At 71.2% G+C, this 57,671-nt stretch carries 42 protein-coding genes and 1 tRNA gene (1 of these 43 cut by a window edge); 16 read left to right on the top strand and 27 right to left on the bottom strand.

All coding sequences use genetic code 11. The annotated features are described in order from the left end of the window. A protein-coding gene (locus ACFVTC_RS34710) for an alpha/beta hydrolase (protein ID WP_390132444.1) crosses the window boundary here: on the bottom strand, nt 1–614 show its 5' portion. It extends 511 nt beyond the left edge of the window; the window shows 614 of its 1,125 coding nt (coding positions 1–614); its start codon is at nt 612–614; its stop codon lies beyond the left edge, outside the window. A gap of 201 nt (nt 615–815) precedes the next feature. Here ACFVTC_RS34710 and ACFVTC_RS34705 point away from each other — a divergent pair, with 201 nt between their 5' ends. The 6 genes from ACFVTC_RS34705 (at nt 816) to ACFVTC_RS34680 (ending at nt 5,952) form a co-directional block, all read left to right on the top strand. After that, nucleotides 816–2,645: a phosphatidylglycerol lysyltransferase domain-containing protein gene (locus ACFVTC_RS34705; RefSeq protein ID WP_390132443.1), complete on the top strand. Its 1,830-nt coding sequence runs from the start codon at nt 816–818 to the stop codon at nt 2,643–2,645. Between the two features lie 187 nt (nt 2,646–2,832). Continuing rightward, a complete protein-coding gene (gene folP / locus ACFVTC_RS34700) occupies nt 2,833–3,693 on the top strand; it encodes a dihydropteroate synthase (RefSeq protein WP_390132442.1) in 861 nt (286 codons plus the stop codon). Further along, on the top strand, nt 3,690–4,184 hold the full coding sequence (locus tag ACFVTC_RS34695) for a nuclear transport factor 2 family protein (RefSeq protein WP_390132441.1): 495 nt from the start codon (nt 3,690–3,692) through the stop codon (nt 4,182–4,184). Before folP ends, ACFVTC_RS34695 begins: the two co-directional genes overlap by 4 nt. 248 nt (nt 4,185–4,432) lie before the next feature. Then, nucleotides 4,433–4,792 carry a dihydroneopterin aldolase gene (gene folB / locus ACFVTC_RS34690; protein ID WP_390132440.1) on the top strand — a complete coding sequence of 120 codons (360 nt, stop codon included), beginning with the start codon at nt 4,433–4,435 and terminating at the stop codon, nt 4,790–4,792. Further along, on the top strand, nt 4,789–5,400 hold the full coding sequence (gene folK, locus ACFVTC_RS34685; RefSeq protein ID WP_390132439.1) for a 2-amino-4-hydroxy-6-hydroxymethyldihydropteridine diphosphokinase: 612 nt from the start codon (nt 4,789–4,791) through the stop codon (nt 5,398–5,400). The genes folB and folK overlap by 4 nt, the downstream gene beginning before the upstream one ends. Nucleotides 5,401–5,463: 63 nt before the next feature. After that, the gene (locus ACFVTC_RS34680; RefSeq protein WP_329289481.1) at nt 5,464–5,952 is read left to right on the top strand and encodes a DUF3180 domain-containing protein; all 489 of its coding nucleotides are present in this window, start codon (nt 5,464–5,466) and stop codon (nt 5,950–5,952) included. Nucleotides 5,953–6,099: 147 nt separating this feature from the next. Here ACFVTC_RS34680 and folE read toward each other — a convergent pair whose 3' ends face one another. The 6 genes from folE to dacB all read right to left on the bottom strand — a co-directional run bounded on the left by folE (nt 6,100) and on the right by dacB (nt 13,809). Then, the gene (gene folE / locus ACFVTC_RS34675; RefSeq protein WP_356282111.1) at nt 6,100–6,705 is read right to left on the bottom strand and encodes a GTP cyclohydrolase I FolE; all 606 of its coding nucleotides are present in this window, start codon (nt 6,703–6,705) and stop codon (nt 6,100–6,102) included. A gap of 145 nt (nt 6,706–6,850) precedes the next feature. Next, entirely contained in the window at nt 6,851–8,875 is a 2,025-nt protein-coding gene (gene ftsH, locus ACFVTC_RS34670; protein ID WP_390132438.1) for an ATP-dependent zinc metalloprotease FtsH, read from the bottom strand. Nucleotides 8,876–9,073: 198 nt separating this feature from the next. Next, nucleotides 9,074–9,634 (bottom strand): hypoxanthine phosphoribosyltransferase, encoded by a 561-nt coding sequence (hpt, locus tag ACFVTC_RS34665; protein ID WP_168533898.1) that lies wholly within the window; start codon nt 9,632–9,634, stop codon nt 9,074–9,076. Between the two features lie 53 nt (nt 9,635–9,687). Further along, nucleotides 9,688–10,722, bottom strand: coding sequence for a tRNA lysidine(34) synthetase TilS (gene tilS / locus ACFVTC_RS34660; RefSeq protein WP_390132437.1), 1,035 nt, complete (start codon nt 10,720–10,722; stop codon nt 9,688–9,690). A gap of 192 nt (nt 10,723–10,914) precedes the next feature. Further along, a complete protein-coding gene (locus ACFVTC_RS34655) occupies nt 10,915–12,045 on the bottom strand; it encodes a zinc-dependent metalloprotease (protein WP_390132436.1) in 1,131 nt (376 codons plus the stop codon). A 150-nt stretch (nt 12,046–12,195) separates the two neighbouring features. Next, the gene (gene dacB, locus ACFVTC_RS34650; protein WP_390132435.1) at nt 12,196–13,809 is read right to left on the bottom strand and encodes a D-alanyl-D-alanine carboxypeptidase/D-alanyl-D-alanine-endopeptidase; all 1,614 of its coding nucleotides are present in this window, start codon (nt 13,807–13,809) and stop codon (nt 12,196–12,198) included. Between the two features lie 79 nt (nt 13,810–13,888). On the opposite strand from dacB, the gene ACFVTC_RS34645 reads away from it, so the two are divergent. Together ACFVTC_RS34645 and ACFVTC_RS34640 are read left to right on the top strand one after the other, a co-directional pair. Next, nucleotides 13,889–14,380, top strand: coding sequence for an inorganic diphosphatase (locus tag ACFVTC_RS34645; RefSeq protein WP_148012437.1), 492 nt, complete (start codon nt 13,889–13,891; stop codon nt 14,378–14,380). Between the two features lie 109 nt (nt 14,381–14,489). After that, the gene (locus tag ACFVTC_RS34640; protein WP_390132434.1) at nt 14,490–16,130 is read left to right on the top strand and encodes a threonine/serine exporter ThrE family protein; all 1,641 of its coding nucleotides are present in this window, start codon (nt 14,490–14,492) and stop codon (nt 16,128–16,130) included. Between the two features lie 37 nt (nt 16,131–16,167). Here the strand turns inward: ACFVTC_RS34640 and ACFVTC_RS34635 are convergent, their stop codons facing one another. Further along, complete coding sequence (locus tag ACFVTC_RS34635) at nt 16,168–17,289, bottom strand: DedA family protein (protein ID WP_390132432.1); 1,122 nt, start codon at nt 17,287–17,289, stop codon at nt 16,168–16,170. A gap of 200 nt (nt 17,290–17,489) precedes the next feature. After that, nucleotides 17,490–18,251 (bottom strand): MerR family transcriptional regulator, encoded by a 762-nt coding sequence (locus tag ACFVTC_RS34630; protein WP_390132431.1) that lies wholly within the window; start codon nt 18,249–18,251, stop codon nt 17,490–17,492. Between the two features lie 120 nt (nt 18,252–18,371). Between ACFVTC_RS34630 and ACFVTC_RS34625 the strand changes: the two genes are divergently transcribed. Both ACFVTC_RS34625 and ACFVTC_RS34620 read left to right on the top strand, forming a co-directional pair. Next, nucleotides 18,372–19,658: an ion channel protein gene (locus tag ACFVTC_RS34625; RefSeq protein WP_390132430.1), complete on the top strand. Its 1,287-nt coding sequence runs from the start codon at nt 18,372–18,374 to the stop codon at nt 19,656–19,658. 136 nt (nt 19,659–19,794) lie between these two features. Next, on the top strand, nt 19,795–21,201 hold the full coding sequence (locus tag ACFVTC_RS34620) for a glutamate decarboxylase (protein WP_390132429.1): 1,407 nt from the start codon (nt 19,795–19,797) through the stop codon (nt 21,199–21,201). 172 nt (nt 21,202–21,373) lie between these two features. Here ACFVTC_RS34620 and ACFVTC_RS34615 read toward each other — a convergent pair whose 3' ends face one another. The 3 genes from ACFVTC_RS34615 to ACFVTC_RS34605 form a co-directional block, all read right to left on the bottom strand. Continuing rightward, nucleotides 21,374–22,015, bottom strand: coding sequence for a PadR family transcriptional regulator (locus ACFVTC_RS34615; protein WP_390132427.1), 642 nt, complete (start codon nt 22,013–22,015; stop codon nt 21,374–21,376). A gap of 190 nt (nt 22,016–22,205) precedes the next feature. Next, on the bottom strand, nt 22,206–23,666 hold the full coding sequence (locus ACFVTC_RS34610; RefSeq protein ID WP_390132426.1) for an aldehyde dehydrogenase family protein: 1,461 nt from the start codon (nt 23,664–23,666) through the stop codon (nt 22,206–22,208). A 184-nt stretch (nt 23,667–23,850) separates the two neighbouring features. Then, complete coding sequence (locus tag ACFVTC_RS34605; RefSeq protein ID WP_390132528.1) at nt 23,851–24,675, bottom strand: helix-turn-helix domain-containing protein; 825 nt, start codon at nt 24,673–24,675, stop codon at nt 23,851–23,853. A 358-nt stretch (nt 24,676–25,033) separates the two neighbouring features. Between ACFVTC_RS34605 and ACFVTC_RS34600 the strand changes: the two genes are divergently transcribed. After that, on the top strand, nt 25,034–25,540 hold the full coding sequence (locus ACFVTC_RS34600) for an ATP-binding protein (protein WP_390132425.1): 507 nt from the start codon (nt 25,034–25,036) through the stop codon (nt 25,538–25,540). A 114-nt stretch (nt 25,541–25,654) separates the two neighbouring features. On the opposite strand, the gene ACFVTC_RS34595 is transcribed toward ACFVTC_RS34600, so the two are convergent. Further along, entirely contained in the window at nt 25,655–25,915 is a 261-nt protein-coding gene (locus tag ACFVTC_RS34595) for a DUF397 domain-containing protein (RefSeq protein WP_168529301.1), read from the bottom strand. A 1,205-nt stretch (nt 25,916–27,120) separates the two neighbouring features. Here ACFVTC_RS34595 and ACFVTC_RS34590 point away from each other — a divergent pair. After that, nucleotides 27,121–27,609 (top strand): hypothetical protein, encoded by a 489-nt coding sequence (locus ACFVTC_RS34590; protein ID WP_390132526.1) that lies wholly within the window; start codon nt 27,121–27,123, stop codon nt 27,607–27,609. A gap of 238 nt (nt 27,610–27,847) precedes the next feature. Next, nucleotides 27,848–28,387 carry a DUF4232 domain-containing protein gene (locus tag ACFVTC_RS34585; protein WP_390132424.1) on the top strand — a complete coding sequence of 180 codons (540 nt, stop codon included), beginning with the start codon at nt 27,848–27,850 and terminating at the stop codon, nt 28,385–28,387. Between the two features lie 36 nt (nt 28,388–28,423). Here the strand turns inward: ACFVTC_RS34585 and ACFVTC_RS34580 are convergent, their stop codons facing one another. After that, nucleotides 28,424–29,539, bottom strand: coding sequence for a DUF2786 domain-containing protein (locus ACFVTC_RS34580; RefSeq protein WP_390132422.1), 1,116 nt, complete (start codon nt 29,537–29,539; stop codon nt 28,424–28,426). A gap of 236 nt (nt 29,540–29,775) precedes the next feature. Between ACFVTC_RS34580 and ACFVTC_RS34575 the strand changes: the two genes are divergently transcribed. Both ACFVTC_RS34575 and ACFVTC_RS34570 read left to right on the top strand, forming a co-directional pair. Then, entirely contained in the window at nt 29,776–30,498 is a 723-nt protein-coding gene (locus tag ACFVTC_RS34575; protein WP_390132421.1) for a Clp protease N-terminal domain-containing protein, read from the top strand. Between the two features lie 104 nt (nt 30,499–30,602). After that, nucleotides 30,603–32,294, top strand: coding sequence for a bifunctional 3'-5' exonuclease/DNA polymerase (locus ACFVTC_RS34570; RefSeq protein WP_390132420.1), 1,692 nt, complete (start codon nt 30,603–30,605; stop codon nt 32,292–32,294). Nucleotides 32,295–32,454: 160 nt separating this feature from the next. Here the strand turns inward: ACFVTC_RS34570 and ACFVTC_RS34565 are convergent, their stop codons facing one another. From ACFVTC_RS34565 to ACFVTC_RS34555, 3 genes are all read right to left on the bottom strand, one after another. Further along, the gene (locus ACFVTC_RS34565) at nt 32,455–36,093 is read right to left on the bottom strand and encodes a BTAD domain-containing putative transcriptional regulator (RefSeq protein WP_390132418.1); all 3,639 of its coding nucleotides are present in this window, start codon (nt 36,091–36,093) and stop codon (nt 32,455–32,457) included. A gap of 300 nt (nt 36,094–36,393) precedes the next feature. After that, entirely contained in the window at nt 36,394–37,308 is a 915-nt protein-coding gene (locus tag ACFVTC_RS34560) for a glycosyltransferase family 2 protein (protein WP_390132524.1), read from the bottom strand. Between the two features lie 281 nt (nt 37,309–37,589). Then, nucleotides 37,590–37,886, bottom strand: coding sequence for a hypothetical protein (locus ACFVTC_RS34555; RefSeq protein ID WP_390132417.1), 297 nt, complete (start codon nt 37,884–37,886; stop codon nt 37,590–37,592). Between the two features lie 349 nt (nt 37,887–38,235). Between ACFVTC_RS34555 and ACFVTC_RS34550 the strand changes: the two genes are divergently transcribed. Next, on the top strand, nt 38,236–38,694 hold the full coding sequence (locus tag ACFVTC_RS34550; protein ID WP_390132416.1) for a MarR family winged helix-turn-helix transcriptional regulator: 459 nt from the start codon (nt 38,236–38,238) through the stop codon (nt 38,692–38,694). Nucleotides 38,695–39,311: 617 nt separating this feature from the next. Here ACFVTC_RS34550 and ACFVTC_RS34545 read toward each other — a convergent pair. From ACFVTC_RS34545 to ACFVTC_RS34500, 10 genes are all read right to left on the bottom strand, one after another. After that, the gene (locus ACFVTC_RS34545; RefSeq protein WP_390132415.1) at nt 39,312–41,192 is read right to left on the bottom strand and encodes a hypothetical protein; all 1,881 of its coding nucleotides are present in this window, start codon (nt 41,190–41,192) and stop codon (nt 39,312–39,314) included. Nucleotides 41,193–41,779: 587 nt separating this feature from the next. Further along, nucleotides 41,780–41,853: transfer RNA gene (locus ACFVTC_RS34540), tRNA-Thr, on the bottom strand. Between the two features lie 107 nt (nt 41,854–41,960). Then, a complete protein-coding gene (locus ACFVTC_RS34535; RefSeq protein ID WP_390132414.1) occupies nt 41,961–43,544 on the bottom strand; it encodes an alpha/beta hydrolase in 1,584 nt (527 codons plus the stop codon). Between the two features lie 198 nt (nt 43,545–43,742). Continuing rightward, a complete protein-coding gene (locus tag ACFVTC_RS34530; RefSeq protein ID WP_390132413.1) occupies nt 43,743–44,948 on the bottom strand; it encodes a DNA polymerase III subunit delta' in 1,206 nt (401 codons plus the stop codon). A gap of 154 nt (nt 44,949–45,102) precedes the next feature. Beyond that, nucleotides 45,103–48,525, bottom strand: coding sequence for a dTMP kinase (gene tmk / locus ACFVTC_RS34525; RefSeq protein ID WP_390132412.1), 3,423 nt, complete (start codon nt 48,523–48,525; stop codon nt 45,103–45,105). Nucleotides 48,526–48,639: 114 nt separating this feature from the next. Then, nucleotides 48,640–51,453 carry a type I DNA topoisomerase gene (gene topA / locus ACFVTC_RS34520; RefSeq protein WP_390132411.1) on the bottom strand — a complete coding sequence of 938 codons (2,814 nt, stop codon included), beginning with the start codon at nt 51,451–51,453 and terminating at the stop codon, nt 48,640–48,642. A gap of 236 nt (nt 51,454–51,689) precedes the next feature. Continuing rightward, nucleotides 51,690–51,887: a hypothetical protein gene (locus tag ACFVTC_RS34515; protein WP_168529291.1), complete on the bottom strand. Its 198-nt coding sequence runs from the start codon at nt 51,885–51,887 to the stop codon at nt 51,690–51,692. 664 nt (nt 51,888–52,551) lie between these two features. Further along, the gene (locus ACFVTC_RS34510; protein ID WP_390132410.1) at nt 52,552–54,072 is read right to left on the bottom strand and encodes a methyltransferase; all 1,521 of its coding nucleotides are present in this window, start codon (nt 54,070–54,072) and stop codon (nt 52,552–52,554) included. A 239-nt stretch (nt 54,073–54,311) separates the two neighbouring features. Then, on the bottom strand, nt 54,312–54,902 hold the full coding sequence (locus ACFVTC_RS34505; protein WP_390132409.1) for a small secreted protein: 591 nt from the start codon (nt 54,900–54,902) through the stop codon (nt 54,312–54,314). 205 nt (nt 54,903–55,107) lie between these two features. Continuing rightward, nucleotides 55,108–57,513 carry a sodium-translocating pyrophosphatase gene (locus ACFVTC_RS34500; protein WP_390132408.1) on the bottom strand — a complete coding sequence of 802 codons (2,406 nt, stop codon included), beginning with the start codon at nt 57,511–57,513 and terminating at the stop codon, nt 55,108–55,110. Between the last annotated feature and the right edge of the window lie 158 nt (nt 57,514–57,671).

Raw genomic sequence — 57,671 nt, 5'->3', positions numbered from 1 at the left:
TCGGTGTCCCGCGGCGGCGCGACGGTGGGCCGCATCATCACCAGGATCATCGGCTGCATCCTGCCGTCCTTGGCCAACTCGTGGGCCGTCTGCGGATAGTGCAGCCCCTTGATGAGCGCCTCCGCGGTGCCCGGGTATCCGGTGAGGACCGCGGTCGCCGGGAAGGTGCGGGTGCGGTAACGCGACTGGAAGTACTCGGGGGGCAGATAGACGTACGCCGGGGTGGCGATGTGCGTCGTGCGGCCGACGATGTCGACCTTCTGGACCTGACCGCCGATCTGCGGCCGGGAACCGCCCGACACATTCACCTGCCGGGTGTCGACGACCTGAAGAGGGCCGCCGGTCCCGCGGCCCGAATGGTCGACCACCACACCCTGGCCGCTCTCCCGGCCGAGGAGGTCGGCCCAGCTCGCGTAGAACCCGAACGCCTGGTTGGCGAAGAGACCGATCGAGGCGAACACCGCCACCTGCGTGACCAGGAGCAGGCCGATCCGTCCGCCGACAGCCCGCCAGTTGCGCCGCGCAAGCCGTGGCCACCACCACACCGTGCCGACGAACAGCAGCACGGCGAACAAGATCACCAACACCAGCACCTTGTTGCTTGTGAGACCCATGGACTGTTCCCGCCTGCGCTTCCCGTCCCGGGCGCGCCCTGCACCTTCGCAGGAGCTTGCCCCGGACTTTCCTTGCCTTTTGGACCGGCTTTCCGATGGGGAGTGAACCTGACCCCCCAAGACACCGTCCTAGAGGGCGCAATGTCGCCGGATGCCGGAATGGCACCGGAATCAAGGTCTCTCGCAGAACTACGGGATGCGATGTCTGTCAGGATAGATGGGGAATTGTCGGGTGGGGTTCCAGACCGAACAGGTGGGACGCGACGCATAGTCCGTGGTCCCCGCCCTGAGGCCGTCCCCGCCCTCGTCGCCAGGGCCTGCACGCTCGTAGGGGTCCTGGACATCGCCGCCGGCGTCTTCCCGCGCTTCCGGCGCAGTCGTATGCACGCCATGGCCGAGGTGCTGCCGGGCTCGTTCGGCCCCTTCGCCGCGGCGCTGTCGCTCAGCGCGGGCGTGCTCCTGCTGCTCCTCGCCCATGGACTGCGCCGCCGCAAGCGCCGGGCGTGGCGCGCCGCCGTGGTGCTGCTGCCGGCCGGCGCCGTCGCCCAGTTCGCGTACCGCCACTCGCTCATCGGCGTCGTCATCTCCCTGGCGCTGCTCGCACCGCTGCTGCGCCACCGGGGCGAGTTCGCCGCCCTGCCCGATCCGCGCAGCCGCTGGCGGGCCCTCGCGAACTTCGTCCTCATGGGAGCCGGCTCCCTGGTCCTCGGACTGGTCATCGTCAGCGTCCACGAGGACCGGATGGTCGGTGACCCGAGCCTGGCCGACCGCCTCGCCCACGTGCTGTACGGCCTGTTCGGCTTCGAGGGCCCCGTCGACTACGCCGGACCCACCTCCTGGACCGTCGCCTTCTCGCTCGGCGCGCTCGGCTGGCTGACCGCCGTCACGACGATCTATCTGGCCTTCCGCCCCGAACACCCCGCCGCCCGCCTCACCGAGGACGACGAGACCCGGCTGCGGACCCTCCTCGACAAACACGGCGGCCGCGACTCGCTCGGTCACTTCGCGCTCCGCCGCGACAAGGCCGTCGTGTTCTCGCCCAGCGGCAAGGCGGCCGTCACCTACCGCGTCGTCTCCGGCGTGATGCTGGCCAGCGGCGACCCCATCGGGGACGTCGAGGCATGGCCCGGCGCCATCGAACGCTTCATGGACGAGGCCAAGGCCCACTCCTGGACGCCCGCCGTGATGGGCTGCTCCGAGACGGGCGGCGAGGTGTGGACCCGGGAGACCGGCCTCGACGCCCTCGAACTGGGCGACGAGGCGGTGGTGGACGTCGCGGATTTCTCGTTGGCCGGGCGCGCGATGCGCAACGTGCGCCAGATGGTGAAACGCATCGAGCGGGCTGGCTACGAGACCCGGGTACGGCGCATCCGTGACCTGAGCGAGGGCGAACTGGACCGGATACGTCGCGCCTCGGAGGCGTGGCGGGGCACCGACACCGAGCGCGGCTTCTCCATGGCGCTCGGCCGCATAGGCGACCCGTCCGACAGCGACTGCCTGATCGCCACCGCCCACAAGGCCGACGACGCACCCGGCCCGTACGGTGACCTGAAGGCCGTCCTCCACTTCGTCCCGTGGGGCACCGACGGGGTCTCCCTGGACCTCATGCGGCGCGACCGCGCCGCCGACCCCGGCATGAACGAACTCCTCATCGTGGCCGCCCTGGAGGCGTCCCCCCGCCTCGGCATCCAGCGGATCTCGCTCAACTTCGCGATGTTCCGCTCGGCGCTGGCACGCGGCGAGAAGATCGGCGCGGGACCTGTGCTGCGCGCCTGGCGGGGCCTGCTGGTCTTCCTGTCCCGCTGGTTCCAGATCGAGTCCCTGTACAAGTTCAACGCCAAGTTCCGCCCGCGCTGGGAGCCCCGCTTCGTCGTCTACGGCTCCTCCCGCGACCTCCCCCGCATCGGCTTCGCCGCCATGCAGGCCGAGGGCTTCGTGACCCTGGCCCTTCCCGGCCTGCTCCGCCGCCGGGTCCGGGCCCCGCGCCCCTGCGCGCACGGGGTGGCCGACCGCGGGGTCAGAGCGGCCTAGGGCGTGTTCCGGCCCGCGGGGAGGGCTCCTGTCCCGGCTCTGGGGCCCCCGCCCGGACCACGCGGCCCCGCACTGGTGAAGGGCGCCCGCGGAAGGCCCCGAACCGGCCGCGAGGTGGCCCGGAGGCCCCGGGCGGGGACGACCCGCGAGGGAATCCGGCCCGCACCGGAGGTCCTAGGCTGGACGTATGAGCACTGAGCGCCGGCGCGGCCACGTCGCGGGACTGCCGACCTGGGACCGCTGCGCGGTCATGGGAGTCGTCAACGTCACGCCCGATTCCTTCTCGGACGGCGGCCGCTGGTTCGACACGACGGCCGCCGTCAAACACGGCCTCCACCTGGTCACCGAGGGCGCCGACCTGGTGGACGTGGGCGGCGAGTCCACCCGCCCCGGTGCCTCCCGTGTCGACGAGGCGGAAGAGCTCAAGCGGGTGATCCCGGTCGTCCGGGGCCTGGCCTCCGAAGGCGTCACCGTCTCCGTGGACACCATGCGCGCCAGCGTCGCCGAACAGGCGCTCGCCGCGGGAGCCGCCCTGGTCAACGACGTCAGCGGCGGCCTCGCCGACCCCGCGATGATCTCCGCCGTCGCCGCGGCGGGAGCCCCCTTCGTGGTCATGCACTGGCGCGGCTTCCTGGACGGCGGCAACGTCAGGGGCACCTACGCGGACGTCGTCTCCGAAGTCGTCGACGAGCTGCACGCACGCGTGGAGGCCGTGCTGGCCGGCGGCGTCAGCCCCGACCGGATCGTCGTCGACCCGGGCCTCGGCTTCTCCAAGGACTCCGAACACGACCTGACACTCCTCGCCCACCTCGACCGGCTGGGCGGGCTCGGCCGTCCGCTCCTGGTCGCCGCGTCACGCAAACGCTTCCTCGGCCACGTCCTGGCGGGCCCGGAGGGCGCCCCTCCACCGGCCCGCGAACGGGACGCCGCCACCGCCGCCGTCTCCGCGCTCGCCGCCCACCAGGGCGCGTGGGCGGTCCGTGTCCACGAGGTACGGGCCACCGCGGACGCCGTACGCGTCGCCCGGGCCGTCGAGGGAGCCCAGTGAGCGCACCGCGCACCGACGTCGAGCAGGTGGAACTCGCCAACACCACCTTCTACGAGGCACTGGAGAGGGGCGACTTCGAGGTGTTGTCGTCCCTCTGGCTGGCCCCTCTGGACATCGTCGACGACGACGCCGGGAGCGAGGGCGCGGAGGTCTCCTGCGTCCACCCCGGCTGGCCGGTCCTCAACGGCCGCGGCGAGGTTCTGCGCTCGTACGCGCTGATCATGGCCAACACCGAGTACATCCAGTTCTTCCTCACGGACGTGCACGTCTCCGTCGGCGGCGACACCGCGCTGGTCACCTGCACCGAGAACATCCTCAGCGGCGGCCCCGCGCCCGACGACAGCGACGAGCTCGGCCCGCTGGTCGGCCAGCTGGTGGTCGCCACGAACGTGTTCCGGCGCACGGACGACGGCTGGAAGCTCTGGTCGCACCACGCCTCCCCCGTCCTCGCCGAATCCGGCGAGGAGGAGGACGAGGAGACACCCGGTTGAGTGGGCCGCACGCCCGGCGGAACCAAGGAGTGGTTGGAATCACGAACCACCGGGTATGGGCGGCTACCGACCCATGAGCCCGGCGTTCCCCAGGGGAAACACCCGATGAAGCCTCGCGACCATCATGTGGGCGCTCGCCCCCGCGGACGAACACTGTCAGTGCCCGCAGGTAGATTCGTTCGCAGGCCGGTGTGCCGACCGCACGCGGTGCACGACGGGCCCTACCGACGATTGCAGGAGTGATTCGCGTGGATCGTGTCGCGCTGCGCGGCCTCAAGGCTCGCGGACACCACGGTGTCTTCCAGAAGGAACGCGAGGAGGGACAGCCCTTCATCGTCGACCTGTCGCTGGGCCTGGACACCCGGTCGGCCGCGGCCGACGACGACCTGACGAAGACCGTGCACTACGGCATCGTGGCGGAGGAGGTGGTGGCCATCGTCGAGGGCGAGCCCGTCGACCTCATCGAGACGCTCGCCGAGCGCATCGCCCAGGCCTGCCTGAAGCACGAAGGGGTGAGGGAAGTCGAAGTCTGCGTCCACAAACCGGACGCGCCGATCACCGTCCCCTTCGACGACGTGACCGTCACCATCACCCGGAGCCGAGCATGACTGCGTCCTACACCGAAGGCCACAGCGACCCGACGGTCCAGCCGGTGCCAGCCTCCGTGGTGGAGCGCGTCGACGCCGCCGACACGACACTGCAGAACCCGAAGCGGGCGGTCCTCTCGCTCGGCTCGAACCTGGGCAACCGGCTGGAGACCCTGCAGGGCGCCGTCGACGCCCTGGAGGACACCCCCGGCGTCCGCATCAAAGGGGTCTCACCGGTCTACGAGACGCAGCCGTGGGGCGTCGAGCCCGGCAGCCAGCCGACGTACCTCAACGCGGTCGTCGTCCTCAAGACCACCCTCCCCCCGTCCTCGCTCCTGGAGCGGGCGCACGCGGTCGAGGAGGCCTTCGACCGGGTACGCGACGAACGCTGGGGCGCACGCACGATCGACGTGGACATCGTGGCGTACGCCGATGTCGTCTCGGACGATCCGGTCCTGACGCTCCCTCACCCGCACGCCCACGAGCGGGCCTTCGTCCTCGCCCCCTGGCACGACGTGGAGCCCGAGGCCCAACTGCCCGGCCGCGGCCCGGTGGCACAGCTCCTCGCCGGCGTCGGCCAGGACGATGTCACGCCCCGCGCCGACCTGGAACTCCACCTGCCCGAGTAGTCGTTAAGGTCAAGACGACCAGAGGCCGGACGACCGTCCGGGGCGGGTGACCGAAGGGGCAAAGTGAAAGAGCTGCGGATCAGGACGCTGGCCGCCGTGTTCGTCGTGGCGGGCCTGCTGTCCTGGGCGGGCGCCCGGCTGTGGAACGCGGTGGGGACGCTTCCCCGCGTCCCGCTGGCCGCCCCCATCGTGCTGGCCCTGATCGCCGTCGTGCTGCTGTCCACGGCGCTCTCGCTGCGCGCCCGTCTCAAGGCCCAGCGCGAGCGCCGACCCGGCGCCAAGGGCGTCGACCCGCTGATGGCGGCCCGCGCGGTCGTCTTCGGCCAGGCGAGCGCCCTGGTCGCCGCCCTGGTCGCGGGCATGTACGGCGGCGCGGGCGCGTTCCTGCTCGAGTCCCTGGAAGTCCCGGCCCGCCGTGACCAGGCCATCTACGCCGGCTTCTCGGTCCTGGCCGGCATCGCCGTCATAGCGGCCGCCTTCTTCCTGGAGCGCGTCTGCAAGCTCCCCGAGGACGACGACAACGAACACGGCGGCGCGGCCCCGGCCGCGTAAGCGTCACCAGGACTGCCGCGGCATCTGATCGGCAACGTCCAGGCGGGCTGCCCGCTTGCCAGGCAGCCCGTGACCCACCGCGATCCCCCTTGACCAGCGATCGACTCCGCCGGCCGAGGACCGTATCGGGCACCCCCGACAATCAGGTCAACGTGCGAGTATCAGGCTCATTGCCTCAGCCCGGGTCGTGGCGTCACGAAGCTGGCCGCGCACCGCGGACGTCGTGGTCTTGGCACCTGGCTTGCGAATGCCGCGGACCGACATGCACATGTGCTCGGCCTCGATGACGACAATCGCGCCACGCGCCTCAAGGATCCGCATGAGCGAGTCGGCGATCTGCGTGGTGAGCCGCTCCTGCACCTGCGGCCGCCGGGCGAACACCTCGACGAGGCGCGCCAGCTTCGACAGGCCAGTGATCTTTCCGGTGTCGGCCGGGATGTACCCGACGTGAGCCACGCCATGGAAGGGCAGGAGGTGGTGTTCGCACAAAGATACGATTTCGATGTCCTTCACCAGCACCATCTCGTCGTGCCCGAGATCGAACGTCGTCGTCAGCACGTCTTCCGGAGCCTGCCTCAGGCCGGCGAAAAGCTCCTTGTACGCCCTGGCCACGCGCCCCGGCGTCTCCCGCAAGCCCTCACGCTCCGGGTCCTCGCCGACCGCGATGAGGAGCTCTCGTACGGCGTTCTCGGCGCGCTTCTCGTCGAACTCGCCGATCGAGCCCTCGCCGTCCAGCGTCACGGGGTCGGTCATGTGGTCCTCGTTCCTGTGCCTCTCGGCGCGTGCGGTTCGACGCGCCGACGTGCGGGCATACCCAAATGCCGCGCCCCCCAGGCTAAAACCTGGGGGGCGCGGCAGTCATTCCGGGCCTGCTGAGGCCGCCGGGGAGCTGAGCGGGTCAGCTCTCGGTGCGGTCCTCGGGAGCCGCTTCCTTCGCCGGGACGGATTCCGTCTTGACGATGGACGGCGTCGCGCCGTTCGCCCCGTTCGTCAGTGACAGCTCCTTGGGGGAGAGCACCGGCGGGCGGGTGGACGGCGTACGGCGGGAGGAGCCGGTCCACGCGGGGCGGGCCGGGCGCTTCACGATGGGAGCGAAGACCTCGGCGATCTGCTCCTTGCTCAGCGTCTCCTTCTCCAGCAGCTGGAGCACCAGCGCGTCCAGAACGTCGCGGTTCTCGACCAGGATCTCCCAGGCCTCGTTGTGCGCGTTCTCGATGAGCTTCTTGACCTCTTCGTCGACGAGCGCGGCGACCTCTTCCGAGTAGTCGCGCGGGTGCGACATCTCCCGGCCGAGGAACGGCTCGGTGTTGTCGCCGCCGAACTTGATCGCGCCGAGACGCTCGGTCATGCCGTACTGCGTGACCATCGCGCGGGCCGTTGTGGTGGCCTTCTCGATGTCGTTCGCCGCACCGGTGGTCGGGTCGTGGAAGACGAGCTCCTCGGCCGCGCGGCCGCCCAGCATGTAGGCCAGCTGGTCCAGCATCTCGTTGCGCGTCGTGGAGTACTTGTCCTCGTCGGGCAGGACCATCGTGTAACCGAGGGCCCGTCCACGCGACAGGATCGTGATCTTGTGGACCGGGTCGGAGTTCGGAGACGCCGCCGCGACCAGGGCGTGGCCGCCCTCGTGGTACGCGGTGATCTTCTTCTCCTTGTCCGACATGATCCGGGTCCGCTTCTGCGGGCCCGCGACCACTCGGTCGATCGCCTCGTCCAGCATGTTGTTGTCGACCAGCTTCTGATTGCTGCGGGCCGTCAGGAGCGCGGCCTCGTTCAGCACGTTGGCGAGATCGGCACCGGTGAAGCCGGGGGTGCGGCGGGCGACGGCGGACAGGTCGACGTCCGGAGCGACCGGCTTGCCCTTCTGGTGAACCTTGAGGATCTCCAGACGGCCCTGCATGTCCGGGCGGTCGACCGCGATCTGGCGGTCGAAGCGGCCGGGGCGCAGGAGGGCCGGGTCGAGGATGTCGGGCCGGTTCGTGGCGGCGATGAGGATCACGCCGCCCTTCACGTCGAAGCCGTCCATCTCGACGAGCAGCTGGTTCAGCGTCTGCTCGCGCTCGTCGTGACCGCCGCCGAGGCCGGCGCCGCGGTGGCGGCCGACCGCGTCGATCTCGTCGACGAAGACGATCGCCGGGGCGTTCGCCTTGGCCTGCTCGAAGAGGTCACGGACCCGGGAGGCGCCGACACCGACGAACATCTCGACGAAGTCGGAACCCGAGATCGAGTAGAAGGGAACGCCGGCCTCGCCCGCGACGGCGCGTGCGAGCAGCGTCTTGCCGGTACCGGGAGGCCCGTACAGGAGCACGCCCTTGGGGATCTTCGCCCCGACGGCCTGGAACTTCGCCGGCTCCTGCAGGAACTCCTTGATCTCCTGGAGCTCCTCCACCGCCTCGTCCGAACCCGCGACGTCCGAGAACGTCGTCTTCGGGGTGTCCTTGGTGATGAGCTTCGCCTTGGACTTCCCGAAGTTCATGACCCGGGAGCCGCCGCCCTGCATCTGGTTCATCAGGAACAGGAAGACGACGACGATGAGAACGAAGGGAAGCAGCGACAGCAGGATGCCCAGGAACGGGTTCTGCTTGGACGGCGAAACCGTGTAGCCGTCCGGAATCTGCTTGTTCTGGTACTTGTCCTGCAGGGTGTTGGCCAGGGCCACGCCCTGGTCGCCGATGTAGCTCGACTGGATCTTCGAGCTGCCATCGACCTTCTCGCCGTCCTTCAGCGAGACCTTGATGACCTGCTCGTCGCCAGTGGTGATCTTGGCCGACTCGACCTTGTTGTCATTGATCGCCTGGACGACCTGGCCGGTGTCCACTGTCTTGTAGCCGCCGGACGAGCCGACGACCTGCATCAACACGACCACGGCAAGGACGGCCAGCACGATCCACATGACCGGCCCACGGAAGTATCGCTTCACGTCCATCCATACGGAGCGGAGCCGCCCCGTCCCTCCTGCCATAGTGAGTTTGATAAAGACTTAGAAAGACTGTTCTTCGGACGGTACCCCAGCATTGTCACCCGAAGCCGCAGGGGACGACTGGCAATCCCGCCCACGCATGCTCCAACGGCGCGAAACCCGCTGGGGTTCCCGATCGTCTTACGAAGACCGGGACTCGGGGGTTCAGCCGCCGTAGACGTGAGGCGCGAGCGTACCGACGAACGGGAGGTTCCGGTACTTCTCGGCGTAGTCCAGGCCGTACCCGACCACGAACTCGTTCGGGATGTCGAAGCCGACCCACTCCACGTCGATCGCGACCTTGGCCGCGTCCGGCTTGCGCAGCAGCGTGCACACCTTGAGGGAGGCGGGCTCGCGGGAGCCGAGGTTGGAGATCAGCCAGGACAGGGTCAGCCCGGAGTCGATGATGTCCTCGACGATCAGGACGTGCTTGCCCTTGATGTCGGTGTCCAGGTCCTTGAGGATCCGCACCACACCGGAGGACTGGGTGCCCGCGCCGTACGAGGACACCGCCATCCAGTCCATGGTGACGGGGGTGGACAGCGCACGCGCGAGGTCCGCCATGACCATGACGGCGCCCTTGAGCACCCCCACGATCAGCAGGTCCTTGCCCGCGTACTCCGCGTCGACCTTCGCGGCCAGCTCAGCCAGCTTGGCGTCGATCTCTTCTTTGGTGATGAGCACCGACTTGAGGTCGGTGCCCATGTCTTTCGCGTCCACCCGCATCACTTTCGGTCGTCCCACCGGCTGTCCCGGCCCTCCCCGGAGGGGGGCGCGGATCAGCTTTGCCGAATCACCAGTCTGCCACCCTGCCGCTGCGCGACGACTTTGCCCGGGAGATTGATGACTCCCTGACCGCGCCAGCCGGTGATCAGCCGGTCGACTTCCTCGATGTGGCGGGCGAACAGGGAACCGGCCGGGGCGCCCGCCTCGATGGCGGCCCTGCGCAGGATGCGGCGGCGCACGGCGGGCGGCAGGGCGTAGAGCTTGGCGCACTCCAGCAGGCCCGCGGTGTCCCGCACCGAGGACTCGGCCTGCCGGGCCCAGGCGTCGAGGGCGTCGGCGTCGTCACGGGAGAGCTGGGCCGTGCGGGCGAGGGCCCCGACCACTCCTTTGCCCAGCGCCTTCTCCAGGGCGGGCAGTCCCTCGTGTCGCAGTCGCGAACGGGTGTAGGCCGGGTCGGCGTTGTGCGGGTCGTCCCAGACGGGCAGCGACTGGACCATGCAGGCCTTGCGCGCGGTCTGCCGGTCGAGGTGCAGGAACGGGCGCCGGTAACGGCCGCCGGCCCCCGAGACCTCGGCCATTCCGGACAGGGACCGGATGCCGGAGCCGCGGGCGAGGCCCAGCAGAACCGTCTCGGCCTGGTCGTCGCGCGTGTGTCCGAGGAGGATCGCGGCGGCGCCGTGGCGCTCGGCGGCGGCGTCCAGGGCGGCGTACCGGGCGTCGCGGGCGGCGGCCTCGGGGCCGCCGTCGCGGCCCACGGTCACGGCGAGGGACTCCACGGGCGCCATGCCCAGCTCGACGAGGCGCCCGACCACGTCGTCGGCGCGCAGATCGGAGCCGGACTGCAGACCGTGGTCCACGGTGATGCCACCGGCGCGGACCCCGAGTTTGGGGGCTTCGAAGGCGAGGGCGGAGGCGAGCGCCATGGAGTCGGCGCCGCCGGAGCAGGCCACCATGACGAGAGGGCCGAGGGGGCCGCGGGGGCCGGGCGGGGAGGACTCGCCCGGGGGGCGGGTGTGGTCGATGAGGATGTCGTGGAGTACGCGGCGGACCGCCAGGCGTATCGCCGCGACCGCAGGATGGGGACCCATGTCCGGTTCCCTTCATGAAGTTTTCGGGGGTGAGCCCGAGTTTCGGTCACTCAGAGTGTGTCGATGGTGACAGAAACAGGCCGTTCCCCGAGCATTGCACGCCTACGCATGGCCCACGGTCCCTCGGACGGGTGATTGGAGGGGCGTTCACCTGCCGTCGGCCGGATTCGTTTCACGACCTTGCCGTAGGGTTCACGACTCCGTCTTGCGGTGCACCCGCGCGACCCAGTCCGCCGGTTTGGCGATCTCCGTCTTCGTCGGGAGCGTGTTCGGGGATGTCCACACGCGGTTGAACCCGTCCATGCCCACCTCTCCGACGACCGCGCGCACGAACCGTTCGCCGTCCCTGTACTGCTTCAGTTTGGCGTCCAGACCCAGCAGCTTGCGCAGGGCGAGGTCCAGGCGCGAGGCACCCTTGGCGCGGCGCTGCTGGAACTTCTCACGGATCTCCCCGACGGAGGCGACCACGTCCGGGCCCACGCCGTCCATGACGAAGTCCGCGTGCCCCTCCAGGAGCGACATCACGGCCGTCAGCCGGGCCAGGATCTCCCGCTGGGCGGGGGTCTGCACGATCTCGACCAGTGAGCGGCCCTCGTCCTCCTCGCCCTCGGGCCGCCCACCCGCGAGCGACTGCGCCGCCTCCCTGATGCGCTCCAGGACCGTCATGGGGTCGACCTCGGTCTCCGCCAAGAAAGACTGGATTTCGCCCTCAAGGTGGTCCCGCAGCCAGGGAACGGCCGAGAACTGGGTGCGGTGGGTCTCCTCGTGCAGACACACCCAGAGGCGGAAGTCGTGGGGCTCCACGTCGAGTTCGCGCTCCACGTGGACGATGTTCGGCGCGACGAGCAGGAGCCTGCCGCCGCCGTTCTCCCCTGCGGGCAGCTCGCGGGTCGCGGGGGCGAAGGTCTCGTACTGGCCGAGGACCCGCGACGACAGGAACGACAGCAGCATGCCCAGCTCCACGCCGGTCACCTTGCCGCCGACGGCGCCGAGGACGGCTCCTCCCGGGCCGCTCCCCCGGCGTTCCTGCATCTTGTCCAGCAGGGGCTTGAGGACCTCCCGGAACCCGGCGACGTTCGCCCGCACCCAGCCGGGGCGGTCGACCACGAGTACGGGGGTGTCGTGGGTGTCCTCCGTGCCCATCCGCGTGAAGCCCCGGACGTGCGCCTCCGAGGCCTTCGCGTGCCGGCGCAGCTCCGCGACGACCTCCCGGGCCTCGTCGCGGCTCACGTCGGGGCCGGGCCGCACGAGCCGTGTCGCGGTCGCCACCGCCAGATTCCAGTCGACCATCCCAGTAGATGCAGCACCACCGATGCTCGTCATGCGTCAACCGTACGTGAGGGGATCGGGCTGCGGTTAGGGGTACGGCGCCGGATGAGTCCCCCGCCCAGGACTGCCGGGGCTCGTGTGGCGGCGGGGACGCGGGACCCGTCGGCGCGTCCGGCGGGGCGGGGAGGGACGCTCGGGCACGGCCTAACGGCAGCCGCAGCCCGCCAGTGCCGAGGCCGTGTCGTCGAGGGCCGACTGGGCCGCCATCGGGTCGGAGGTGCCGGAGGCCAGGAAGGCGAAGGCCAGCAGTCGGCCGTCCGCGTCGACGACCGTGCCCGCCAGGGTGTTCACCCCGGTCAGGGTGCCGGTCTTGGCGCGTACGACGCCGGGGCCGGAGGAGTCGTCGGTGTAGCGGTCGCTGAGGGTGCCCGTGAAGCCCGCTACCGGGAGGCCGGTCAGGACCGGGCGGAGCTCGGGGCGGGCGGGGTCGCCGGCCTGCACCAGGAGGGCGGTGAGCAGGTCAGCCGTCAGCCGGTCGTCGCGGTTGAGGCCGCTGCCGTCCGTGAAGTGGGCCCCGGCCAGCGGGAGTCCGAGCTTCCGCAGCTGCGCGTCGATCGCCCCGGCGCCGCCGCCGAAGCTCGGCTTCCGTCCCGTGACGACGGCGACCTGACGCGCCATGGCCTCCGCGATGTCGTTGTCGCTGTTCGTCAGCATCCGCTCCACGAGGGCGGACAGGGGTGGCGAGGAGACCGAGGCGAGGGCCTGTGAGCCGCTGGTGGCTCTCGACGGGCCGGGTGACGTGGTGTCGATGCCCTTGGCCCGCAGCAGGTCCGCGAACGTGCCGGCGGCGTCCGCCGCCGGGTCCGCGGTGCGTGCGGCCGGGCCGCTGGTGGAGGCGTCGGTACGGCCCTCGTCGGCCGTCAGGGCGCTGACCGGCGCGAGGTTGGGGTTGGGGCCGATGGGGTGCACGGCGGGACCGGAGTAGAGCGAGGTGTCGTACGAGAGCGTCACCTCGTCCAGGTGACGTGCCTTCAGCGCTTTCGCCGTGTCGTCGGCGAGGGTGCGCAGGCTCGCCCACTCCCCGGCGTCCTTGCGGGCGGTCAGTGTCGGGTCGCCGCCGCCGACGAGGACGACCTCCTTGGTGCCGGGCTCCAGCACCGTGCGGGTCACGAGGCGGTGGTCGGCGCCCGCGGCGGAGAGCACGGCGACCGCGGTGGCGATCTTGGTCGTGGAGGCCGGGGTCTGGGCGGTGCCGGCCTCCTTGCCGTACAGCCGTCCGCCGGTCGCCACGTCGACGACCACGGCCGTGCGCCGGGTACCGAGCGCGGGTACGCCCAGGAGCCGGTCGAGGGCGGTCGCGAGGGCCTTCCCGTCCGGCGCGGGCGCCGCGGACGTGGCGCTGCCGAGGCCGGTGAGCACGGACGCGGCACTGGGCGCGGGCGCCGGCGACGTAGGGGACGTATCGGCGTTCCGCCCGTGATCTGCGCCACCCTGCCGGTCCCGCGATGCGGCCCAGTCGCGCTCCGCCGTACGCTGGCCGGTGGAGTCCCAGGGACCGGCCACGGTCACCGCCCCGACCGCGAGCGCCAGGCCCGCGGTGGCGGCCACGGCCGTGAGCTGCGGGGTCGTGATCCTCCCGGAGCGCGGCCGCACGGCTTGAGCGACCCGCACCAGCCGCGGCCGTACGGACTGCGCAGCCCGCCTCACCCGCGGTCGCGCGGCTCGGACGACCCGCGTCACGCGAGGCTGAACGGCCCGCGCGACCCGCACCACATGCGGTCTCGCGGCCCGCCAAGCCCTCAGCTCTGGCACGACCACCAGCCCCTTTCGCGATCACACACCTGCGTGAGGGACACTTAACCACCAGAACTATGTGTTGATCATGGAGGAGCCACCGGTGGAGTTCGACGTCACGATCGAGATTCCGAAGGGTTCGCGGAACAAGTACGAGGTGGACCACGAGACCGGTCGGATCCGCCTGGACCGTCGACTCTTCACCTCGACCAGCTACCCGGCCGACTACGGCTTCGTCGAGAACACCCTCGGCGAGGACGGCGACCCGCTGGACGCGCTGGTCATCCTGGACGAGCCGACCTTCCCGGGCTGCCTCATCCAGTGCCGCACGATCGGCATGTTCCGTATGACGGACGAGGCCGGCGGCGACGACAAGCTGCTGTGCGTCCCGGCGCACGACCCGCGGGTGGAGCACCTGCGCGACATCCACCACGTGTCGGAGTTCGACCGCCTGGAGATCCAGCACTTCTTCGAGGTCTACAAGGACCTGGAGCCCGGCAAGTCCGTCGAGGGCGCCAACTGGGTGGGCCGCACGGAGGCCGAGGCCGAGATCGAGCGTTCCTACAAGCGATTCAAGGAGCAGGGCGGTCACTGATCCCTCCTGAGTTCCGCGGGCCGCGCCACCCCTGCCGGGGTGGCGCGGCCCGTTCGTGTATCAGTGCGCATACTGGGGCGTACTGGACCTGAGCAGTCGGGAGCAGTGGGTGACGGAAGCGGAGGACCGCAAACCGCAGTCGGACGAGGCGAGGAGTGCCTTCGTCCAGCCGGACGGCGTGGCGCAGGCGGTCGAGGACGAGTCGGGGACCACGTCGGAGTTCGCGATCCCCAAGGGGATGGCGCCGCCGGAGCCGGCGGCCGCGGATTCCGAGGGGTCGGCGTTCAGCACGCCGCGCACCTACAGCGCGCGGCACGCCCCGCCGGCCTTCACACCGGCGACGGGCGTCCCGGTCGTCAGTCTGACCAAGGACGTGCCCTGGCAGGACCGGATGCGCACGATGCTGCGCATGCCCGTGGCCGAGCGCCCGGCACCCGAGCCGGTGCACAAGGAGGACGATGCGGGACCCGCCGTCCCGCGCGTGCTCGACCTGACGCTGCGTATCGGCGAGCTGCTGCTCGCGGGCGGCGAGGGCGCCGAGGACGTGGAGGCGGCCATGTTCGCCGTCTGCCGCTCCTACGGCCTGGACCGCTGCGAGCCGAACGTCACCTTCACGCTGCTGTCGATCTCGCACCAGCCGTCCCTGGTGGACGATCCCGTGACGGCTTCGCGGACGGTACGCCGCAGGGGCACCGACTACACACGCCTGGCGGCCGTCTACCGGCTCGTCGACGACCTGAGCGACACCGAGACCGGGATCTCCCTGGAGGACGCCTACCGGCGGCTCGCCGAGATGCGGCGCAACCGGCACCCGTATCCCGGCTGGGTGCTGACCGGCTCCAGCGGGCTGCTCGCGGGCGCGGCCTCGGTGCTCGTGGGCGGTGACGCCGTGGTGTTCGTCGCCGCGGCGCTGGGCGCGATGCTCGGCGACCGGCTCGCGTGGCTGTGCGCCGGGCGCGGACTGCCGGAGTTCTACCAGTTCACGGTGGCCGCGATGCCGCCGGCCGCGATCGGGGTCGCGCTCCAGCTCGCGCACGTCGACGTGAAGGCGTCCGCGGTGATCACCGGTGGGCTCTTCGCGCTGCTGCCCGGACGGGCGCTCGTCGCGGGCGTGCAGGACGGGCTGACAGGCTTCTACATCACCGCGTCCGCGCGCCTGCTGGAGGTCATGTACCTCTTCGTGGGCATCGTCGTCGGTGTCCTGCTGGTGCTGTATTTCGGCGTGAAGTTCGACGCCCAGCTCAACCCGGACCAGGCCCTGAGCATCTCCGAGCGGCCCCTGGTGCAGATCGCCGCGTCCATGCTGCTGTCGCTGACCTTCGCGGTCCTGCTCCAGCAGGAGCGGTCCACCGTCCTCGCGGTGACCCTCAACGGCGGGGTGGCCTGGTCGGTGTACGGGGCGATGCACTACCCGGGCGGCATCTCACCGGTCGCCTCGACGGCCGTCGCGGCGGGCCTGGTGGGTCTCTTCGGGCAGCTTCTGTCCCGCTACCGCTTCGCCTCCGCGCTGCCGTACACGACCGCCGCGATCGGGCCCCTGCTGCCGGGTTCGGCCACCTACTTCGGGCTGCTGTCCATCGCCCAGAACAACGTGGACAAGGGGCTGGTCTCCCTCACCAAGGCCGCCGCGCTCGCGATGGCCATCGCGATCGGGGTGAACCTGGGGTCGGAGATCTCCCGGCTGTTCCTGCGGGTGCCCGGCGGCTCCGCCGCGGGGCGGCGGGCCGCCAAGCGGACCAGGGGCTTCTGAGCCCCCCACGCCCCTCCCAGGGCGCGGCCCGCCGTGTTCAGCCCTGGGGGTAGCCCTGGTGGTACGGGTTCTGCTGCGCGTCGTACGGCTGCTGCGGGTAGCCCTGGGGGTACTGCTGGGGCTGGTGGTTCTGGTCGTGGCCGTGGTCCTGGCCGTAGCTCTGGTCGCCGTGCCGGTCGTGGCCCTGGTAGTAACCCTGGTCCTGGTCGCCGTACGGCTGCTGGGGCTGCTGGGGCTGCTGGGGCTGCTGCCGCGGGTATCCCTGGCCCTGCTGGTACGGGTCCTGCTGCTGGGGGTACCCCTGGCCCTGGGCGTACTGGTCCTGCTGGTGGCTGCCCGGCCGGCGGCGGCCCTGCTGGTACGGGTCCTGCTGCTGGTAGGGGTCCTGCTGCTGGTAAGGGTCCTGCTGGTAGGGGCCCTGGCCCTGCGGCGGCTGCTGCATGCGCAGCGGGCGCGTGGCGTCGTCCATGACGGGGGCCATGGGCTGCTGCTGGTACGCGGCCGGGCCCTGGGGGGCCTGCGGCTGCGGCGGGTTCTTCCGGGCCTTGGAGCGCGCCCGCAGGAACTCGATGGCGATCGGGACCACCGAGACGAGGACGATCAGGATCAGGATCGCCTCGATGTTGTTCTTGACGAGGGCGATGTTGCCGAGCCAGGAGCCGAGCAGGGTGACGCCCGCGCCCCACAGGACGCCGCCGATGATGTTGAACGTGATGAAGGAGCGGTACCGCATGCCGCTGACGCCCGCGATGATCGGCGTGAACGTCCGCACGATCGGCACGAAGCGGGCCAGGACCAGGGACTTGGGGCCGTACTTCTCGAAGAACTCGTGGGCTTTGACCACGTTCTCCTGCTTGAAGAGGCGGGAGTCCGGTCGACTGAAGAGCGAGGGGCCGACCTTCTTGCCGAAGAGGTAGCCCGCCTGGTCGCCGAGGATCGCGGCGACGCAGATCAGGGCGACGGCACCCCACAACGGGAAGTCCAGCTGGTGCGACGTGATCAGCAGACCGCAGGTGAACAGCAGCGAGTCGCCCGGCAGGAAGAAGCCGATGAGCAGGCCGGACTCGGCGAAGACGATGAGAAGGAGGCCCCAGATTCCGAAGTTGTCCAGAAGCGTGTTCGGATCCATCCAGCTTGGACCGAGGGCGAGCTGCATCACGGTTCCGGGCTCCTGAGGGGTGAAGGAAGAAACGGCGTCCTGGTACGGCGGGCCAAAGCTATCAACGCATGGTGTCCACGCCAGGTTCCACGGATGTCCCCAGCATGCACTGTGGTCCCCCTGGCACAAAGCCGTGAACAACGGGCCCCGGAGGACCGGGAGAACACCGGCGCCGCCGGGGACCCGCGGGACAGGCGCCGTCAGCCGCCGTGCCGGGTGGCGTTCGCCGCGATCGCCTCCTTCAGGTGCTCGGCGAGCCCCGGGCGCATGGAGTCGTAGAACTCCTTGAACCGCTCGTCGGCCACGTACATCTCGCCGAGCCCCCGATGCGTCTCGTACGAGCAGGCGTAGAACCACCGGGTGATGTGGAGCCGGTGCTCCTCGGCCATGTCCATGGCGCGCCCGCCCGCCGCGGGCTCACCGGCCTCCATGAGGGCGTCGTAGCGCTCGCCCCAGGAAGCCACCTCGGCCTGCATGCGCTTCCAGTCGTCCTTGGTGTAGCGGGCGGCGCGGCGCTGCGACTCGGCGTACGCCTCGGTGCCTCCCCAGCGCTGCTCGGCCTCCTCGGCGTGTGCTTCGGGATCCTTGTCCCCGAAGACCTCGAACTTCTCCTCGGGCGTGAGGTTGATGCCCATCGTGCGTGCCTCCATGGCGTGTTCCACGGCCGCGGCCATCTTCTGCAGTTTCTCGATCCGGGCGGTCAGCAGCTCGTGCTGGCGGCGCAGATGCGCGCGCGGGTCCGCCTCCGGGTCGTCGAGCAGGGCGGCGACCTCGTCGAGGGGAAAGCCGAGCTCCCGGTAGAACAGGATCTGCTGCAGCCGGTCGAGGTCGGTGTCGCCGTAGCGCCGGTGACCCGCGTGGCTGCGCCCGCTCGGCACGAGCAGGCCGATCTCGTCGTAGTGGTGCAGGGTGCGCACCGTGACCCCGGCGAACCCGGCGACCTCGCCCACCGAATAGCTCAATTCCGCTCCTTCCTCCGTAGGCCCTTCAGCCTGGCCCCTGACGTCACGTGAGGTGCAAGCGCGGATTCGTGCGGCGCCGCCCCGGATGTGATGTCCGGTTTGCCCGCTTAGGGTGACCGCGTGACCCACGACGCGGCCCGGCAGGCACATGCCTCCGCCCCGGCGACCCCCGCGCGGGCGCTGCTGCCGCTGATCGTCCCGGCACTCGTCGTCGGTGTCGCGGCCAGCCTTCTGTTCCTGGGGGTGAGCGCGCTCGCGGAGAAACTTCAGGGGGTGCTGTGGAACGGCCTCCCCGAGTCGCTGGGGGTCGGCCGGTACTCCGTGGTCTGGATGCTCGTCGTCCTCACCGCGACGGGTGTACTGGTCGGTCTGGTGGTGTGGAAGGTCCCGGGTCACGCGGGCCCCGACCCCGCGACCCTCGGGCTCTCGGCGCCCCCGGTGGCGCCCGCCGTGCTGCCGGGCCTGCTGGTGGCGACCGCGCTGATGCTGGCCGGCGGTCCGAGCCTGGGGCCGGAGAACCCGATCATCGCCACCAACATCGCCCTCGCGTTCTGGCTGGGTCGCAGGTTCGCGCCGGGGCTGTCCGGCGGTCTGTGGGCGGTGCTGGCCGAGGCGGCGACGCTCGGTGCGCTGTTCGGGACGCCGGTGGCGGCGGCACTGGTCATCTCCGAGGCGTTCGCCGGACAGCGGCTGGAGGGCAAGCTGTGGGACAACCTGTTCGCGCCGTTGACCGCCGCCGCCACGGGTGCCACGACGACCGCCCTGGTGGCCCATCCGGCCTTCGACCTCCATCTGCCCCCGCTCGGACCGCCCGACGGTGGCAACGTCCTGGCCGCGCTCGTGATCGCCTCCGCGGCGGCGCTGCTCGGCATGGCGGCGGTCTACGCCTTCCCGTACGTCCATGGCGCCTTCTCCCGGCTCGGGCACCCCATGCTGGCGCTCCCGCTCGGCGGGCTCGTCCTCGGCCTGCTGGGCGCCCTGGGCGGGCATCTGACGTTGTTCAAGGGGCTGGACGAGGTCGGCGAGCTGGCCGGGAACCCCGAGGGCTGGTCGGCCGGGCAGTTCGCCACGATGACGGTGGTGAAGCTCGCCGCCCTGGTCGTCGCCGCGTCCTGCGGGTTCCGGGGCGGCCGGATCTTCCCGGCCGTCTTCATCGGCTCCTCCTTCGGCCTGTTCGCCCACGCGCTCGTCCCGGCGGTCCCGGCCGCCCTCGGCGTGGCCGCGGGGGTGCTGGGCATGCTCCTCGCGATCACCCGGCAGGGCTGGCTGAGCCTGTTCACGGCGGCCGTCCTGGTCGCCTCTCCCACGATCCTCGCCCTGCTGTGCATCGCGACCCTGCCGGCCTGGCTGCTGGTGACCGGCAGACCGCAGATGCAGCTCCACCAGGACGGAACCGCCGTTCGTTGACCCCACAGGACCTCATAGGACCCCACAGGACCCCACGGGACCCCTTCGGACCCCACAGGCCCCGCCCACAGACCGTCACCTTCCCCCCGGCCCCCCGCCCCTCCGGCCCCGACCCTCCGACGCGATGGGAGAGCTCATGCCGCTCCACAAAGGCCCCGAGAAGCCCGACGAGCGACCGATGTCAGTCAACCCCTTCTTCGGCGACGCGAATCCGCTCGGCGACATGACCGAGGCCCCGCCCAAGCACCGGCTCCCGGACCGGCCCCTGACACCCACGATCGCGTACCAACTGGTCCACGACGAACTGATGCTGGACGGCAACGCCCGGCTCAATCTCGCCACCTTCGTCACCACCTGGATGGAGCCGCAGGCCGGGGTGCTGATGGCGGAGTGCCTCGACAAGAACATGATCGACAAGGACGAGTACCCGCGCACCGCCGAGCTGGAGCGACGCTGCGTGGCCATGCTCGCGGACCTGTGGAACGCGCCCGATCCCGGGGCCGTGGTGGGCTGTTCCACGACCGGCTCGAGCGAGGCCTGCATGCTCGCGGGGATGGCGCTGAAGCGGCGCTGGACACAGCGGAACGCGGACCGCTACCCGGGCGCGCGCCCCAACCTGGTCATGGGCGTGAACGTCCAGGTCTGCTGGGAGAAGTTCTGCAACTTCTGGGAGGTCGAGGCCCGTCAAGTCCCCATGGAGGGCGACCGGTTCCACCTCGACCCGCAGGCGGCGGCCGAGCTGTGCGACGAGAACACCATCGGGGTCGTCGGGATCCTCGGCTCCACCTTCGACGGGTCCTACGAGCCGATCGCGGACCTCTGCGCGGCCCTCGACCGGCTCCAGGAGCGTACGGGCCTGGACATCCCCGTCCATGTCGACGGCGCGTCCGGCGGCATGATCGCCCCCTTCCTGGACCCGGAGCTGGTCTGGGACTTCCGGCTGCCGCGGGTGTCGTCGATCAACACCTCGGGGCACAAGTACGGGCTCGTCTACCCGGGCGTCGGATGGGCGCTGTGGCGGTCTGCGGCCGAACTGCCGGAGGAGCTCGTCTTCCGGGTCAACTACCTGGGCGGGGACATGCCGACCTTCGCGCTCAACTTCTCCCGGCCGGGCGCACAGGTCGCGGCGCAGTACTACACCTTCCTGCGGCTGGGCCGGGAGGGCTACCGGGCCGTCCAGCAGACGACCCGGGACCTGGCCCGCGGGCTCGCCGGACGGATCGAGGCGCTGGAGGACTTCCGCCTGATCACCCGGGGCGACCAGCTGCCCGTCTTCGCCTTCACGACGGCGCCCCATGTGAGCGCGTACGACGTCTTCGACGTGTCCCGGCGCATGCGGGAGAACGGCTGGCTGGTGCCCGCGTACACCTTCCCGGCCAACCGGGAGGACCTGTCCGTGCTGCGTGTGGTGTGCCGCAACGGCTTCTCGGCGGACCTCGCCGACCTCTTCCTGGAGGACCTGGACCGGCTGGTGCCCCAGCTGCGCCGCCAGCCGCATCCGTGGACCAAGGACAAGCAGCGGGCGACCGGCTTCCACCACTGACGGCGGAGCCGCGCGCGGTTCCTGTCCCCGGGGACTCCGGCCGGACGTGAACCACCCGGCGCAGGCCCGCGCCTCCGGCCCGTCCGGCGTTTGAGGACGAGCCCTTGGGACGGTGCGGGGGTCCAGGGCGCGGTAGCCCCTCGGCGGGGAGCTGGGGCGGGGCCCCAGCTCCCTAGGTCCGGTCGCCGGGGTGCGCGGCCCCCGTCGCGTACGGGTTCTCCTCGCCCTCCCCCAGCACGCCGACGAAGGGTGGGCCCTCGCCGGCGAACGTGTACGCGCCGCCCTGGATCCGCTCGATGAGCCCCCGGGTCCATTCGGCTCCGGAGTCGGCGGAGTGCACCCAGAAGTTCATGATCTCGCCGATGTGGCCGAGCTGTCCGGGGCCGTCCTCGGGGATGTAGTACTCGGTGACGGACGTGCGCCACTCCTCGATGGCGCGCACCCGCTCCCGCAGGAGCCCGAGGACCTCCGCCCGGCCGAGGTCGACCATGAAGCCGAGCGCGGCCGAGAGGATGTCGGGTTTCTGGTCGTACGCGGTCAACGACCGGCGCAGCAGCGTGAGGTACTCCGCGGTGCCCGTGTCCGTGATCTCGTACTCGGTGCGTGGGGGGCCGCCCGCCGTGGACGGCGCGATCTCGTGGGCGCGCAGCAGTCCCTGTTTCGCCATCTGCTTGAGCGCGTGGTAGATCGAGCCGGGCTTGGCGTTGGACCACTCGTGCGCGCCCCAGTACTCGAGGTCGTTGCGCACCTGGTACCCGTGGGCCCGCCCGTGCTGGCGCACGGCCCCCAGCACCAGGAGACGGATCGCTGACATGCGGCCAAGGTTATGACCCGGCCGTCGGCCCGCCGACGGACGGGCCTCCGGCCGGCCACCTGCTCCCGGGCCACCGGGCCGAAGGCGTTCGCGCCGTCAGGGGACTCCGCCGGTTCAGGACTCCGTGCGGCCGATGTCCCAGCTGCGCGAGGTGGGCGCGTCGGGATCCGAGCGGCAGAGGACGCGCCGCTCAGAACGGGAAGCGACTCCGCCCGTGCTGTACCGAGATCCACTTCTGGGTAGTGAACGCCTCGACCGTCGCCTCGCCGTTGAGGCGGCCGATGCCCGAGTGCTTCTCGCCGCCGAAGGCGACCGGTGGCTCGTCGTGCACGGTGCCGTCGTTGACGTGGAACATGCCGGTGTCGATCTGCTTGGCGAAGGAGACTCCGCGCTCGACGTCGGCGGTGTGGACGGCGCCGCTGAGCCCGTACGGGGTGTCGTTGACGATGCGTACGGCCTCCTCCTCGCCGTCGAAGAGGACGAGGAGCGCGACGGGGCCGAAGATCTCCTGCCGGAGGATGGCGGAGTCGGACGGCAGGTCCGTCAGCACCGTCGGCTCGACCAGGTTGTCGGTGGTGGTGCCGTGGACGAGCGCGGTGGCGCCCTCGGCGATCGCCTGGTCGACGGCGCCCGTGATCGCGTCCGCCTGGGAGGAGTTGATGACCGGGCCGATGATCGTCCGCGGGTCGCTCGGGTCGCCCACCTTCAGCGTCCTGACCTTGGCGACGAACTTCTCGGTGAACTCGTCCGCGATCGAGCGGTCCACGAGTACGCGGTTGGCGGCCATGCAGACCTGGCCCTGGTGGACGTACCGGCTGAAGACCGCCGCGTCCACGGCGTAGTCGATGTCGGCGTCGTCCAGGACCACCAGCGCGCTGTTGCCGCCGAGTTCGAGGACCGCGTTCTTGAAGTGCGAGGCGCAGACGGTGGCGACGTGCCGGCCGACCTTGTCGGAGCCGGTGAAGGAGATGACCTTCGGGACGGGGTGCTCGATGAAGGCGTCGCCGATCTCCGCGATGTCGGTGATCACGACGTTGAGCAGGCCGCCGGGGAGCCCCGCGTCCTCGAAGATCTTGGCGACCAGCGAACCGCCGACGATCGGGGTGTTCTGGTGCGGCTTCAGGACGACGCCGTTGCCCAGCGCCAGGGCCGGTGCGACGGACTTCAGGGAGAGCAGGAAGGGGAAGTTGAAGGGGCTGATCACGCCGACGACACCGACGGGTACGCGGTAGACGCGGTTCTCCTTGCCGTCGATCGGCGAGGGAAGGATCCTGCCCTCGGGCCGCAGCGCCAGCTGGATCGACTCGCGCAGGAACTCCTTGGCGAGGTGGAGCTCGAAGCCGGCCTTGAGGTGGGTGCCGCCGAGCTCGGCGATGATCACCTCGGTGATCTCCGCCTCGCGTTCCTCGACGAGACGCAGGGCCTTCTCGAAGACGGCGCGGCGCGCGTAGGGATTGACCGCGGCCCATTCCTTCTGGGCGCGCTCGGCCGCGCGGTATGCCTCGTCGACCTCGTCCACCGTGGCTATGGTGATGGACGCCAGCTTCTCACCGTCGTACGGGTTGAAGTCGATGATGTCCCAGGAGCCGGTGCCCGGGCGCCACTCCCCGCCGATGTACTGCCTGGCCAGGTCGGTGAAGTAGGACGACATGTGCTCCCTCGATCCCCTTGCTGCCGAGGCAGACATTTTGAGTCTGAGTCGACAGACATCCGATCAACGTCTGATCAGACGTCATCGTACTTGTGGTCAAAGGGAGTTGGAGTGCCCTCGGAGCAGTACGTGAAGACTCCCCCGAGAGGGCGGGGAGGTGGCTGGGCGACGTCCGGGCGAGGGGTCAGGAGAGCTGGAGCAGTCCACGGAGCAGATCGCGGCTCTCGGACGGCCCGGGACTGTCCTGCTGCAGCTGCTTCAGCGCGCCCTCGTACTGGGTGACGTCCTCGCGTTTGTCCAGGTAGAGCGCGCTGGTGAGCTGCTCCAGATAGACGACGTCCGACAGGTCGGACTCGGGGAAGCTCAGGATCGTGAACGAGCCGCTCTCGCCGGAGTGGCCACCGAAGCTGAACGGCATCACCTGAAGGCGCACGTTGGGGCGCTCCGACACCTCGATCAGATGCTGGAGCTGGGCGCGCATCACCTCACGGTCGCCGTAGGGGCGGCGCAGCGCGGCCTCGTCGAGGACGATGTGGAACTCCGGGGACTTCTCGGAGACGAGGTATTTCTGCCGCTCCAGGCGCAACGCCACCCGGCGATCGATGTCGGCCGCGCTCGCGCCCTTCATACCGCGCGCGACGACCGCGTGGGCGTAGGACTCGGTCTGCAACAGGCCGTGCACGAACTGGACTTCGTACGACCGGATCAGATGGGCAGCGCCCTCCAGGCCGACGTAGGTCGGGAACCAGCTGGGCAGGACGTCCGAGTAACTGTGCCACCAGCCCGCGACGTTGGCCTCCTTGGCGAGGGACACCAGGGAGGTGCGCTCGGCCTCGTCGTTGATGCCGTACAACGTCAGCAGATCCTCGACGTCGCGCGTCTTGAAGCTCACCCGTCCCAACTCCATGCGGCTGATCTTCGATTCGGAGGCGCGGATCGAGTAGCCGGCCGCTTCCCTGGTGATTCCGCGCGCCTCCCGCAGGCGCCGCAGATGTGACCCGAGCAGCATGCGCCGCACCACAGAGCCGCTCGACTCACCAGCGCTCACGTTCGTCCGCCTCCCCAACCGTCTTCAGACGCCGAAGTCTGCCACTAAAACACTTCAAGCAGTACTCGTTCGATTACAGAAACGGAAAGCTTCCGAAGGCCTCCCACAGCAAAGGACCACGCGAGGGCCAACAAGAGGGAAGAAGGTGACAGAAGAAGTAACCAGAAAAGGGTGTAACAGCCTTCAATTCGGGCGCGTGCACGTGCATCTGCCCTTGCATCTGCTGTACGCATTCGGAACCATGGTCCCCGCGCCACCGCTGCATCGCAACGACCGCGAACACCCGGGAGTGCCTCGCATGGGGACGAATGGATCGACCATGCTCGAGCCCTTACGGCAGGGACTTCCGCCGCTCGATCCCGCGGCCGTGTCCAGCGCCGCTTCCTGCGCCCTGCCCCCACGCTACGAAGCAGTGCGAGAGGCCCGGAAGTTCACGCGCAGAACACTGGACCAGTGGGACATGGGCGACCGCTTCGACGACGTGTGCCTGGTGGTGTCCGAACTCGTGACGAACGCGCTGCGGCACGCTCTGCCCTCGGACACACCCCGCGCGGACGACCAGGGCGCGCCCGTGCGGCTGCACTTGATGCGGTGGACCTCACGTCTGGTGTGCGCGGTGCGCGACCCGAGTCACGAAAGCCCCGTGGCCGGCGACTCGGACGACTTCTCGGCGGAGTCGGGACGGGGCCTGTTCCTGGTCGACTCGTTCGCCGACAGCTGGGGCTGGCACCCGCTCGCGGGCACCCTCAGCGGCAAGGTCGTGTGGGCGCTGTTCCGGCTCCCGCCGCACGCCCCCGCCACGGCGTCACCGGCCCCGGCCGAATGAAGAACCGCGGCGCCTTTCGGCGCCGCGGTTCTACGCGCGTTACGCAACGCGATGTGACGACCGCACCGCGTTCACGGAACGCGGCCCCGTCGCTGCTCCGCCGGCATCCCGCCCTCAGCCCGCGATCAGGTGGTCGAACTCGCCGTCCTTGATGCCCAGGAGCATCGCCTCGATCTCGGCGCGGGTGTACACGAGCGCCGGCCCCTCGGGGAACCGCGAGTTCCGCACGGCCACGTCACCGCCCGGCAGCCTCGCGAACTCCACGCAGGATCCTTGAGAGTTGCTGTGCCTGCTCTTCTGCCAGGCCGCCCCGGTCAGCTCTGTCGCAGCCATGCCGTTGTACACGTCATCCACGTCGCACACGTCGTGGTCCACAGGTCGCTCCCCGGTCGTGCAGTGGCCGATGTGGCCATTGATGCAGTGGCCAACTGCCCCGGATCATAGCTCTGTTCATGTGCAGATGCATGAGCAGATGCACGTGCACGGGGGGTGGTCCCACGGTTACAGCTTTTACCGGCCTTTGACTACTGCCTGCTGTCCGCTCGGCTACGGCCTGCTGCCCGCCGGGCCGCCCACGGCCCGTCCTCTGCCCCGGAAGTCGCCCGACACACGACCTCCGGCCCCCGTGCATGTTCGTCCGCCCCGGCATCCGTACGGGTTCGCCCGGGTCGAATCCCTATGTACTGGGAAGAGACGCACGGCGAGCCTTTCGAGTTTCAACGTTCGGCTTCAACGTCCGGTTTTCAACCTCCGGCCGGTGATCCGGTCGGCGGCCGGAGCGGCGGTGCGGCGGCGGCGCGCTCTTCCCCCGCGTTCCCGCTCGCACACACCAGCAGCCTCTGGCACCCCTACAGTCGCACGGCCGCCCCTGCCGTCGCGGATCGCCCCGCCCCGGCGGAGGATCCTCCAGGGCAGGTCGGCGCCCCCGCGGTCGAGACGGACCGACAGGTTCGTCCACGCGACCTCACCGTGGTCCAGCACGTCGGCGCGCGGCGGGGCGGGTGTCCCGCGTCGGGACTCGTGGGCCACGGGGCGGTTCTCCGGGGCGCGATCACGGTCGTGCCGGAGCCACTTCCAGGCCATCGGGCCAGCCGGTCCGGCGGTCCGGCGCTCCGGCGCTCCGGCGCTCCGGCGCTCCGGCGCTCCGGCGCTCCGGCGGGTGTACTCGGCGTGGTGTCGGACGCCGCCGCGGTCGCGAACACCAGGAACACCGCGCACACCGGCGGCCCCCGCGGCCCCGGCGGTGCCTCCTCGTAGCGCCACTTGACGCGCTGCCCGCCCGGCCCGCGGTGACGTCCACCACCAGGGTGGGACGGGACCGTCCGCGCCAGGTCGAGCCGGGCCGGGTCGGGCCGGGCCAGGTCGGGCCGGGTCGGGTCGGGTCGGGCCGGGTCGGGCCGGGCGTCCAGAACATCCGTACGATCTCCGCACGACTCGCCCGAGGCGTTCACGCATGCTCCTGGTAGCTTGCTGCGGTCGTTCCGGCGACCCCAGCGACACCACCACCCTTGGGGGCTTCAGTGACATCGGCGACTTCGGCGATCCACCCGCGTCGGCGGGCTCGGACCGCGGCCACCGCCATGCTCGTGGCCGCGGGTCTGGCGGGCGCGCTCACGCTGACCGGCTGCAGCAGCGACGACTCCGGCCCCTCCGGCTCAGGTTCCGGTTCCGGTGCCACGGAGACGACCGCGAGCCCCGGCGGCTCCGGAACCGGCGGCACGGGCGGGGATTCGGGAACGCCGCCCACCGGCAAGACCGGGCTCGAGGGCAGTTGGCTGGCCACTACGGGCGGCAAGGCGGTGGCGCTGGTGATCACCGGGAAGCAGGCCGGGCTCTTCGCCACGGGCGGCACCGTGTGCAGCGGTACGGCCGGGGAGGAGGCGGGCATGCAGATGATCCACCTCACCTGTACGGACGGGAACAAGCAGCGCGCCACGGGCATGGTCGACTCCGTCAACGGCACGACGCTCAAGGTCACCTGGTCGGGCGGTCTCGGCAAGGAGTCGTACAACAAGGCCCAGGGCGGCAAACTGCCGTCGGGGCTGCCGACGGCGAACCTGGGGTCCTGACCCCCCGCCCGCCGCTCCCGCCTGCGCACTTGTGGTCCACGCCCCCGGACGGGACGCGGATCTCCCCGCGCTCCGCGGTCCCGCACCGGACGCCCGCCGGCCCGCCCCGCCCGACGTCCAGGTGATTCTCCGGGTGGCGGTCGCCCGGATGACGCGCCCGAGCGGGGGGTCGCGCGACACTCACCCCCCGGTCTGCGTGATGATCGGTGTGCACCGTCACGAACCCAGGGGGAAACCCATGCGCGCCCTTCCGATCGCCGTCGTCACCGCCGCGGCGGCCCTCATGCTGACCGCTTGCGACAGCGGCGGCGCCGACAAGAAGGATTCCGGCGGTTCCACGGCGACCGCGGCCTCCTCCACCGGCTGCCCGATCGACCGGATCGACTTCGAGGTCGGCCCCGCCAACACCGCCCCGGCGGCCGGGGACACCGGCAATGTGCCCGTCACGCTCACCAATCACGGCGCCAAGTGCACCCTCGACGGTTTCCCCGGCATCGAGGTGTCCGACAGCGCCCGGGGCACGGAGATCTTCGCGGACAAGTCGGCGAAGCCGCAGAAGCTGTCGCTGGCGAAGGACGGCACCGCCTCCTTCACGATCACCTACGTGCGCGGCAAGGCGGGCGACGCGAAGAGCCTCGCCGCGACCTCGCTGAAGATCAGCCTGCCCGGCGCCAAGGACGCCCAGCGCTTCAAGTGGTCGTACGGCCCCCTCGCGGGCAAGACCGGGGCGGACGACCTGAACGCATCCGTGAGCACCTTCCAGGCGGCCGGCGACTGAGCGATCCACCGCTCCCCGGGCACGCCGCCCGTCGTCTCATCGCAGCGGCGGCCGGGCCCTGACCTGGGCCCGGTCCGCCGCCGCGGCCCCTTCCTGCCACCCCGCCGCGTCGTCCACCCCGCGCAGCCGGGTGGTGACGGTGTCCGGGAACATCTGCTCCATGTGGTCGGTGACCGCCACCTCGCGGGCCGCCAGGACGGGCAGCAGTTCCCCCTCCGCAGACGCGACCTGCCCCTCGGCGGCCGTCGCGAGCCGGTCCCCGATGCGATGGGCGTACGCGGCGAGGAACGACTGCCGGAACGTCCTCGTACGTTTCCGCCCGCCCGCCCGCTGCGCCGCCTCCGCCTTCGTCATCGCGGCGGTGGCCTGCACGAGCAGCGAGGTGTAGAGGAGCTCGACCGCCTCCAGGTCGGGTTCGAAGCCGACGACGGTCGAGAAGGCGAGGGGCTCGTTCCACACGGCACGGCAGCGGTTCGCGCCGGCCGCCGCGTCGAGCAGTACCGCCTTGGCCGTCTCGTACGGCGGCTCGACACCTATGCGGCAGGCGCCGGGCGCGTCCTTGGCGTGCGTACGGGCGGCGAGCAGCGCCTCGTCGATGCTGTGCCGCGCCATCAGCTCCTGCGCCTTGGCGCTCAGCGCCTCCGCCTCCTCCGGGAAACCCGTCGCCTCGGCCTTGGCGAGCAGGGCGCGGATGCGGGTGAGCATCCGGGAGTCCTGCGGCGCGTCCTGCCGGGGCGGGTCCAACGGCTCGATGGCGGGCAGCCGCAGCAGCAGCCGGTACAGCTCCAGGACCGTGGTGGCGTGCGTGAAGCGGTCGGTTCGCGGCGGCTCGGCGTCCGCGTCCAGTTCATCGAGCTGAGCCGCCCAGCGCGGACCCCGGGGGGTCCGGTCCTCCCGCAGGATCAGGGCGGACACCAGGCGTACGTGTACGTCGTCCAGTTCACGCCGCACGAACCGTACGACGTCGGCGGGCTGCCAGCCGCGGCGCCAGGCGGCGGCGACGAACTCAGCGCCACGCAGGGCGAGTTCGGTGTCGGACGCGGGGTCGGCGGCGAGCAGCGAGGCGCCCGTGTCGAGGGCCGCGTCGGTCTCGGCGTAGAGGGCGGCCCCGAAGGCGCGCTCCACGGTGCTGGGCGTCGTACTGCTGCTCATCCTCCGATCGTGCCACGCGCTCCGGGGCCGTCCCCGGGGCAGGTGGCGCCGGGACTTCCTTCGAGCGGAAAAAGTATCCACACCCTGTGGACAGTTTTTCCGTGACGGTATCCACGGAGGTTCTCGCCTCGGAGATCTCCCCGAGGTTTCCCCATGCAGGTTTCCCGGCGGAGGTTTCCCGGCGGAGATGTCAACTTCGGGTTGACAGCCTCAGACTGTCAACTTACGGTTGACACATGACGACGAACCCACTCGGCACGCCATCCGTACGCCTCGACGACCTCATCGAGGCCATCAAGAAGGTCCACACCGACGCGCTCGACCAGCTCCAGGACGCGGTGATCGCCGCGGACCACCTCGGCGACGTCGCCGACCATCTGATCGGGCACTTCGTCGACCAGGCCCGGCGTTCGGGCGCGTCCTGGACGGACATCGGCAGGAGCATGGGGGTCACCCGGCAGGCGGCGCAGAAGCGGTTCGTCCCGAAGGCCGAGTCGGACCTCGACCCCAGCCAGGGCTTCGGCCGCTACACACCGCGCGCCCGGCACGTGGTCATGGCCGCGCACGCCGAGGCCAAGAGCTCGGGCAACGCCGAAGGACTCCCCGAGCACCTGGTCCTCGGTCTGCTCGCCGAGCCCGAGGGTCTCGCCGCGCTCGCGATCACCGCGCAGGGCGTGACCCCGGACGCGATCCGCGAGGCGGCGACCGCGGCGCTGCCGCCGGCCGCCGCCGAGGTCCCCGAGCTCGTCCCCTACGGCCCCGCCGCGAAGAAGGTCCTGGAACTCACCTTCCGTGAGGCCCTGCGCCTCGGCCACAACTACATCGGCACCGAACACATCCTCCTGGCCCTCCTGGAGCACGAGAACGGCCAGGGCGTGCTCAGCGGCGTCGGCGTCACCAAGCAGGCGACCGAGGCCCACATCGCCCGCGCGCTGGAGGACCTCACCAAGGCGCCGTGACCGGCCGGACGTCACGACGCCGTACCCGGCCGCACCGTCGCACCGCCCCGACCAGCCGCGTCGTCGCGACGGCGTTGTCAGACCCTCCTGCGAGACTCGGCATCATGAGCGACCGGTGGGCTGTCGGACCGGCCGAGGACGGCGGCGTGGAGCTCGCCCCCCTCGGACCTGACGGGCTGCCCGCGGGACCCGTGCGCCGGGAGGCCGATCTCGTCGAGGCCGTGCGCACCCGGCCCGAGGTGGTCCGGTGGGTGTGGCGGTCCACGGCCGGCGTCCACCCGCGCCTGCTCGCCGCCGGGGTGCGCGTGGAGCGGTGCTACGACATCGAGGCCGCCGAGAACCTGCTGCTCGGCCACGAGGGCCGGCTCGGCGAACCCCGCTCGGCGGCCGCCGCGCTGGCCAGGCTGCGCGGCGGGCCCGTGCCTCCGGACCCTCCGCAGCGCTCCGCCGAGCCCGGCTCGCAGTCGTCCCTCTTCGAGCCGCGCCCGGTCCACCTCCCCCTGGAGGACCTCATCGAGGTGTACGCGGACCAGCGGCGCCGCCACGCGGCCACCACCCACCCCGAGCGCATGCACCTGCTCACCACCGCCGAGTCGGCGGGCATGCTGGTGGCGGCGGAGATGAACGCGACGGGACTGCCCTGGCGCGCGGACGTCCACCGCGAGCTGCTGAACGAACTGCTCGGCGAGCGGTACGCGGGCGGTGGCGAGCCCCGCCGCCTCGCCGAGCTCACGGACGAGGTCTCGGCGGCCTTCGGCCGGCGGGTCAGACCCGACCTGCCCGCCGACGTCGTCAAAGCATTCGCGCAGGCCGGGATCAAGGTCGGGTCCACCCGGCGATGGGAGATCGAATCCGTCGACCATCCCGCCGTGGAACCCCTGCTCGCCCACAAGAAGCTGTACCGGATCTGGGTGGCCCACGGCTGGTCCTGGCTGCAGGACTGGGTGCGCGACGGACGCTTCCGGCCCGAGTACCTCCCGGGCGGCACGGTCACCGGACGCTGGGTGACCAACGGCGGGGGCGCGCTCCAGATCCCCAAGGTCATCCGCCGTGCCGTCGTCGCCGACCCCGGCTGGCGGCTCGTGGTGGCCGACGCCGACCAGATGGAGCCGCGGGTACTGGCCGCGATCTCCCGCGACCCCGGCCTGATGGAGGTCGCGGGCCGGGAGGGCGACCTCTACCAGGCGGTGTCGGACCGGGCCTTCGCGGGCGACCGCGCCCAGGCCAAGCTCGCCGTCCTCGGCGCGGTCTACGGGCAGACGTCGGGTGACGGCCTGAAGAACCTGGCCGCACTGCGCCGCCGCTTCCCCAAGGCGGTGGCATACGTGGACGACGCAGCCCGCGCGGGCGAGGAGGGCCGGCTCGTCCGGACATGGCTGGGCCGGACGAGCCCCCCGGCCGCCGGTTCCTCCGACCGGGCGTCCGAGGAGGCGGGTCTCCCCCAGGACGAGCCCGCCGAGGCGCCCGGCGACCAGGGCTGGGTGCCCGGATACGCCTCCTCCAACTCCCGGGCCCGCGGCCGCTTCGCTCGCAACTTCGTCGTCCAGGGCAGCGCCGCCGACTGGGCGCTGCTGCTGCTCGCCGCCCTCCGCCGCGCCTGCGCCGGCCTCGCCGCCGAGCTGGTCTTCTTCCAGCACGACGAGGTGATCGTGCACTGCCCGGCCGAGGAGGCGGACGTGGTCGTGGCGGCCGTCCGGGAGGCCGCGGAGCTGGCGGGCAGGCTGACGTTCGGCGAGACACCGGTCCGCTTCCCGTTCACGACCGCGGTGGTGGAGTGCTACGCGGACGCGAAATAGCCACGCCTCGCTGCCACACGGACGCCAAGCAGCTACGCCTCGTTGCCACACGGACGCCAAACACCCACGCCTCATCGCCACACGGACGCGAAGCAGCTACGCCTCGTTGCCACACGGACGCCAAACACCCACGCCTCATCGCCACACGGACGCCAAGCAGCTACGCCTCGTGGAGCAGCTCCCGCAGCTCGCCCACCACCGAGGTGTCCCTGCCGTCCAGCGCCTCCAGCGCCGCCCTCCACTGTACGTACGCCCCCTCGACGTCCCCCCGGGTGCGCAGCAGCAGCCCGCGCTGGTGCCGGGCCAAACCGCCGGTGAACTGGTCGGCGCGCCGATCGGCACGGCACAGCAGCAGCTCGCACTCCAGCGCGGCCCGCTCGCAGTGCCCCACCCCGCGCAGCGCGCGCACCAGCCCGAGCCGGGTCTGTGACTCCCCGTGCCAGTCGTCGTGTCCGCCGAGGATGCGCAGGCTCTCCTCGAAGTGCGGTACGGCGGCGGCCGGTTCCCCGAGGGTGAGGTGCGCGTAGCCGATGTTGCAGTGCGCGGAGTGCCTGATGATCACGTCGTCCATCACGTCGCCGATCGCGAGGCTGCGCTTGTGGTGGTCGATGGCGGCGCGGGCGTCGGTGTGCTCGTACAGGTTGCCGAGGTGGCTGTAGGTGATGGCCTCCGTGTGCGGGTCACCCAGCTCCCGGGAGAGTTCGAGGCTCAGCAGCAGCGCCTCGCTGGACTCCTCGTACCGTCCGAGCCCCTCCAGGAGCATGCCGCGGTTGTTCAGACCTCGCCGCACCCACGACAGCACCCCGAGCCGCCGCCAGATCGCCAGCGCCTCGTCGTTCAGTGTGAGCGCCTCGCCCGCCCGCCCCGTCATGAAGTGCAGCCCCGCGAGGTCCCCGAGGGCGTACGCCTGCGCGGCCTCGTCCCCTAGCCGCCTCGCCGCGCCCAGCGCCGTCCGCAGCAGCACCTCCGACTCCGCGACCCGGCCACCGCGCTGGAGGTAGGGGTTGAGCAGCCGCACCAGCACCGGAACGTACGCGGACACCTCCGCGTACCGCTCCACCAGTGTCATCACGTTCTCCAGCTCCAGATCGCCCCAGGCGAAGGCGTCCTTGGCGCAGCGGAACGGGGGTGTGGCGGCAGCGTCCTCCACGTGCGCGGCCGGCTGCGCCGCCGTCGGCCGGCTGCGGTCCGCGCGGTCGAGCCCCGCCTCGACGATCACTTCGAGCGAGCGGGCGGCGACTCCGGCGTACCAGCGCAGGGCACGCTCGGAGACGCAGGGGCCCGTGGTCACCCCGTGCGTCTTGGCGGCTTCCGCACCGGTCACACCGGTCACACCGGTCACACCGGCTGCTCCGGCCGCTCCGTCGGGTGCCTCGGTCGAGTCGGGTACGGTCCCCGTCGCCGTCGCCGTCGCTGTCTCCGTCGCCCCTGTTGCCTCTCTCGTTCCCGTTACTCCCGTCGCTCCAGTCGCTCCAGCCGTCGCTGTCGTTGCTGTCGTTGTTGTCGTTCCCGCGATCTCCCGGGCGAAGTCGCGGACGAGGTCGTGGGGTGCGTACCGGGCGTACGCCGTCTCCTCGAGGAGGGCGACGTCGACGAGGCGGTCGAGCGCGGCCTCGGCGCGGTGCTCGGCGATCCCGGAGAGCCGGGCGAGCAGGGGCGCACCGTACACGGGCAGGTCGAGCGCCCCGATGCTGCACAGTGCGCGCGCCGCGTCACGGTCGGCCTCGCGGTCCGAGGCGCGCAGCGCGTCATGGGCCACGGCGAGGGACCTGCGGACGCTCAGGTCGTCGTACTCCAGATGACGCAACCGGCTTTCCGTGTCGGTCAGTTGACCGGCCAGTGCGTCCGGGGTGAGCGCGCGGCGTGCGGCGAGGCGGGCGGCGACGACGCGCAGGGCGAGCGGGAGCCGACCCGTGAGTTCGACGAGCGGGTGCCCGCCGTCGAGGCCGTCGCGGCGTCCGGAGACCGCGCGCAGCAGCGCCGCGCTGTCCTCGTCCGACAACGGGGCGAGCGGGAAACGGTGTGCGCCGTCCAGCGCGGTGAGCGGCGACCGGCTGGTCACGATCACCGCGCACCCGGCGCCGGCCGGCAGCAGCGGCCGCACCTGGGCGGCGTGCGCGGCGTCGTCCAGCACCATCAGAGTGCGCGTCGGGGCCAGCGTCGACCGGAGCAACGCAGCTGCCGCGTCCGGGAGTTCGGGGACCCGACGTGGCTCGACGCCCAGGTCGCGCAGCAGTGCCGCGAGCGCCTGGCCGGACGTGAGCGGGGTCATTCCGGGAGTGGCCCCGTGCAGGTTGACGTACAGCTGGCCGTCGGGGAAACGTTCCCGTAGCCCATGGGCCACGTGCAGTGCCAGCGCGCTCTTGCCGACCCCGGCCATACCGCTGATGACGGCCACGGCCGGAACGGGCAGGCGCAGCCGCCGGTCCGTGTCCAGGACCAGGCCGAGTTCGTCGCGCACGTCGCCGCGGCCGGTGAAGTGGGCGGGGGGCGCGGGGAGTTGTGCGGGTCGGAGTGGGGGCGGCTGCGCCGATACGGCTGATACGTCCGGTGCGCCTGTGTCGGTACGAAGGTCCTGACCGGCGTCACCGGTCCCGTCCGCTCCGACGGGACCGCCCGCCCTGCTCGGTCCGCCCGCCCTGGTCGGTCCGCTCGTTCTCCTTGGCCGGCCCGATCCGCCTGCCCCGCCTGACACACCCGCCCCGCCTGTTGCCGCTGTTCCGGCTGATCCGCCGGGCCCCCGGTCCCGCAGGATCTCCAGATGCGCCTCGCGCACCGCGGGGCCGGGCTCGACCCCGAGCTCCTCGACCAGACGGGCCCGCAGGTCGCGGTGGACGGCCAGGGCCTCCGCCTGGCGACCGGTGCGGTGCAGCACGAGCATCAGCAGCCGGTGGAAGGCCTCCCGCAAGGGGTGCTCTGCGACGAGGGCGGCCAACTCAGGTGCGAGAACGGCGAGTCGGGCATGCCCAGAGGCGCCCACGTCCGGAGAGTTCGCGGAACTCCCGTAACCGTCCACGCCCGAAGAGTTCGCGGAACTCCCGTAACCGTCCACGCCCGAAGAGTTCGCGGAACTCCCGTAACCGTCCACGCCCGCAGCGCTCCTGACGTCCCCGGAACCGTCAGCGCCCGCAGCGCTCCTGGCCTCCACGGAACCGTCAGCCCCCAGGTAACCCGTGGGGTTCCCGGAGCCAGGCGTCCCCCGGGCACCCGCCGCATTCCCCGAAGTCCCGGCCGCTCCCCCGCCCCTGCCCCCGCCACTTCCGGCGATCGGCCCCGCGATCCACAACTCGGCCTCGTAGCGCCACTCCAGAAGCAGCAGCCGGGCCTCCTCCAGCCGCTGGACGAGGGCATGACCGCCGAGCTCGGGCCGGACTCCGCCGAGCGGGGTGCCGCGCCACAGCGCGAGCGCCGCCAGGGCCTCCCGCAGCGCCCCTGCGCCGTCCCGCCCGGCATGCGCGGCACGCGCGGCCGTGACGTGGGACTCGAAGACACGGACGTCCAACTCACCCTCGCCGACCCGCAGGAGATACCCCGGCGGCACCGCCCGCAGCCGCTCCGGATCGTCGAGGAGCCTGCGCAGCCGGGTGACGTGGTTCTGCAGTGAGGCCTGCGCGGACGCGGGCGGCGCCCCGCCCCACAGCGCGTCCTTGAGCGCGTCGACCGAGACGACCCGGCCCGGCTCCAGCAGCAGCGCCACCAGCAGCGCACGCATCTTGCCGCTGCCGATCGACCGGGCCTCACCGCCGGCGCCGTACAGGACTGGTGGACCCAGCAGCCCGAACCGCAGCCCGTACCGCATAGCCCGCCCACTGCCTTCCCACGCGACCGTCCGGCCGTGCCCCTGGCGACTTCGCACCGGCCGTCCCCCGGTTCCGGCGGAACCGTTGGCCGGTTCCCGAGGGAACCGTTGGCCACATGTTAGCGATCCGTTGGCGCGGGCTGATGGGATCAGGGCATCGGATCTGGCCCGACGGTGCGCGCGTTTGACGCGTAACTCGGGGGAGTGTCGCCGCCGTGGCCGGATCCGGGGACAGAGAGGGCCCCGGTCGTCGGAGGTGAACGACCGGGGCCTTCGTCCTTCCCGGAGCCCACCGGACCGTCAGATGACGGGCGGGCGTCCGAGCCGCGTGAGCCGCCACACCGTCCGCCACCGCATCGGCTGCCGCCGGCCGCCGGACTCGCGCAGGCCTTCCGCGAAACCGCCGAACCAGGCCCGTAGTCCGCCGAGCGAACGGGTCCGCAGGAGCGTGAGCAGCACCCAGATCCCCAGGTGCACGGGGATGAGCGCGAGGGGCAGCCGACGGCGGGTGAGCCAGACGCGGTTGCGGGCGGTGACCCGGTAGTAGATGGCGTGCCGGGCGGGCGAGGTCTTCGGGTGCTGGAGCAGCAGCTCGGGCTCGTACAGCACGGTCCACCCGGCGTCGATGGCACGCCAGGCCATGTCGGTCTCCTCGTGGGCGAAGAAGAACTCGGCGGGCCAGTCACCGATCTCGGCGATCATGGGCATCGACAGGGCGTGCCCACCGCCGAGGAACCCGGTGACCGGACCGCCCCGCATCGGGTCCTTCGCCCCGACCCGGGGCACGTGCCGGCGCTGGGTCTCGCCGTTCTCGTCGGCGATCCGGAAGCCGACGATGCCGAGGCGCGGGTCGGCGGCGTAGAGGTCGCGGACCTTGCGCAGCACGTCCGCGTCGACCAGCAGTCCGTCGTCGTCGAGTTCGACCACGACGTCCACGTCCCCGAACTCCGCGAGCCTCGCGAGGCCCACGTTCCGTCCGCCCGGGCAGCCGAGGTTCTCGTCCACCTCGATGGTGGTCACGTCGCCGGGCAGTCCGAGCCGCTCGGCGAAGTCGGGCAGCGGACACCCGTTCCCCACGATCACGATGCGGGCGGGCGCGACATCCTGCTTGGCCACCGAGGTGAGCAGCGCGTCGACCTCGACAGGCCGATTGCCCATCGTCACGACGGCAACGGCGATCCGCGGACCCTCCGGCACGACACCACTCCATCCCAGGCCGACAACACTGCCCGCGATGCTAACCGTTCACCGGGCGTATCCCTCAGGTACGCCGTCTTTCCTTGTCACGTATGCGGTTCCTCACGCCGTACGCGGGTCCCCGCGCCGTACGCGCCTCGGTCCCGACCGCCGGCCGCACCCGCCGCCCGGCCCAGGTCAGGGCTCTCCCCGGCCGGTCGGCCGCGCGGTCAGGGGCGAACCTACCCGGCACGGGGGCCACGGCACGGGAGCACGCCCGGAGCCCCGCCGACTCTCACCGGACGCACACACGCGCGTCCTCAGGCGACGTACGCGCCCCGCACCTCGAGGCGCTCGGCGACGGGCGGGGCGGCCAGCCAGTCCCCGAGGGCCGCCTGGAACTCGCGGAACTCCCGGATCCCGGGAAGCGGATTCTCGATTCCGTCCGCGATCTCCAGTTCCGCGAGGTAGGTGACTCCGTCGGGCAGCCGGTACGAGGCGTACCGCACGCCCTTGGGCCGCGCGCCCTCGATCGCGGTGAACATCTTCCGCAGGGCCGCTTCGAGCTCGTCGACACACTCGGGCTTCACCGTGGCACGCACCATCAGAACGGTCATGTCGCCATCTCCTTCTCGTCCCTCGTCATACCTGTCATACCTGTCACACCTGTCACACCACCACCGGGTCACCTGGGCGGCGCCACTTTCTTGACGCACCCCGGGGTGGATGTGTGACGGGCGCCGGCATCTTCGGGAGCTCACCGCGCCGTCCGCCGCGACGGCCGGATCGCGCGAATCGCCGCGGGATCGCCGTGGGCCGCCCATGCGCCGTCATGGGCCGCCGTTCCCGGCATGGGGAGATGTGCACGGTACATGTCGAGTGTATGATGCACATATGGGTGGTATATCTAGCCGCAGGCAGTTCCCCTGACAGGGGAAGCGAGCCGGGAACTGAAGGATGCCTCGCGTGGACAAGCCACTTGATCTGCTGGAATTCGAGACCATGCTGCTCGGGCGGCACATGCACATGCTCAACCCGCGGGCGCGTGGGGCCGGCGAGGAGCGGCTGGACCGCAGTGCGTACGTCCTGCTCAGCCGCATCCAGGCGCAGGGGCCGATGTCGATCGGCGAGTTCAGCGAGGCTTTCGGCCTGGACGCCTCGACCCTCAACCGGCAGACCGCCGCGATGGTGCGGGCCGGGGTCGTCGAGCGGACGCCCGACCCCGAGGGCGGGATGGCCCGCAAGTTCGCCATCACCGCCGAGGGCGAACGCCGTCTGGACATCCACCGGACCGAGAACCTGGAGGGTCTGGAGAAGGTCATGGTCGACTGGACCGCCGAGGACGTGGCCGAGTTCGCCGCCTACCTCAGCCGCTTCAACCGCGACATCGAGCGACTCGACGGACGCCCCTGGCCGCGCGGCTGACCATGCCGACGGCCACGTCCTCCGATCGGCACCCTCGGCGAACCATCGCCCGTGATCCCTCTCGCGCCCCCGGCGACCAACGAGCGGGAGCACACCGCCCTGCCCCTCCAGGAACCCGGCCCCACCGTCACCACGCCAAGAGACGCGGCCACACCCGAAAGACCCGGTGACGCCGCCGCGCTCATCCCCTCAACGGGCGGGCGCCTGCGCATGACACGGCGGGCCCGCTCTGCGGCCACCCGGATGCCACCGACCACCTGGGGACGCGTTGTCGGCCGTGGCCACCAGGACACAACGGGCCACACCCGCCTGCGAATCGGCCGTCCCCCGCTCCTTCCCGGACGCGGCAGGGTCGAGTAGGAAGACGCCCCTCGATCTGAGTAGCGCGACGGATCTCCCGCCGGAAGGCGGTTGCTTCGATAGAGCCATGAACGAAACGACTATGTGCCGTCAGAACCAGCGCATCGAGCGGGACCGGACGCCGCGGCACCACACGATCCGCGCATCCCGGCCATCGTCCGAAAACCTCTGGACCGGGGCAATCACGCATCCGTAAAGGCGAAGGACGCCCCGGAGTCCCCGGGGCGCCCTTCGTGGTGCTCGTGACTCGGCGCCGGTCAGCGCACGTCCACGTAGTCGTGGTAGCTCTCGGCGTCCACGTAGGAGCCGGACGCGAGATAGACCCCGACCCAGGTGCCGTCCTGCTTCGCGGTGAAGCGGGCGGTGAAGTGGCCGTGCGAGTCGGCCTTGACGGAGCCGAGCCCCGTCCAGGACTTCTTGCCCTTCGCCTGGAAGACGATGTAGACGCGCTGCTTGCCGAACGCCACCCACTTCGTGCCGCTCAGTCGCTGCAAGGTGCCGGTGGCGGTCACGGTGTGGCCCTTGCGCACCGGCTCGGGACCGGCGTTGAAGCCGGTGATCCGGGTGGCGGTGCGGTTGAAGTGCACGGAGTTGGAGTAGCCGGACTGGTAGTCCGACGACCCCGTCGAGTACAGCCGCCAGTAGCCCTTCGGCACCGCCACGTGCCCGTCGAGGTCGAAGGTGCCGTTGGACTTCGCGGTGAACCAGCCGAGCGACTTCCAGCCGGTCTTGCCGTCGGCCGATTGCTGGAGGTACAGCTTCCGGTTCGGCGGCACCTTGCCGTTGCTGGCGCTCATGCTGCCCTGGATGTGCAGGTTGGAGTACTCGTCGATCCAGCTCGAACAGAAGCAGATGTTCGTCCGGTTGATGACGTCGACCTTGAACTGCGCCTGCGAGGCAGTCAGATACGGGTCGGCCAGGTAGCTGTCCCGGGTCGTCTCGACGGTGTACGTGCCGTCGTCGTACGGGATGTACGGGTCGGTGAGGGTGAAGCGCCCGCCGACACCGCTGGTCGCCGTGGCGTAGTAGCCCATGTCGAGTGCGACGCCCTTGGCCGGGCGCCAGGTGCCGTTGTACAGGTACTCCACGACACCGGACGAGGACGCCTTGGCGCCGAACTTGATCTGCACGCTGGAGTGGTCCAGCCGAATCCGGCTCGGGCTGACCACGACCGGCAGGGTCTTCGTGTCGACGAGCACATAGGTGTTCGTGCCGTCGGGGTTGGCGATCCAGAAGGAGAGGGAGACCGGCACGGACGTGTCGTTCTCGCCGTTCAACTTCGGTGCCACGTCGATCGCGTAGCTGCCGTCGGCGGCGGTGACGGCGCTGTAGGCGTACTCGGCCACGACGCTCAGCGACTTGCCTGCCAGCGGCGCGGTGTCGCCGGTGATCGGGTCGAAGAGCGAGATGCGACCGCTGAGCGTGACGTGCGTGTGCTCCACGTCCAGTACGGCGGGGCTGATGCTGCGGTCGGCGAAGACCGGCTTCGGCTCGACGTCCACGGTGGTGGCATGTGCGGCCGAGGCGGTGTCGCCATCGCTGTCCTGGGCGCTGACCGTCACGTCGTAGCCGCCGTACGACGGCAGTTGCGACATTCGGGGCGAGCGCCAGACGCCGTCCTGCGCCGTGCCGGAGACGAGCGTGAAGCCGGTGACCGTGACGGTCACCGGGTTCGCGCCGCGCACCTCGGTCAGATCGGCGGACACCTCGGTGATCGCCGAATCGGAGGAGACGGCGACCGTCACGAACCCGGCGTCGGAAGGGTCGGAACCGACGTTGCCGAACACCGGGGCGCCGGTGCCGTCGGCGAGCGTGCCGCCGCTCGGATCGGACGTCGGGTCGGACGTCGGGTCGCCGGAGGGCTGGTCGGACGGGGTCGGATCGGTGGGAGTCGGGGTGTCCGACGGTTCGCCGATGGGCGGGTCGGTCGGGTTCGGAGTGTCCGAAGGAGTTCCCGACGGGGCGCTGGTGGGCGTATCCGCCGTGGCCGGATCGGCCGTCGGGTTCGCGGTCGCGGTGGCCGCCGGGTCCTGCCCGGACGTGCCGTCGTCGGCCGCGTACGCCAGCGCAGGCGCGGCGAGGAGCGCGGCGCCCAGCGCGGCGGACACGGCCGCCGACACCAAAGAGCGTGTTCTCACTGCTGGATTCCCCCCACGGGAATGGCGCGGCCCCGCTGCCCCGGGTGTCTCCGGAGGCCGGCCGCGCGCTTTTGTGCGGTTGCTGTGAACATCACGCAACGCACGGACTCTAGCGGTTGCCCCCGGTAGGAGCGCGAGCGGGTTTATTGGACCCGTAGGAGACCTCAACCGCCCCTGCCCCTCGCGCTGTTCGGATGTCGTCCGGAGCGATCCGACGGTGTCGGGCACCCTCGATGACATCCGCTCGCGTCCGGTCGGGCGGTGCGTCCGATACGTGGTCGGGATCGTCCTCGATCCGGACGAGTGCCTGCCCTGACACGGGCGCAGGCGCAGGCGCAGGCCCATCACGATCCGGCATGGCAGCTGTGCGGCCGGTCAGGGGTCCGGTCGTCGGTCAGGATCACGACAAGGTGAGGCCGGGGGTAGGTGCCCGGCTCTTGGGCGAAGCCCACGCGCGGATCTGTACCGCAGGCTCCCGTCAGACCTCAGCCCTGAGGTCCCGTCGGTCAGTGGTTCGGACCGGAAGCCGCTCGAGAAAAAGCAAAAGCCCCAGGTCACGGCGAGTGAGAATCCTGGGGCTTCTACAGAGCCGCCTTCGGGATTCGAACCCGAGACCTACGCATTACGAGTGCGTTGCTCTGGCCATCTGAGCTAAGGCGGCGCGCTGTCCGCACTATGGTGCGATCAGCAACGTCGGTAAGTCTACACAGTTTCCGAGAGTGCTCCGTACACGCCCCGGAGGGCCCGGATCCGGGGCGTGTGGGAGGGCTATGAGCAGCGCTTTCCCTTGGGCGGAGGGGTGCCGTCGAGGAGGTAGCGGTTGATCGCGGTGTCGATGCAGGCGCTGCCGCGACCGTAGGCGGTGTGGCCGTCGCCGACGTAGGTCAGGAGCGTGGCGGAGGAGAGCTGTCGGGCGAGGGACTCGGCCCAGGCGTAGGGGGTGGCCGGGTCCCGGGTGGTGCCGACCACCAGGATCGGGCCGGCGCCCTTCGCCTCGATGCGGTGGGGCTCCCCCGTCGGTTTCACGGGCCAGTACGCGCAGTTCAGGGAGGCCCAGGCCAGGCCCTCACCGAAGACGGGGGACGCCTTCTCGAAGGCGGGGAGGCTTTTCTCCAGCTGGTCGGGGGTGGAGAAGGCGGCGGGGAGGTCGAGGCAGTTCACGGCCGCGTTGGCGTACATCAGGTTCGTGTAGTGGCCCTTGGGGTCACGCTCGTAATAGCTGTCGGAGAGGGCGAGCAAGCCCGCCCCGTCCTTGTCCTTCATCGCCGAGCTGAGCGCCTCGCGCAGCTGGGGCCAGGCCGCCTCGTCGTACATGGCCGCGATCACGCCCGTCGTCGCGAGCGACTCGGTGAGCTGGCGGCGGTCCGCGTCGCCCGTCGGGATCGGGTCCGAGTCGAGCTTCTTGAAGAAGGCGCTGAGGTTCTTGCCCACCTGGTCCGGGCTGGTCCCCCGGCCGCCCAGTGGGCAGCCGCTGTGGCGCACGCAGTCCTTCGCGAAGGACTGGAAGGCCGTCTCGAAGCCCGCCGTCTGGTCCTCGTTGAGCTTGCGGGCGGTGATCGAGGGGTCCAGCGCGCCGTCCAGGACCATACGGCCCACCCGCTGCGGGTACAGGCCCGCGTACGTCGCTCCCAGGAACGTCCCGTACGACGCTCCCACGTAGTTCAGCTTCTGGTCGCCCAGAACCGCACGCAGGATGTCCATGTCACGGGCCGCCTCGACCGTGGAGACATGACGCAGCACCTTGGGCGAATGCCGGGCGCACCCCTCGGCGAACTTCTTGTAGGCGTCGACCAGTTCGGCCGTCTCCCTCGTGTTGTCGGGAGTCATGTCCGTCTTCGTGAACGCGTCCATCTCCGGGCCGCTGAGGCATTCGACCGGCTCGCTGCGGGCCACTCCGCGCGGGTCGACCGCGACCATGTCGTAACGGGCACGGACCTGCGCCGGGTAGCCGAGCCCCGCGTACGCCTGCAGGTATCCGACCGCCGAGCCGCCCGGACCACCCGGGTTGACCAGCAGCGAGCCGATCCGCTTCCCCGGCCCCGTGGCCTTCTTGCGGGCCACGGCCAGTTTGATGGCGCCCGAGGCGGCGTCGTCGTAGTCGAGCGGCACCTTCATCGTGGTGCATTCGAAGCCGGGCGCACCGCAGGAGCGCCAGGCCGGCTTCTGCTCGTAGTACGACGTCAGCGTCGCGGGCGTGGTGCGGGGCAGTGGGGTCAGCACCGCCTGCGCCGACGTCGGCGCCGACGCCGTCGTGGTGAAACTCTCCGTGGAGCAGGCGGAGACGAGCAGCGTCGTGGCGGCCAGCAGCATGCCGCCCCTGCGGAGGGGCCTGAGGATGCGCCTGAAGTACATTCCGCGAGCGTAACCTCGCGCGATCGATTGATCACCTTCAGTGGCATACGCGCCTCGTACGAGTGACATCGTCAACCTCGCACACCCCGGGCCCCAAGGACCCCCGTCAGCCCGCGCGCCACGTCCCGACGAGACCCTCGGCCTGTACGCCACGTCCCGACGACGCCGTCAGCCCACCCCGTATCCCAGACGGTCGCGTCAGCCCGCGCGCAGCGCCATCGTCATCGCCTCCACCGCCAGCAGCGGTGCCACATTGCGGTCCAGGGCCTCGCGGCACGCGGCGATGGCGTCGATCCGCCGCAGGGTCGCCTCCGGCGAGCCGCCGCGGGCCAGTCTCTCCAGCACATCCCCGGAAGCCGCGTTGGCGATGGCCAGGCGGGAGCCGAGCTGGAGGGCGAGGACGTCGCGGTAGAAACCCGTGAGGTCGATGAGCGCGAGGTCCAGACTGTCGCGCTGGGTGCGCGTCCTGCGGCGCTTCTGCCGGTCCTCCAGCTCCTTCATGACGCCCGCGGTGCCGCGCGGCATACGGCCGCCCTGCGCCGCGCCCAGGGCGGTCTTCAGCTCCTCGGTCTCCTTCACGTCGACCTCCTCGGCGAGCTGCTTGGCGTCCTCCGACGCGGTGTCGACCAGCTCCTGGGCAGCCCTGAGGCAACTCCCGACGTCGTCGACCCGGAGCGGGAGCTTGAGGACGGCAGCCCGGCGCTCACGGGCACGCGGATCCGTGGCGAGGCGCCGGGCCCGCCCGATGTGCCCCTGTGTCGCGCTCGCCGCGGCCGCGGCGACATCGGGGTCGACGCCGTCACGCCGTACGAGGATGTCGGCGACCGCTTCCACCGATGGCGTACGCAGGGTCAGCAGGCGGCAGCGGGAGCGGATGGTGGGCAGGACGTCCTCGATGGAGGGCGCGCACAGCAGCCAGACCGTACGCGGCGCCGGCTCCTCGACGGCCTTCAGCAGCACATTGCCCGCACCCTCCGTCAGCCGGTCCGCGTCCTCCAGGACGATGACCTGCCAGCGGCCGACGGCGGGTGACAGCTGGGCGCGGCGGACCAGGTCACGGGTCTCCTTCACACCGATGGAGAGGAGGTCGGTGCGGACGATCTGTACGTCGGCGTGCGTCCCGATCAGGCTGGTGTGACAGCCGTCGCAGAAGCCGCAGCCGGGGACTCCGCCCAGGGCGCGGTCGGGGCTCACGCACTGGAGCGCCGCGGCGAAGGCGCGCGCCGCGGTGGAACGGCCCGAGCCGGGCGGGCCGGTGAACAGCCACGCGTGGGTCATCCTGGACGCCTCGGGGGGCGGGGCGGCCCCGGCGACGGCCGTGACCAGGGCGTCCGCGTCCCGCGCGGCGGCGGCGAGCTGCTCGCTCACCTTGTCCTGGCCCACCAGGTCGTCCCATACGGGCACGGGGCACCGCCCTTTCGTCGCACTTTGCCTTGCCGCGTCCATTGTGCGGGTCGCCACTGACAACGGGCCCCGGGGTCACGAGGACCGCACCCGGCGGTCACCCCACCCCGCCCCCGCGCCGGTGACCGCCCGGACAGCGGCCAGGGCCCTGGATTCAGCGACGGTTCCCGCCGCGCCCCTCAGGCCCCTCGCGCCCGTCACGCCCGCCGCGCCCCTCGTCCGCTTCGTCGTCGTCCCGCGGGCCCAGCAGCTCGTCCGCGAGGGTCGGGAGGTCGTCGAGCGGTGTCTCCTCGGCCCAGTCGGGACGCGGGCGGCGGCGGGGCGTGCCCGAGGCGTCCACCTGGGGCAGCTCGCGGGTACGGTCCACCCCGTCGTCGGACCGCCGCGCCGCCTGGCGCTCGTCCCGGAAGTAGCCCGGGGGCACCCGGTCCGCCGGGTCCCCGGACGAATCGCTCCCGCTGCCCCTGCCGGTGCCCCTGTCCCTGCCCGAGTCACTGTCCGACTCCGAGTCCCTGTCCCGTACGGGAGGCAGGACGGCCGTCTCGTCGGCCGCGCGGGGTGCCACCGGCGGCAGGACCGCCGTCTCGTCCGCGGCTCCCCCGACCGGCGGCAGGACCGTCGTCCGCTCCGCGGTGTCCTCCGGCACGGGCGGCTTCGGCAGCTTGGCCGTCTCCTCGGAGTCGGACCGGGAACCGCGGTCGCCCCTGTCCCGTACCGGCGACAGCACCGCGGTGTCGTCCACCGCGCCACCTGACGCGTGCGGGGGCTCGACGACCGGCGTGGGCACGGTCGTCTCGTTGTCGGACTCGGTGCCGGTGGCGGTACCGGTACCGGTGCCGGCCCGAGCGGAAGCCTGCGACGAGGCCGGGATCGGGGTCCTCTCCGGAGCGGAGGCCGATGGGGCGGCGGATGCCGAAGCCCCGGCGGACGGAGCGGTTCCGGTGGAAGGCGAGGACGCCGCGGCGCTCGCGGCGGCCGCGGCCGCCGCCGAAGCGGCCGCCGTCTCCGCCGCGGCACGCCGTGCCCGCTCCGCGCGCAGCAGCGCCTCCTCGGCCTTGCGCTGCTTCTCCAGACGCCGGGTCTCCGCCTCGGCGCGCAGCCGGGCCTCCTCCTCGGCCTGCTTGCGCAGCCGTTCCTGCTCGGCCGCCCTGACCTTCTCCTCGGCCAGCAGACGGGCCCGCTCCTCCTCGGCCCGGCGGCGGGCGTCCTCGGCACGCTGCCGGGCCTCCTCCGCCTGCCGCTCCGCCTCGCGACGCTGGGCCTCCTCCAGCTCGCGCTGCTTGCGTTCCTCTTCCTCCGCGCGCAGCCGGGCGAGCTGTTCCTGGCGCTCGCGCTCCTGGCGCTCCTCCTCGGCCTTGCGGGCGGCCTCTTCCTCCGCCTTGCGCCGGACCTCCTCCTCGGCCGCCTTGCGCGCCTCCTCCTGGGCCTTCACCTCGGCCTCGGAGAGGGGCAGCATCACGTCGAGGCGGTGCCGGACGACGGTGGTGACCGCCTCGGGCTCCTGCGCGGCGTCGACGACCAGATAGCGGCCGGGATCGGCCGCGGCCAGCGTCAGGAAACCGGACCGCACGCGCGTGTGGAACTCGACGGGCTCCGACTCCAGCCGGTCCGGCGCCTCCGTGAACCGCTCGCGCGCCGCCTCCGGGGAGACGTCGAGCAGCACCGTGAGGTGCGGCACCAGGCCGTTGGTCGCCCACCGGTTGATGCGGGCGATCTCGGTGGGCGACAGGTCGCGGCCGGCGCCCTGGTAGGCCACCGAGGAGTCGATGTAGCGGTCGGAGATGACGACGGCACCGCGCTCCAGCGCGGGCCGCACCACGGTGTCCACGTGCTCCGCGCGGTCGGCGGCGTACAGCAGGGCCTCCGCGCGGTGCGACAGACCAGCCGACGACACGTCCAGCAGGATCGACCGCAGCCGCTTGCCGACCGGTGTGGCACCGGGCTCGCGGGTCACCACGACCTCGTGGCCCTTGGCCCGGATCCACTCGGCGAGCGCCTCGGCCTGGGTCGACTTCCCGGCCCCGTCACCGCCCTCCAGCGCGATGAAGAACCCGTTCCCGGCGGGCGTCGGCAGCGGGTCGTCGCCGCCGCGCAGGGCGTCCAGCAGGTCGTGGCGCAGCGGCACGCCCGCGCGGTCGTCGACCTTGGCGAGCACCAGGGCGGCGACGGGCAGCAGCAGGGCGCCCACCAGCATCAGGGTGAAGGCGGCGCCGCCGTGCGCGAACACGAACTTGCCGTTCTCCAGGCGGTGCGGTCCGATCGCGGCCGCCACCAGGGGTCCCAGCAGGGCGCCGAGCGCCACGGAGATCCGTACGACCGCGTGCAGGTGTTCGGTGGTGCGCGGCCGCCGGTACTCCTCGGTCTCCTGGTCGAGCAGCGCGTGCCCGGTGTTCGCGGCGACACCCGCGCCGACGCCGGCGAGGGCGACGATCAGCAGCACGGTGGTGACGTCCGGGACGAGTCCGGCGGCCAGCAGGGCGATACCGGTGAAGGCGATCGCGAGGGAGAGCAGCCGGCGGCGGGACAGCGAAGGCAGCACCTTGGCGGCGGTGCGGATACCGACGACGACACCGCCGGTCAGCGCCAGCACCAGCAGCCCGTACGTGACCGGTCCGCCGCCCAGGTCCTTGGCCTGCAGCACGGAGACCGCGACGGAGGCCGCGATCGCCGCGGCGACGGCCGCGCAGGCGAGCACCAGGAGCGGGATCACGCCGGTACGGCCCTTGTCGACACCGGTGCCCGTCTTGGGGCGGCGCAGGCCCTCCAGGGGCGAGCGGGCGCGGGGGGTGCGGGTGTCGGGCAGTTCGAGGAACGTGAGCACGGAGAGCGAGGCGGCGAACAGCCCGGCGGCGACGTACGAGGCGAGCGCCCCCTGGTGCTGGTCGAACCAGGCGATCCCGGCACCCAGCAGATTGTTGACGAGGGACGCCACGACGAGCGCCGCGGCCGCGACCGGCACCGCCACGAACGCGGTACGCAGGGACAGGCGCCGCAGCGCGTCCATGTGGTCCGGCAGCGGGCGCACCGTGGCGCCCTCCAGGGGCGGTGCCGGCAGCAGCGCGGGGGCCGCGCCCTCCCGGCTCACCGTCCAGAAGCGCTCGGCCACGCCGGTCACGAACGCGACGACCAGGAGGACGGCGAGGGCGTCGTCCGGTGTCCAGTCGATCCACAGGGGCGCGACGATCAGCAGCAGGGCACGCAGGCCGTCGGCGCCGACCATGGTCCAGCGCCTGTCGAGCGGGCCGTCGTTCGACGTCAGCGAGGTGAGCGGGCCCAGCAGGACCGCTCCGAAGAGCAGCGTCGCGAGCACGCGCGCCGCGAAGACCGCGGACACCGCGAGGGCCACGCCGCGGTAGCCGCCGCCGAAGGAGCCCTCGGCGACCGCCGCCTGGAGGACGAGAACGACCAGCACAAGCAGGGCCAGGGCGTCGGCGACACTCCCCACGAGGTGGGCGCCCCACAGGCGTTTCAGCTGCGGCTGGCGCAGCAGCGCGCGCACGGCGCGCTCGCGCGAATCCGCGACCAGGGCGTCGTCGGGGGCCGGAGTGTGGGCCGTAGGCTGCTCGGCTCGCGTCATTCTGCAAGCCTATCGGGACCCACTGACTGTCCGGAGGGGTGCCCGAACATGTGGACGCCCCCACACCGGAAGGTACGGGGGCGTCCACATCTGCCGGGCGGTACCGGCCCGGCCTCAGCTCTCGGAAGCGGCCGTCTTCTTGGCGGCGGTCTTCTTGGCGGGCGCCTTCTTGGCGGCCGTCTTCGACGTCGTCGTCTTCTTCGCGGCGGCCTTCTTGGCAGGGGCCTTCTTGGTGGCCGTCTTCTTGGCGGCGGCCTTCTTCGCGGTCTTCTTGGCCGGGGCCTTGGCGCGCTTCTCGGCGAGCAGCTCGAAGCCGCGCTCCGGAGTGATGTCCTCGACGCTGTCCCCGGACCGCAGGGTCGCGTTGGTCTCGCCGTCGGTCACGTACGGCCCGAAACGGCCGTCCTTGACCACGACGGGCTTCGCGCTGACCGGGTCCTCGCCCAGTTCCTTCAGCGGCGGCTTGGCGGCCGCACGGCCACGCTGCTTGGGCTGGGCGTAGATCTCCAGCGACTCTTCGAGCGTGATGCTGAAGAGCTGGTCCTCGGTCTGGAGGGAGCGCGAGTCCGTGCCCTTCTTCAGGTACGGCCCGTAGCGCCCGTTCTGCGCGGTGATCTCCACGCCCTCCGCGTCCTTGCCGACGACGCGCGGCAGGGACATCAGTTTGAGGGCGTCCTGAAGGGTCACCGTGTCCAGCGACATGGACTTGAAGAGGGACGCGGTACGCGGCTTGACGGCGTTCTTGCCCGTCTTCGGGGTGCCCTCGGGGAGCACCTCGGTGACGTACGGGCCGTAGCGGCCGTCCCGCGCGATGATCTGGTGGCCCGACTCCGGGTCGTTGCCGAGTTCGAAGTCGCCGCTGGGCTTGGCGAGCAGCTCCTCCGCCAGCTCGACGGAGAGTTCGTCCGGGGCCATGTCCTCGGGCACGTCCGCGCGCTGGTGGTTCTCGGAGTCCTTCTCACCGCGCTCGACGTAGGGGCCGTAGCGGCCGACGCGGAGCACGATGCCGTCGCCGACGGGGAAGGACGACACCTCGCGGGCGTCGATGGCGCCCAGGTCGGTGACGAGCTCCTTGAGGCCGCCCAGGTGGTCGCCGTCGCCGTTCCCGGCCTCGGCGGCACCGGTGGCCTCGCCCTCACCGAAGTAGAAGCGCCGGAGCCACGGCACGGCGCGCGCCTCGCCCCGCGCGATGCGGTCGAGGTCGTCCTCCATCTTGGCCGTGAAGTCGTAGTCGACGAGCCGCCCGAAGTGCTTCTCCAGGAGGTTGACCACGGCGAAGCTCAGGAAGGACGGCACCAGGGCCGTGCCCTTCTTGAAGACGTAGCCGCGGTCGAGGATCGTGCCGATGATCGACGCGTACGTCGACGGGCGGCCGATCTCGCGCTCTTCGAGCTCCTTGACCAGCGAGGCCTCGGTGTAGCGGGCCGGGGGCTTGGTGGAGTGCCCGTCGACCGTGAGTTCCTCGGCGGACAGCGGGTCGCCCTCACCCACCTGGGGGAGGCGGCGCTCGCGGTCGTCGAGTTCGGCGTTCGGGTCGTCCGCGCCCTCGACGTATGCCTTCAGGAAGCCGTGGAAGGTGATCGTCTTGCCGGACGCGCTGAACTCGGCGTCGCGGCCGTCGGCGGCGGCGCCGGCGATCTTCACCGTGACGGAGTTGCCGACCGCGTCCTTCATCTGGGAGGCGACGGTCCGCTTCCAGATCAGCTCGTACAGCTTGAACTGGTCGCCGGTCAGGCCCGTCTCGGCCGGGGTGCGGAAACGATCACCCGAGGGGCGGATCGCCTCGTGCGCCTCCTGCGCGTTCTTGACCTTTCCGGCGTACGTGCGCGGCTGGGCCGGCAGGTAGTCGGCGCCGTACAGCTGCGTGACCTGGGTGCGGGCGGCGGTGATCGCCGTCTCCGAGAGGGTCGTGGAGTCCGTACGCATGTACGTGATGAAGCCGTTCTCATACAGCTTCTGGGCCACCTGCATGGTGGCCTTCGCGCCGAAGCCGAGCTTGCGCGAGGCCTCCTGCTGGAGCGTCGTCGTGCGGAACGGCGCGTACGGCGAACGGCGGTAGGGCTTGGACTCGACCGAGCGGACCGAGAAGTCGGTGTTCTCCAGGGCGGCGGCGAGCGCGCGGGCGTTCGCCTCGTCCAGGTGGAGCGTGTTCGCGCCCTTGATCTGGCCGAGCGAGTCGAAGTCGCGGCCCTGGGCGACACGCTTGCCGTCGACCGCGGTGAGACGGGCGACCAGGGAGGACGGGTCGGAGGCGTCCCCACGGCGGCCGGTACCGAAGGTGCCGGTCAGGTCCCAGTACTCGGCGGACCGGAAGGCGATGCGCTCGCGCTCCCGCTCGACGACGAGACGGGTCGCCACGGACTGGACACGGCCCGCCGACAGGCGGGGCATGACCTTCTTCCACAGGACCGGTGAGACCTCGTAGCCGTAGAGGCGGTCCAGGATGCGGCGGGTCTCCTGCGCGTCGACCATGCGCTGGTTGAGCTCGCGCGGATTGGCGACGGCGCTGCGGATCGCGTCCTTGGTGATCTCGTGGAAGACCATCCGGTGGACGGGGACCTTGGGCTTCAGGACCTCCAGGAGGTGCCACGCGATGGCCTCGCCCTCGCGGTCCTCATCGGTGGCGAGGAAGAGTTCGTCGGAGTCCTTCAGCAGGTCCTTGAGCTTCTTGACCTGGGCCTTCTTGTCAGCGTTGACCACGTAGATCGGCTGGAAGTCGTGCTCGACGTCCACACCGAGGCGGCGTACCTCGCCGGTGTACTCCTCCGGCACCTCCGCCGCGCCGTTGGGGAGGTCGCGGATGTGCCCGACGCTCGCTTCGACGACATAGCCGGGGCCGAGATAGCCCTTGATCGTCTTCGCCTTGGCAGGCGACTCGACGATGACGAGTCGGCGGCCGCCGTGTGCGGTGTCGCTGGTCGGGGACAACTTCGCTCTTCTCTCCGGTCGACGCAGGGGGGCTCCCCAGGCCTGGGTCCCGGGGGTCGGGTCGTGCTGACGCTGCGGAGTGTGACGGTACATCCCGCCCCCGTGTCAAACGGGAAAAGCCCGCAACGGCCACTCGAACGGTAACCCGACTACCGCCATTCCTGCCGCCCGGAGTACGCAGCTGCCCTTTCGGCCCTGACCGGAGCGTGACCCCCCGGTTACCGGGGTCGCGGCTCTCACACGCGCGTGAAACACCACATCCCGAGTGCCAGCGCACCCGCTCCGGCGACGCTCGCGACCGTCGCCGATGCGACGCGGTTCACACCGACGGCGATGGGCTCGCCCTGCCGCAGCCGCACCACCGTCCACGCCAGCAGCGCGCCTCCGAACAGGGCGAACACCGTGCCCACGAAGATCGCCGGTCCACTTTCCATCGATATGCCCTTCCACCCCGAGTCCTAGGGTCGGGACGTTGCCACGCCCTGGAAGCGACTGTGCGAACCTGCGGTGAACGCGGGGCGGACGGCATCCCATCGGCGGGCCCGGACGGCTCGGACCGCGCACCGCGCGGGTGCCCTCCGGGGCGTCCTCGGGTGGCTGGAGCGATCCGCCGGGGCGCGGGACTGTGGTGAATTCGTCGTTCGCCGCTCCCGGCGCTCACCCTCACCGACCGGCTCACCCCCGCCTCCCGGCCTGTCGCGGGTCCTGGGACACCGGCCCCGGTCGGCGAGCGGCACATCCGCGCGCGGATCACCCCGAACGTCCGACACAGGACGCATGTTGGCCGAATTCGCATCCCGGCCAAGGCCAGGCCCCCGGTGAGGGGTCCATACGGGTGACCCGGGGGAACGTCCTGGCGGGTGACCCGGGAGAAGGTTCTGACGGGTGACCCAGGAGGGAGGTCCCGACGGGTGACCCGGTAGGGATCCCGACACGGTGGCCGGCGGAGCTCCCGATGCCCGAGGGAGCATCGGTGCCCGACGGAGCATCCGGTGCCCGACGGAGCATCCGGTGCCTGACGGAGCTTCCGGGTGCGCGACGGAGCATCCGGTGCCCGGCGGAGCGCGTGTCGCCGGCCGCCGGGAGGCGCGCCCCTCGTCACTCCGCGGGCTCGAGGAACCCCTGTTCCACCAGCAGCCGGATCTGGCCGGGCGTCCGGTCGCGCAGCAACACCGGGTCCTCACCGACCAGTTGGGCGATGGCGTCGAGAATCCGCCCGGCGCTCAGCGTGCCGTCGCACACGCCCGCGAAGCCCGCGCCGACCGTGTCCACCTTGGTGGCCCGCCGCATCCCGCGGTTCTGGCGCAGCACCACGTGCTCCGGGTCCTCGGCGCCGGGCAGCCCGACCTGCTCCTGGACCACCTCGGCGGTGAGCCTGAAGTGCCCGGCGAGCAGCGCCGCGTCGTCGCTGGCCCGCAGGAAGTCGACACGGGCGAAGTGCGCGCGCACGGTGTCGCCGAGCGGCTGTTCGACGGGGTGCGGCCACTCCTCGACGGTGATCGAGGGCTCGGCGGCCGCCGTTCTGCGCAGGGTGATCCACCCGAAGCCGACCGCCTTGACCTTGCGCGCCTCGAACTCGTCCAGCCATGCGTCGTACCGTGCCTGGTACTCGGCCGGGTCGGAGCGGTGGTCACCCGCGTCGCGCAGCCACAACTCCGCGTACTGCGTGATGTCCTGGACCTCGCGCTGCACGATCCACGCGTCACAGCCACGCGGCACCCAGGAGCGCAGCCGGTCCTGCCAGTCCTCGCCCTCCACGTGCTGCCAGTTGGCCAGGAACTGGGCGTATCCCCCTTCGTTCAGCCGGTCCCCCGCCTGCTGAACGAGCGTGCGGCACAGATCGTCCCCGCTCATCCCGCCGTCGCGGTAGGTGAGCCGGGCGTCGGGCGAGATCACGAAGGGCGGGTTGGAGACGATCAGGTCGTACGTCTCGTCGTCCGCGACCGGCTCGAAGAGCGAGCCCTCGCGCAGATCGGCCGCCGGGGCACCGGACAGCGCCAGGGTGAGCGCGGTGATGTGCAGCGCGCGCGGGTTGAGGTCGGTCGCGGTCACGCGGGTGGCGTGCTGGGCCGCGTGCAGGGCCTGGATACCGGAGCCGGTGCCGAGGTCGAGCGCGGCGGCGACGGGCTCGCGGACCGTGATGCCGGCCAGGGTCGTGGACGCGCCGCCCACACCGAGGACGACGCCCTCCTCACGGCTTCCGATGCCGCCCGCGCCACCGACGGCGCACCCGAGGTCGGACACGATGAACCAGTCCTCGCCGGCCGGTCCCCCGTACGGCCGGACGTCCACCGTCGCGGTGAGCTCGTCCCCGCCCACCCGGGTCAGCCAGCCGCTCCGCAGGCAGTCCTCGACCGGCAGCACGTCCGCCACGCGCGCGTGCGGCACGGGCTGCTGCAGCAGGAACAGCCGGACGAGCGTCTCCAGGGGGGTGTCCCCGCGGGTCGCCCGGAGCGCGGGGACGGTCTCGCTGCGCGCCAGCGCCGCGTAGGCGGGTGCGCCGAGCAGGTCGAGCATTCCGTCGGCGGTGAACGAGGCGCCGAGCAGGGCGTCCCGCAGCCGAGCGGCGACGTCGACGCGGTCGGACGAGGGCAACGGTGGCAGGCTGGTGTGACTCACATCCCCCATTGTGTCCGCTCCCGCCGACCGGCACGCATTCCTGTGGACGACGGCACGTACTCCTGTGGACGGCCTCCGGTGGACAGGGGCGCGCACTCCTGTGGACAGCCTCCGGTGGACAGGGGCGCGCACTCCTGTGGACACCCATGCCGGGGACCCGGCACGCGGGCGTACCGGGTCCTGGTCCGGACGGTCGTCGGATCCTCGTCGGGGCGGGCGATCGCGCGCCCGCCCGCCGCTCAGCCCTGGGCCGCGGAGGGCGAGGACCCCGACTTGCAGCTCGCCTGCTTCGCCATCGCCTTGCCCACGTCGCCCTCCTCCAGCTTCTTCAGCGCGTCGTTGCCGCTCTGGCTCAGCTTGGTGAGCTGCGTCGCGATGCCCTTGAGGCCGTCCGCGAACTTCGCCTGGTCCTTCGTGTCGAGCCCGTCGACCTGCTTCTTGAGGGCGGCGTAGGACGCGGAGATGCCGTTGAGCTCCTTCACGGCGTCCGTCTTCTTCTTCTTGCCGTCGGTGACGTCGGGCGCGCCGGCGCCGTCGACGGCGGCGCCGATCGCCTTGTAGGCGTCGGACATGTCCTGGAAGGCCTGCGCGTCCGTCTTCCGGACGGCGTCCGGCGCGCTGTTGTCCGAGGTCTCCTTCTGGATCGCGGCGTTGGCGGCCTCGATCTTCTTGGCCTGCGGCTGCACCGCGTCACAGACCTGCTTGGCCCAGGAGTTCAGCTTGTCGTTGTTGCCGTCGTCGCTGCTGCATCCCGACAGCGCCAGTACCAGTACCGCACCGCCGGACAGTGCGGCCGTGAGCGTCTTGTTCACCGGATTGGTCCCTTCCATGGCTCTCGGCCCCGGAACATACACGCCATCCGAGCGACATCCGCGGGTCGTGCGACCGGTTCACCCCTTATTAGGGCCATTTGCACCAAGCGAGAGAAGGCTCACGGTGAGGGTGTGAACACACACAAGGCGGGCGGGCGGCGCATCAAAACGCACCGCCCGCCCGCCCGTTGGCCAGTACCTGACCGGATGGAGAACCCTGGAGCTACGAAACCACCGCCGCGTCCGGTGACTTGGAGACCCGTTCCGCGTCCTCCTCGTCGCCCACGGCGATCCCCCGCCGCTTCGAGATGTACACCGCGACCACGATCACGAGCAACGAGAGCACCGCGATCAGGAACCGCAGAGCGAGGTTCTTGTCGTCGCCGTACGAGAACCTGACGACCGCCGGCGCGATCAGCAGCGCCACCAGGTTCATCACCTTCAGAAGGGGGTTGATCGCCGGTCCCGCGGTGTCCTTGAAGGGGTCACCGACGGTGTCGCCGATCACCGTGGCGGCGTGCGCCTCGCTGCCCTTGCCACCGTGGTGACCGTCCTCCACGAGTTTCTTCGCGTTGTCCCACGCGCCGCCGGAGTTGGCGAGGAAGACGGCCATCAGGGTGCCGGTGCCGATCGCGCCCGCGAGATACGAGCCGAGCGCGCCGACACCGAGTGTGAAGCCGATGGCGATGGGCGCCAGGACGGCGAGCAGACCCGGGGTGGCCAGCTCCCGCAGGGCGTCCTTGGTGCAGATGTCGACGACCCGCCCGTATTCGGGTTTCTCCGTGTAGTCCATGATCCCGGGGTGCTCGCGGAACTGCCGCCGCACCTCGTAGACCACGGCCCCCGCGGAACGCGACACGGCGTTGATCGCGAGGCCCGAGAAGAGGAACACCACGGCCGCGCCGGCGATCAGCCCCACCAGGTTGTTGGGCTGGGAGATGTCCATCATCAGGTTCAACGGCGCGCCTGGCCCGGAGACCTTCTCGCCCACGTCGTTCGCGGCCGACAGGATCGCGTCCCGGTACGACCCGAAGAGCGCCGACGCGGCGAGGACGGCCGTGGCGATGGCGATGCCCTTGGTGATGGCCTTGGTGGTGTTGCCCACCGCGTCCAGGTCGGTGAGCACCTGAGCGCCCGCGCCCGTGACGTCGCCGGACATCTCCGCGATGCCCTGGGCGTTGTCGGAGACCGGGCCGAAGGTGTCCATGGCGACGATGACACCGACCGTGGTGAGCAGGCCGGTCCCGGCGAGCGCCACGGCGAAGAGCGCCAGCGTGATGGACGCGCCGCCGAGCAGGAAGGCCCCGTACACGCCGAGACCGATCAGCAGGGCGGTGTAGACGGCCGATTCGAGACCGATGGAGATACCGGCGAGGACGACGGTGGCCGCACCGGTGAGTGAGCTCTTGCCGATGTCCCTTACGGGACGGCGGGTGGTCTCGGTGAAGTAGCCGGTCAGCTGCTGGATCAGCGCGGCCAGCACGATGCCGATCGCGACGGCCACCAGCGCGAGGATCCGGGGATCGCCGCTCTTCGCCTTGATCGCCGCGTCCGTGACGCCGTCCAGGCCGGAGTACTTCCCCGGCAGGTAGACGAAGACGGCCACCGCGACCAGCACCAGGGAGATCACCGCGGAGACGAAGAAGCCGCGGTTGATCGCCGACATGCCGCTGCGGTCGGATCGGCGTGGTGCCACCGCGAAGATGCCGACCATGGCCGTGAGGACGCCGATCGCGGGCACGATCAGCGGGAAGGCGAGCCCGGAGTCGCCGAACGCCGCCTTGCCGAGGATCAGCGCGGCGACGAGCGTGACGGCGTACGACTCGAAGAGGTCCGCGGCCATACCGGCGCAGTCTCCGACGTTGTCGCCCACGTTGTCGGCGATGGTCGCGGCATTGCGCGGGTCGTCCTCCGGAATGCCCTGCTCGACCTTGCCGACCAGGTCGGCGCCGACGTCGGCGGCCTTGGTGAAGATGCCGCCGCCGACACGCATGAACATGGCGATCAGCGCGGCGCCGAGCCCGAATCCCTCCAGGACCTTCGGCGCGTCGGCCGCGTACACCAGCACCACACAGGAGGCGCCCAGCAGACCGAGCCCCACCGTGAACATGCCGACGACGCCGCCCGTACGGAATGCGATCTTCATGGCTTTGTGCGAGACGGCGGTGAGATCCTTTTCGGGTTCACCCGCCGCCGGGGTCGCTTCCCGTGCCGCGGCGGCCACGCGGACATTGCTCCGGACGGCGAGCCACATACCGATATATCCGGTGGTCGCCGAGAACACCGCGCCGATCAGGAAGAAGATCGATCTTCCGGCACGCTGATTCCAGTCGTCCGCGGGCAGCAGCATGAGCAGGAAGAACACCACGGCGGCGAATACCGCGAGGGTGCGCAACTGCCGCCCCAGGTAGGCGTTCGCGCCCTCCTGGACCGCTGCCGCGATCTTCTTCATGCTGTCGGTGCCCTCGCCGGCCGCGAGTACTTGTCGTACCAGGACCCCGGCGACCGCCAGGGCCGCCAGCGCGACGACGCCGATGACCATCACGATCATGCGGTTGTCGTCGGTCAGAACTGCGGCTGCGAAGGTTGTGGGATGGTCAAACTGCTGAGGGGTAGAAAGCCCCGCCATTCGTCCTCCTTGACGCTTGGGCTGAGCTCAAGATGTGGACGGATTGTAGGTACCGGAACCTGATCAAAACAGTACGCGGTAAACGGAATTTGCCTTCACATCCCCGTCAGCAAATGATCGACGGGCGTTCACAGAACCCAAAAGAGGTAATGCCCCAA

The organism is Streptomyces sp. NPDC057950 (assembly GCF_042887295.1).
GTDB lineage: Bacteria > Actinomycetota > Actinomycetes > Streptomycetales > Streptomycetaceae > Streptomyces > Streptomyces kaempferi.
This window is presented reverse-complemented; position numbering and strand designations above follow the sequence as displayed.

What these genes read in the sequence shown, in the direction of transcription:
- ACFVTC_RS34555 (WP_390132417.1), bottom strand. Translation starts at nt 37,886, where the DNA reads ATGACCGTTCTGATGGTGCGTGCCACGGTGAAGCCCGAGTGTGTCGAC.
- folE (WP_356282111.1), bottom strand. Translation starts at nt 6,705, where the DNA reads ATGACCGACCCCGTGACGCTGGACGGCGAGGGCTCGATCGGCGAGTTC.
- ACFVTC_RS34500 (WP_390132408.1), bottom strand. Translation starts at nt 57,513, where the DNA reads ATGGCGGGGCTTTCTACCCCTCAGCAGTTTGACCATCCCACAACCTTC.
- ACFVTC_RS34580 (WP_390132422.1), bottom strand. Translation starts at nt 29,539, where the DNA reads ATGAGCAGCAGTACGACGCCCAGCACCGTGGAGCGCGCCTTCGGGGCC.
- ACFVTC_RS34535 (WP_390132414.1), bottom strand. Translation starts at nt 43,544, where the DNA reads ATGTACTTCAGGCGCATCCTCAGGCCCCTCCGCAGGGGCGGCATGCTG.
- folK (WP_390132439.1), top strand. Translation starts at nt 4,789, where the DNA reads ATGACTGCGTCCTACACCGAAGGCCACAGCGACCCGACGGTCCAGCCG.
- ACFVTC_RS34515 (WP_168529291.1), bottom strand. Translation starts at nt 51,887, where the DNA reads ATGGAAAGTGGACCGGCGATCTTCGTGGGCACGGTGTTCGCCCTGTTC.
- ACFVTC_RS34575 (WP_390132421.1), top strand. Translation starts at nt 29,776, where the DNA reads ATGACGACGAACCCACTCGGCACGCCATCCGTACGCCTCGACGACCTC.
- ACFVTC_RS34620 (WP_390132429.1), top strand. Translation starts at nt 19,795, where the DNA reads ATGCCGCTCCACAAAGGCCCCGAGAAGCCCGACGAGCGACCGATGTCA.
- folP (WP_390132442.1), top strand. Translation starts at nt 2,833, where the DNA reads ATGAGCACTGAGCGCCGGCGCGGCCACGTCGCGGGACTGCCGACCTGG.
- tilS (WP_390132437.1), bottom strand. Translation starts at nt 10,722, where the DNA reads ATGGGTCCCCATCCTGCGGTCGCGGCGATACGCCTGGCGGTCCGCCGC.
- ACFVTC_RS34705 (WP_390132443.1), top strand. Translation starts at nt 816, where the DNA reads ATGTCTGTCAGGATAGATGGGGAATTGTCGGGTGGGGTTCCAGACCGA.
- ftsH (WP_390132438.1), bottom strand. Translation starts at nt 8,875, where the DNA reads ATGGACGTGAAGCGATACTTCCGTGGGCCGGTCATGTGGATCGTGCTG.
- ACFVTC_RS34600 (WP_390132425.1), top strand. Translation starts at nt 25,034, where the DNA reads ATGCTCGAGCCCTTACGGCAGGGACTTCCGCCGCTCGATCCCGCGGCC.
- ACFVTC_RS34570 (WP_390132420.1), top strand. Translation starts at nt 30,603, where the DNA reads ATGAGCGACCGGTGGGCTGTCGGACCGGCCGAGGACGGCGGCGTGGAG.
- ACFVTC_RS34610 (WP_390132426.1), bottom strand. Translation starts at nt 23,666, where the DNA reads ATGTCGTCCTACTTCACCGACCTGGCCAGGCAGTACATCGGCGGGGAG.
- ACFVTC_RS34505 (WP_390132409.1), bottom strand. Translation starts at nt 54,902, where the DNA reads ATGGAAGGGACCAATCCGGTGAACAAGACGCTCACGGCCGCACTGTCC.
- ACFVTC_RS34615 (WP_390132427.1), bottom strand. Translation starts at nt 22,015, where the DNA reads ATGTCAGCGATCCGTCTCCTGGTGCTGGGGGCCGTGCGCCAGCACGGG.
- ACFVTC_RS34655 (WP_390132436.1), bottom strand. Translation starts at nt 12,045, where the DNA reads ATGACGAGCATCGGTGGTGCTGCATCTACTGGGATGGTCGACTGGAAT.
- tmk (WP_390132412.1), bottom strand. Translation starts at nt 48,525, where the DNA reads ATGACGCGAGCCGAGCAGCCTACGGCCCACACTCCGGCCCCCGACGAC.
- hpt (WP_168533898.1), bottom strand. Translation starts at nt 9,634, where the DNA reads ATGCGGGTGGACGCGAAAGACATGGGCACCGACCTCAAGTCGGTGCTC.
- ACFVTC_RS34585 (WP_390132424.1), top strand. Translation starts at nt 27,848, where the DNA reads ATGCGCGCCCTTCCGATCGCCGTCGTCACCGCCGCGGCGGCCCTCATG.
- ACFVTC_RS34605 (WP_390132528.1), bottom strand. Translation starts at nt 24,675, where the DNA reads ATGCTGCTCGGGTCACATCTGCGGCGCCTGCGGGAGGCGCGCGGAATC.
- ACFVTC_RS34565 (WP_390132418.1), bottom strand. Translation starts at nt 36,093, where the DNA reads ATGCGGTACGGGCTGCGGTTCGGGCTGCTGGGTCCACCAGTCCTGTAC.
- ACFVTC_RS34590 (WP_390132526.1), top strand. Translation starts at nt 27,121, where the DNA reads ATGCTCGTGGCCGCGGGTCTGGCGGGCGCGCTCACGCTGACCGGCTGC.